This window comes from Methylophaga lonarensis MPL (assembly GCF_000349205.1).
Taxonomy (GTDB): domain Bacteria; phylum Pseudomonadota; class Gammaproteobacteria; order Nitrosococcales; family Methylophagaceae; genus Methylophaga; species Methylophaga lonarensis.
Window position 1 is genome coordinate 1 of record NZ_APHR01000035.1, and the last position, 57,278, is coordinate 57,278.

The 57,278-nt window shown below is 49.8% G+C and carries 62 protein-coding genes, 2 tRNA genes, 1 other RNA gene and 1 pseudogene (1 of these 66 running past the window's edge); 30 read left to right on the forward strand and 36 right to left on the reverse strand.

The features are described 5' to 3' along the window. Window positions 1–106: 106 nt before the first annotated feature. The 31 genes from rpsO to MPL1_RS06820 all read right to left on the reverse strand — a co-directional run bounded on the left by rpsO (window position 107) and on the right by MPL1_RS06820 (window position 32,004). On the reverse strand, window positions 107–376 hold the full coding sequence (gene rpsO, locus MPL1_RS06670; RefSeq protein ID WP_009726362.1) for a 30S ribosomal protein S15: 270 nt from the start codon (window positions 374–376) through the stop codon (window positions 107–109). Between the two features lie 100 nt (window positions 377–476). Then, window positions 477–1,433 (reverse strand): tRNA pseudouridine(55) synthase TruB, encoded by a 957-nt coding sequence (truB, locus tag MPL1_RS06675; protein ID WP_009726363.1) that lies wholly within the window; start codon window positions 1,431–1,433, stop codon window positions 477–479. Further along, a complete protein-coding gene (rbfA, locus tag MPL1_RS06680; protein ID WP_009726364.1) occupies window positions 1,433–1,804 on the reverse strand; it encodes a 30S ribosome-binding factor RbfA in 372 nt (123 codons plus the stop codon). The genes truB and rbfA overlap by 1 nt, the downstream gene beginning before the upstream one ends. Then, window positions 1,804–4,590 (reverse strand): translation initiation factor IF-2, encoded by a 2,787-nt coding sequence (gene infB, locus MPL1_RS06685; RefSeq protein ID WP_009726365.1) that lies wholly within the window; start codon window positions 4,588–4,590, stop codon window positions 1,804–1,806. Before infB ends, rbfA begins: the two co-directional genes overlap by 1 nt. 21 nt (window positions 4,591–4,611) lie before the next feature. Then, window positions 4,612–6,108 (reverse strand): transcription termination factor NusA, encoded by a 1,497-nt coding sequence (nusA, locus tag MPL1_RS06690; RefSeq protein ID WP_009726366.1) that lies wholly within the window; start codon window positions 6,106–6,108, stop codon window positions 4,612–4,614. Window positions 6,109–6,183: 75 nt separating this feature from the next. Continuing rightward, entirely contained in the window at window positions 6,184–6,630 is a 447-nt protein-coding gene (gene rimP / locus MPL1_RS06695) for a ribosome maturation factor RimP (RefSeq protein ID WP_040576959.1), read from the reverse strand. Between the two features lie 95 nt (window positions 6,631–6,725). Beyond that, window positions 6,726–6,802, reverse strand: a tRNA-Met gene (locus MPL1_RS06700). Window positions 6,803–6,856: 54 nt separating this feature from the next. Continuing rightward, the gene (ntrC, locus tag MPL1_RS06705; RefSeq protein ID WP_009726368.1) at window positions 6,857–8,260 is read right to left on the reverse strand and encodes a nitrogen regulation protein NR(I); all 1,404 of its coding nucleotides are present in this window, start codon (window positions 8,258–8,260) and stop codon (window positions 6,857–6,859) included. Continuing rightward, window positions 8,250–9,305 (reverse strand): nitrogen regulation protein NR(II), encoded by a 1,056-nt coding sequence (glnL, locus tag MPL1_RS06710; protein ID WP_009726369.1) that lies wholly within the window; start codon window positions 9,303–9,305, stop codon window positions 8,250–8,252. The genes ntrC and glnL overlap by 11 nt, the downstream gene beginning before the upstream one ends. A 200-nt stretch (window positions 9,306–9,505) precedes the next feature. Next, window positions 9,506–10,138 (reverse strand): DUF4124 domain-containing protein, encoded by a 633-nt coding sequence (locus MPL1_RS06715; protein ID WP_161604010.1) that lies wholly within the window; start codon window positions 10,136–10,138, stop codon window positions 9,506–9,508. 102 nt (window positions 10,139–10,240) lie between these two features. Then, window positions 10,241–11,650 carry a glutamate--ammonia ligase gene (gene glnA / locus MPL1_RS06720; RefSeq protein WP_009726371.1) on the reverse strand — a complete coding sequence of 470 codons (1,410 nt, stop codon included), beginning with the start codon at window positions 11,648–11,650 and terminating at the stop codon, window positions 10,241–10,243. Between the two features lie 170 nt (window positions 11,651–11,820). Continuing rightward, on the reverse strand, window positions 11,821–12,048 hold the full coding sequence (locus MPL1_RS06725; protein ID WP_009726372.1) for a sulfurtransferase TusA family protein: 228 nt from the start codon (window positions 12,046–12,048) through the stop codon (window positions 11,821–11,823). Beyond that, the gene (locus tag MPL1_RS06730) at window positions 12,045–13,100 is read right to left on the reverse strand and encodes a tRNA (5-methylaminomethyl-2-thiouridylate)-methyltransferase (RefSeq protein WP_009726373.1); all 1,056 of its coding nucleotides are present in this window, start codon (window positions 13,098–13,100) and stop codon (window positions 12,045–12,047) included. The genes MPL1_RS06725 and MPL1_RS06730 overlap by 4 nt, the downstream gene beginning before the upstream one ends. A gap of 1 nt (window position 13,101) precedes the next feature. After that, complete coding sequence (gene tldD, locus MPL1_RS06735; RefSeq protein ID WP_009726374.1) at window positions 13,102–14,547, reverse strand: metalloprotease TldD; 1,446 nt, start codon at window positions 14,545–14,547, stop codon at window positions 13,102–13,104. A 76-nt stretch (window positions 14,548–14,623) separates the two neighbouring features. Further along, window positions 14,624–17,632, reverse strand: a complete 3,009-nt coding sequence (locus MPL1_RS06740; RefSeq protein WP_083859215.1) for a YhdP family protein — start codon at window positions 17,630–17,632, stop codon at window positions 14,624–14,626. Next, on the reverse strand, window positions 17,629–18,471 hold the full coding sequence (locus MPL1_RS06745; RefSeq protein WP_040576955.1) for a YhdP family protein: 843 nt from the start codon (window positions 18,469–18,471) through the stop codon (window positions 17,629–17,631). Before MPL1_RS06745 ends, MPL1_RS06740 begins: the two co-directional genes overlap by 4 nt. A gap of 4 nt (window positions 18,472–18,475) precedes the next feature. Beyond that, window positions 18,476–19,948 carry a ribonuclease G gene (rng, locus tag MPL1_RS06750; protein ID WP_009726375.1) on the reverse strand — a complete coding sequence of 491 codons (1,473 nt, stop codon included), beginning with the start codon at window positions 19,946–19,948 and terminating at the stop codon, window positions 18,476–18,478. Further along, window positions 19,938–20,516 carry a Maf family protein gene (locus tag MPL1_RS06755; RefSeq protein ID WP_009726376.1) on the reverse strand — a complete coding sequence of 193 codons (579 nt, stop codon included), beginning with the start codon at window positions 20,514–20,516 and terminating at the stop codon, window positions 19,938–19,940. Before MPL1_RS06755 ends, rng begins: the two co-directional genes overlap by 11 nt. Next, entirely contained in the window at window positions 20,513–20,980 is a 468-nt protein-coding gene (gene rlmH / locus MPL1_RS06760; RefSeq protein ID WP_009726377.1) for a 23S rRNA (pseudouridine(1915)-N(3))-methyltransferase RlmH, read from the reverse strand. Before rlmH ends, MPL1_RS06755 begins: the two co-directional genes overlap by 4 nt. Further along, on the reverse strand, window positions 20,977–21,333 hold the full coding sequence (gene rsfS, locus MPL1_RS06765; protein WP_009726378.1) for a ribosome silencing factor: 357 nt from the start codon (window positions 21,331–21,333) through the stop codon (window positions 20,977–20,979). The genes rlmH and rsfS overlap by 4 nt, the downstream gene beginning before the upstream one ends. Window positions 21,334–21,420: 87 nt before the next feature. Then, window positions 21,421–22,074 (reverse strand): nicotinate-nucleotide adenylyltransferase, encoded by a 654-nt coding sequence (gene nadD / locus MPL1_RS06770; protein WP_009726379.1) that lies wholly within the window; start codon window positions 22,072–22,074, stop codon window positions 21,421–21,423. Further along, window positions 22,055–23,311 (reverse strand): glutamate-5-semialdehyde dehydrogenase, encoded by a 1,257-nt coding sequence (locus tag MPL1_RS06775; protein WP_009726380.1) that lies wholly within the window; start codon window positions 23,309–23,311, stop codon window positions 22,055–22,057. Before MPL1_RS06775 ends, nadD begins: the two co-directional genes overlap by 20 nt. Next, window positions 23,308–24,357 (reverse strand): DNA polymerase III subunit delta, encoded by a 1,050-nt coding sequence (gene holA / locus MPL1_RS06780; RefSeq protein ID WP_009726381.1) that lies wholly within the window; start codon window positions 24,355–24,357, stop codon window positions 23,308–23,310. The genes MPL1_RS06775 and holA overlap by 4 nt, the downstream gene beginning before the upstream one ends. Window positions 24,358–24,366: 9 nt before the next feature. Next, window positions 24,367–24,861: an LPS-assembly lipoprotein LptE gene (locus MPL1_RS06785; protein WP_009726382.1), complete on the reverse strand. Its 495-nt coding sequence runs from the start codon at window positions 24,859–24,861 to the stop codon at window positions 24,367–24,369. 29 nt (window positions 24,862–24,890) lie between these two features. Beyond that, window positions 24,891–27,344, reverse strand: a complete 2,454-nt coding sequence (gene leuS, locus MPL1_RS06790) for a leucine--tRNA ligase (protein WP_009726383.1) — start codon at window positions 27,342–27,344, stop codon at window positions 24,891–24,893. A 178-nt stretch (window positions 27,345–27,522) separates the two neighbouring features. Continuing rightward, the gene (locus tag MPL1_RS06795; RefSeq protein WP_009726384.1) at window positions 27,523–27,912 is read right to left on the reverse strand and encodes an H-NS histone family protein; all 390 of its coding nucleotides are present in this window, start codon (window positions 27,910–27,912) and stop codon (window positions 27,523–27,525) included. 69 nt (window positions 27,913–27,981) lie between these two features. Next, window positions 27,982–28,236 (reverse strand): YfhL family 4Fe-4S dicluster ferredoxin, encoded by a 255-nt coding sequence (locus MPL1_RS06800; RefSeq protein WP_009726385.1) that lies wholly within the window; start codon window positions 28,234–28,236, stop codon window positions 27,982–27,984. Between the two features lie 24 nt (window positions 28,237–28,260). Beyond that, on the reverse strand, window positions 28,261–28,767 hold the full coding sequence (coaD, locus tag MPL1_RS06805) for a pantetheine-phosphate adenylyltransferase (protein WP_009726386.1): 507 nt from the start codon (window positions 28,765–28,767) through the stop codon (window positions 28,261–28,263). Beyond that, on the reverse strand, window positions 28,760–29,350 hold the full coding sequence (gene rsmD, locus MPL1_RS06810) for a 16S rRNA (guanine(966)-N(2))-methyltransferase RsmD (protein WP_009726387.1): 591 nt from the start codon (window positions 29,348–29,350) through the stop codon (window positions 28,760–28,762). Before rsmD ends, coaD begins: the two co-directional genes overlap by 8 nt. After that, window positions 29,334–30,641: a M16 family metallopeptidase gene (locus MPL1_RS06815; protein WP_152417603.1), complete on the reverse strand. Its 1,308-nt coding sequence runs from the start codon at window positions 30,639–30,641 to the stop codon at window positions 29,334–29,336. Before MPL1_RS06815 ends, rsmD begins: the two co-directional genes overlap by 17 nt. Beyond that, window positions 30,631–32,004 carry a M16 family metallopeptidase gene (locus tag MPL1_RS06820; protein WP_009726389.1) on the reverse strand — a complete coding sequence of 458 codons (1,374 nt, stop codon included), beginning with the start codon at window positions 32,002–32,004 and terminating at the stop codon, window positions 30,631–30,633. The genes MPL1_RS06815 and MPL1_RS06820 overlap by 11 nt, the downstream gene beginning before the upstream one ends. 195 nt (window positions 32,005–32,199) lie before the next feature. Here MPL1_RS06820 and ftsY point away from each other — a divergent pair, with 195 nt between their 5' ends. The 4 genes from ftsY to rpoH all read left to right on the forward strand — a co-directional run bounded on the left by ftsY (window position 32,200) and on the right by rpoH (window position 35,694). After that, window positions 32,200–33,126, forward strand: coding sequence for a signal recognition particle-docking protein FtsY (gene ftsY / locus MPL1_RS06825; protein ID WP_009726390.1), 927 nt, complete (start codon window positions 32,200–32,202; stop codon window positions 33,124–33,126). After that, a complete protein-coding gene (gene ftsE, locus MPL1_RS06830; protein ID WP_009726391.1) occupies window positions 33,123–33,776 on the forward strand; it encodes a cell division ATP-binding protein FtsE in 654 nt (217 codons plus the stop codon). Before ftsY ends, ftsE begins: the two co-directional genes overlap by 4 nt. Before the next feature lie 5 nt (window positions 33,777–33,781). Beyond that, on the forward strand, window positions 33,782–34,714 hold the full coding sequence (gene ftsX, locus MPL1_RS06835) for a permease-like cell division protein FtsX (protein WP_009726392.1): 933 nt from the start codon (window positions 33,782–33,784) through the stop codon (window positions 34,712–34,714). Between the two features lie 116 nt (window positions 34,715–34,830). After that, window positions 34,831–35,694 (forward strand): RNA polymerase sigma factor RpoH, encoded by an 864-nt coding sequence (rpoH, locus tag MPL1_RS06840; protein ID WP_009726393.1) that lies wholly within the window; start codon window positions 34,831–34,833, stop codon window positions 35,692–35,694. A gap of 55 nt (window positions 35,695–35,749) precedes the next feature. Here the strand turns inward: rpoH and fdxA are convergent, their stop codons facing one another. After that, entirely contained in the window at window positions 35,750–36,073 is a 324-nt protein-coding gene (gene fdxA, locus MPL1_RS06845; RefSeq protein WP_009726394.1) for a ferredoxin FdxA, read from the reverse strand. Window positions 36,074–36,217: 144 nt separating this feature from the next. Here fdxA and MPL1_RS14115 point away from each other — a divergent pair, with 144 nt between their 5' ends. From MPL1_RS14115 to infA, 20 genes and pseudogenes are all read left to right on the forward strand, one after another. Next, a complete protein-coding gene (locus MPL1_RS14115; protein WP_009726395.1) occupies window positions 36,218–36,394 on the forward strand; it encodes a lipopolysaccharide assembly protein LapA domain-containing protein in 177 nt (58 codons plus the stop codon). Between the two features lie 126 nt (window positions 36,395–36,520). Continuing rightward, on the forward strand, window positions 36,521–37,702 hold the full coding sequence (gene lapB / locus MPL1_RS06855) for a lipopolysaccharide assembly protein LapB (protein ID WP_009726397.1): 1,182 nt from the start codon (window positions 36,521–36,523) through the stop codon (window positions 37,700–37,702). After that, window positions 37,699–38,049 carry an arsenate reductase (glutaredoxin) gene (arsC, locus tag MPL1_RS06860; RefSeq protein WP_009726398.1) on the forward strand — a complete coding sequence of 117 codons (351 nt, stop codon included), beginning with the start codon at window positions 37,699–37,701 and terminating at the stop codon, window positions 38,047–38,049. Before lapB ends, arsC begins: the two co-directional genes overlap by 4 nt. Beyond that, complete coding sequence (wrbA, locus tag MPL1_RS06865) at window positions 38,046–38,639, forward strand: NAD(P)H:quinone oxidoreductase (protein WP_009726399.1); 594 nt, start codon at window positions 38,046–38,048, stop codon at window positions 38,637–38,639. Before arsC ends, wrbA begins: the two co-directional genes overlap by 4 nt. Continuing rightward, complete coding sequence (locus MPL1_RS06870; RefSeq protein WP_009726400.1) at window positions 38,636–38,989, forward strand: DUF2069 domain-containing protein; 354 nt, start codon at window positions 38,636–38,638, stop codon at window positions 38,987–38,989. Before wrbA ends, MPL1_RS06870 begins: the two co-directional genes overlap by 4 nt. 56 nt (window positions 38,990–39,045) lie before the next feature. Beyond that, window positions 39,046–39,276 carry a hypothetical protein gene (locus MPL1_RS06875; protein WP_040576956.1) on the forward strand — a complete coding sequence of 77 codons (231 nt, stop codon included), beginning with the start codon at window positions 39,046–39,048 and terminating at the stop codon, window positions 39,274–39,276. A 114-nt stretch (window positions 39,277–39,390) separates the two neighbouring features. Further along, on the forward strand, window positions 39,391–40,143 hold the full coding sequence (locus tag MPL1_RS06880; RefSeq protein ID WP_009726402.1) for a biotin--[acetyl-CoA-carboxylase] ligase: 753 nt from the start codon (window positions 39,391–39,393) through the stop codon (window positions 40,141–40,143). Further along, entirely contained in the window at window positions 40,140–40,991 is an 852-nt protein-coding gene (locus MPL1_RS06885; protein WP_009726403.1) for a type III pantothenate kinase, read from the forward strand. Before MPL1_RS06880 ends, MPL1_RS06885 begins: the two co-directional genes overlap by 4 nt. 20 nt (window positions 40,992–41,011) lie before the next feature. Further along, window positions 41,012–41,102, forward strand: a tRNA-Ser gene (locus tag MPL1_RS06890). Window positions 41,103–41,286: 184 nt separating this feature from the next. After that, on the forward strand, window positions 41,287–41,943 hold the full coding sequence (locus tag MPL1_RS06895) for a histidine phosphatase family protein (protein ID WP_009726404.1): 657 nt from the start codon (window positions 41,287–41,289) through the stop codon (window positions 41,941–41,943). Between the two features lie 2 nt (window positions 41,944–41,945). Then, window positions 41,946–44,096, forward strand: coding sequence for a putative bifunctional diguanylate cyclase/phosphodiesterase (locus MPL1_RS06900; RefSeq protein WP_009726405.1), 2,151 nt, complete (start codon window positions 41,946–41,948; stop codon window positions 44,094–44,096). A gap of 74 nt (window positions 44,097–44,170) precedes the next feature. After that, window positions 44,171–44,267, forward strand: an RNA gene (ffs, locus tag MPL1_RS13430) — signal recognition particle sRNA small type. Window positions 44,268–44,310: 43 nt separating this feature from the next. Next, window positions 44,311–45,326: pseudogene (gene dnaX / locus MPL1_RS14370) on the forward strand (DNA polymerase III subunit gamma/tau); the annotation flags it as partial. Window positions 45,327–45,353: 27 nt separating this feature from the next. After that, complete coding sequence (locus MPL1_RS14375) at window positions 45,354–46,046, forward strand: DNA polymerase III subunit gamma/tau C-terminal domain-containing protein (RefSeq protein ID WP_327036640.1); 693 nt, start codon at window positions 45,354–45,356, stop codon at window positions 46,044–46,046. 10 nt (window positions 46,047–46,056) lie between these two features. Then, window positions 46,057–46,365 (forward strand): YbaB/EbfC family nucleoid-associated protein, encoded by a 309-nt coding sequence (locus MPL1_RS06910; RefSeq protein ID WP_009726406.1) that lies wholly within the window; start codon window positions 46,057–46,059, stop codon window positions 46,363–46,365. A gap of 10 nt (window positions 46,366–46,375) precedes the next feature. Beyond that, entirely contained in the window at window positions 46,376–46,975 is a 600-nt protein-coding gene (gene recR / locus MPL1_RS06915) for a recombination mediator RecR (RefSeq protein WP_009726407.1), read from the forward strand. Between the two features lie 32 nt (window positions 46,976–47,007). After that, on the forward strand, window positions 47,008–48,186 hold the full coding sequence (locus tag MPL1_RS06920; RefSeq protein ID WP_009726408.1) for an EAL and HDOD domain-containing protein: 1,179 nt from the start codon (window positions 47,008–47,010) through the stop codon (window positions 48,184–48,186). 3 nt (window positions 48,187–48,189) lie between these two features. After that, a complete protein-coding gene (aat, locus tag MPL1_RS06925) occupies window positions 48,190–48,909 on the forward strand; it encodes a leucyl/phenylalanyl-tRNA--protein transferase (RefSeq protein ID WP_009726409.1) in 720 nt (239 codons plus the stop codon). Window positions 48,910–49,030: 121 nt separating this feature from the next. Next, window positions 49,031–49,732 (forward strand): arginyltransferase, encoded by a 702-nt coding sequence (locus MPL1_RS06930; protein WP_009726410.1) that lies wholly within the window; start codon window positions 49,031–49,033, stop codon window positions 49,730–49,732. A gap of 60 nt (window positions 49,733–49,792) precedes the next feature. Beyond that, on the forward strand, window positions 49,793–50,011 hold the full coding sequence (gene infA / locus MPL1_RS06935; RefSeq protein WP_009726411.1) for a translation initiation factor IF-1: 219 nt from the start codon (window positions 49,793–49,795) through the stop codon (window positions 50,009–50,011). Window positions 50,012–50,058: 47 nt separating this feature from the next. On the opposite strand, the gene MPL1_RS06940 is transcribed toward infA, so the two are convergent. Next, window positions 50,059–50,574, reverse strand: coding sequence for a disulfide bond formation protein B (locus tag MPL1_RS06940; protein WP_200858787.1), 516 nt, complete (start codon window positions 50,572–50,574; stop codon window positions 50,059–50,061). Between the two features lie 87 nt (window positions 50,575–50,661). Between MPL1_RS06940 and MPL1_RS06945 the strand changes: the two genes are divergently transcribed. Next, complete coding sequence (locus tag MPL1_RS06945) at window positions 50,662–51,165, forward strand: zinc ribbon-containing protein (RefSeq protein ID WP_009726413.1); 504 nt, start codon at window positions 50,662–50,664, stop codon at window positions 51,163–51,165. Window positions 51,166–51,171: 6 nt separating this feature from the next. Here MPL1_RS06945 and MPL1_RS06950 read toward each other — a convergent pair whose 3' ends face one another. Continuing rightward, window positions 51,172–52,329, reverse strand: coding sequence for a cupin domain-containing protein (locus MPL1_RS06950; protein ID WP_040576965.1), 1,158 nt, complete (start codon window positions 52,327–52,329; stop codon window positions 51,172–51,174). A gap of 105 nt (window positions 52,330–52,434) precedes the next feature. Here MPL1_RS06950 and MPL1_RS06955 point away from each other — a divergent pair, with 105 nt between their 5' ends. Next, window positions 52,435–53,094 (forward strand): CsiV family protein, encoded by a 660-nt coding sequence (locus tag MPL1_RS06955; protein ID WP_152417604.1) that lies wholly within the window; start codon window positions 52,435–52,437, stop codon window positions 53,092–53,094. On the opposite strand, the gene MPL1_RS06960 is transcribed toward MPL1_RS06955, so the two are convergent. After that, a complete protein-coding gene (locus MPL1_RS06960) occupies window positions 53,077–53,832 on the reverse strand; it encodes an S-methyl-5'-thioinosine phosphorylase (protein WP_009726416.1) in 756 nt (251 codons plus the stop codon). The two genes, MPL1_RS06955 and MPL1_RS06960, sit on opposite strands and share 18 nt — an antisense overlap. 2 nt (window positions 53,833–53,834) lie before the next feature. Then, the gene (locus tag MPL1_RS06965) at window positions 53,835–54,374 is read right to left on the reverse strand and encodes a hypoxanthine-guanine phosphoribosyltransferase (RefSeq protein ID WP_009726417.1); all 540 of its coding nucleotides are present in this window, start codon (window positions 54,372–54,374) and stop codon (window positions 53,835–53,837) included. A 63-nt stretch (window positions 54,375–54,437) separates the two neighbouring features. Between MPL1_RS06965 and MPL1_RS06970 the strand changes: the two genes are divergently transcribed. The 4 genes in view from MPL1_RS06970 to MPL1_RS06985 are tightly spaced (at most 55 nt apart) and all read left to right on the forward strand, a layout consistent with a single transcriptional unit that may run on beyond the window. Continuing rightward, a complete protein-coding gene (locus MPL1_RS06970) occupies window positions 54,438–55,364 on the forward strand; it encodes an ABC transporter substrate-binding protein (RefSeq protein WP_009726418.1) in 927 nt (308 codons plus the stop codon). Next, on the forward strand, window positions 55,354–56,133 hold the full coding sequence (locus MPL1_RS06975) for an ABC transporter ATP-binding protein (protein WP_009726419.1): 780 nt from the start codon (window positions 55,354–55,356) through the stop codon (window positions 56,131–56,133). The genes MPL1_RS06970 and MPL1_RS06975 overlap by 11 nt, the downstream gene beginning before the upstream one ends. Further along, window positions 56,130–57,095, forward strand: coding sequence for a FecCD family ABC transporter permease (locus MPL1_RS06980; protein ID WP_009726420.1), 966 nt, complete (start codon window positions 56,130–56,132; stop codon window positions 57,093–57,095). Before MPL1_RS06975 ends, MPL1_RS06980 begins: the two co-directional genes overlap by 4 nt. A 55-nt stretch (window positions 57,096–57,150) precedes the next feature. Continuing rightward, window positions 57,151–57,278, forward strand: partial view of a L,D-transpeptidase family protein gene (locus MPL1_RS06985; RefSeq protein WP_009726421.1) — the start only. 1,378 nt of this gene lie beyond the right edge of the window; the window shows 128 of its 1,506 coding nt (coding positions 1–128); its start codon is at window positions 57,151–57,153; the stop codon falls past the right edge of the window.

Here is a 57,278-nt window from a genome sequence, read left to right on the forward strand (position 1 = left end):
GCCCCTGAACCACAGGTGTTTCAGCATTAAATTACTCAGGTCATTGACCTGATGCCGTTACTCACGACATGGATGATGTACTGTAACTTCGAGCTCACGTCTGCAATTAGCGACGCAGACCCAGATCAGCAATCAAATCACGGTAACGATTGATGTCAGTCTTTTTCAGGTAATCGAGCATCTTGCGACGGCTGCTTACCATTTTCAACAGACCTTGACGTGAGTGATGATCATGAATGTTTGATTTGAAATGATCAGACAGGTTGGTGATGCGCGCTGTCAGCAACGCGACCTGAATTTCAGCTGAACCTGTATCGCCCTCGCCGCGAGCGTATTTGCTGATGATTTCTTTCTTTTGTTCTGCAGTAATAGACATTAAAAACTCCAACTTTTGTGTGGCGGTGCCACGAGTCAAATTCTGAAATAACCCAGTGCTTTTTCACCGGATTACCCAACGATTTAAAGCGCTGCAAATTTTACCGGCTTTGGCCTTCAGTCACAAGGTTTTCTTGTGTGCTGCTTTCAGCGAACAGTCGTATCGAGGTTAAAACACCTCCATCACTGATCTGACCCAAACCAAAAAACTGCTGCTGTTCATCAAACAATCGAACAGTTGCGCACGGTGATACGGTTCCCAGCGAAACCGGTTGTCCAAACCGCAATTGTGTGACCTGTGCTTGGTTAAGCCGACATTCAGGCCAGTCAGGTAAAGCTGCTTCGGCAGGAACCAGCCGTGCCATCAGTGCGGATTTTGATTGTTCTGCCAATTGCTGCAAGGCAGATAATGACAGACTGTCTGCCAGTGAAAATCCTGCGGCCTGAGTTCGTCTCAACATCGTCACATGACCAACCGTGCCCAAGGCTACAGCGATGTCCTCAACCAGGGTTCTGATATAGGTGCCCTTGCTGCAACTGACCAGCAACTCAAAACTATCGGCTTGCTGTTCCAGCAACTCAATGCTGTAAATGTTGACAGCGCGCGGTTTGCGTTCGACCTCAACACCTTTTCGTGCAAGTTTGTAGAGTGGTTGGCCCTGATGCTTGAGCGCCGAAAACATCGGTGGCACCTGCCACTGTTCACCCAGGAATGACTCCAGCACCTGTTTCAATTGCTGCGCAGTAAACTCAGGGATGGCTTTTTGCTCTAGCGTTTGCCCTTCAGAATCGCCGGTATCCGTTAAAATGCCCAACTGGCATCGGACATGATAGCTTTTGTCTGCGTCGAGCAAATATCCGGAAAGCTTGGTTGCTTCACCAAGGCAAATTGGCAACACGCCGGTGGCTAGCGGATCGAGATTACCGGTATGGCCGGCTTTATTGGCATTAAACAGACGCCTGACTTGCTGCAAGACATGATTGGAACTGTATCCGGTGGGTTTATCAACGATGACCAGACCACTGATATCACACCCCGTTCGACGACGTCGGGCCATCAGTCCTGCTTATTGTCTGCGTTAGCCTTGGCAATCAACGCGTCCATATAAAATCCGCGTTCAAGCGATTTGTCGTACAAAAACCTCAGTTCAGGAATATTACGCAGATTCACCCGTTTTCCGAGTGCACGTCGCAAAAATCCAGCGGCGTTTTGCAAGCCTTCAAGGCAAGTTTCGATGTCCTGTTCGGAATCAAAACCATTGAGACGTGTGACATAAACCTTGCAGTACTTCAGATCCGCAGTCACGTCGGCATGTGACACGGTGACCATGCCAACCCGCGGATCTGAGATTTCCTGCTGGATAAGCAGTGCCAGCTCACGCATGACAACTTCACTTATCCGGCTGGTTCGACTGTATTCTTTAGCCATTAGAGCGTCGGTTTCATTAATACACGTTCAAAGACTTCGATCTGGTCACCCGGTTTGACGTCTTTATAGTTACGAACACCGATACCACATTCGGTTCCGGCACTGACTTCATTGACGTCGTCCTTAAAGCGACGCAGTGACTCCAGCTCACCCTCAAATATCACCACGTTATCACGCAGGACACGAATCGGGTTGTTGCGTTTGACCATGCCTTCCAGCACCAGACAGCCTGCGATATCACCAAATTTCGGTGAACGGAATACATCATCAACCCTCGCAAGACCAATGATTTCGTCTTTGTAAACAGGCTCTAGCATTCCGGTCATGGCTTTGGTAACCACATCCAGCAAGTCGTAAATAATGCTGAAGTACTGTACGTCGAGACCTTTTTCAGCAATTACTTTACGCGCCGTGTTATCTGCACGCACATTGAAGCCAATCAGGATGGCATCTGAAGCCGCGGCCAGCTGAGCATCTGTTTCGTTAATACCACCCACACCAGAAGCAATGACACGCACTTGAACCAGGTCGGTTGATAATTTTTGCAGACCTTGGCTAACCGCTTCTGCCGAGCCATGAACGTCAGCTTTAATGACCACGTTAAGTGTTTTGACATCACCCGCTTCCATCTTGTTGAACATATCATCAAGTTTGGCAGCCTGTTGCTGAGCCATTTTCATTTCACGGGCGCGTGTCTGACGGAAGTATGAAATTTCACGTGCTGTGCGTTCGTCTGGTGCTACTTGCAGCTCGTCACCGGCTGCTGGTGTGCTGGAGAGACCCAGTAATTCAACCGGTGTGGATGGGCCGGCTTGCTCAAGCTGCTGACCGTTTTCGTCAAACAGGGCACGAACACGTCCGTACTCTTGACCAACCACGACAATGTCACCTTTCTTAAGTGTGCCTTTTTGAACCAGCACTGTGACAACCGTACCACGCCCCTTATCCAGTCGAGCTTCAATCACGGTGCCATTAGCAGGTCCTTCAACCGGGGCCGTCAGTTCCATGATTTCTGCCTGGAGCGAAATGGCATCCAATAAATCGTCGATACCCTGTCCGGTCAGTGCCGAAACAGGTACAAACTGAACGTCACCACCCCAGTCTTCTGGGATGACTTCATGATTCACCAGTTCTTGCTTGACACGATCCGGATTGGCATCCGGCTTGTCCATTTTATTCACAGCCACGATCAATATGGATTCAGCCGCTTTGGCATGTTGAATCGCTTCAATGGTTTGTGGCATAACACCATCGTCTGCAGCAACTACCAGCACCACAATATCGGTGACTTTGGCACCACGGGAACGCATTTCTGTAAATGCCGCGTGACCGGGTGTATCAAGAAAGGCAATTTCACCACGACTGGTTTCAACCTTGTAGGCACCAATGTGCTGGGTAATGCCGCCGGCTTCACCTGTGGTCACTTTGGTACGACGAATATAGTCAAGCAGTGAGGTTTTACCGTGGTCAACGTGACCCATGACCGTGACCACCGGCGCACGCGACTTCAATTCACCGAGATCTTCATCACTGACCGTCAACGCCAGTTCAACTTCGTTGTCCTGAGTTGGTTTCGCAACGTGGCCCATTTCTTCCACCACGATGACGGCGGTGTCTTGGTCTAATACCTGATTGATAGTTGCCATGGTACCAAGACCCATCAGTGCCTTGATCACTTCAGCTGCTTTGACTGACATTCTCTGTGCCAGATCTGAAACGCTGATTGTTTCAGGTACGCTGACTTCACGAACTACCGGCGCTGTAGGCATGGAAAAGCCATGCTCCCCAGCCGTATCACGTACCGCGCCGCGTGGCTGGCTGACACCTTTTTTCTTCTTGCGGCGACCGGTTTTACCTTCGCTTACATGCAGTTCTTTTCGTTCGAACTCATCATCACGCTGGAATTTTCCACGTTTTGCCGGCTTATCTTTGGCGTGAACTCGCGCATCGCCTTCTTTCTGACGTTCAGCTTTTTGTTCTTTAGCCTGAACTTCAGCAGCGGCTTGTTTTGCTTCTTCACGCGCTTTTTCGAGCGCTTCCTCTTCTTCGCGAGCTTTACGGCGAGCTTCGAGTGCTTTTTCAGCATCAATCCGAGCCAAATTGGCTGCTCGACGCTTGGCGTCGGCTTCTTCAAGCTTCTTATGCGCCAACTGCGAGGCAGTCAATGCTGGTTCCTGATTTTGAGACTTTTGAGTTTTAGCAGGTGGCTCCTCAGCTGCGGCTTTAGCTTCCTCCGCCAGGGCTCTTTGCTCTTCTTCCGCAGCAAGTCGTGCTTCTTCTGCCGCTTGTTTTTCAGCTTCTATCGCGGCGGCAACGGCTGCTGCTTCACGATCAGCGGCTTCCTGCTCCATCAAGCGCTCACGCTGCTGTTGCGCTTCCAGTTCCTGCTGCTGCAGTTTTGCAGCTTCTGCTGCCGCATCTTCTGCTTCTTTTTGCTTGAGGAGTTCTGCTGCAGCTGCTGCCTCTTCGGTTTCGCTACGCTTGATATAAGTACGTTTTTTTCTCACCTCGACACTGACGCTTTTACCCGCCCGCGTCGGACCAGCAAGTTTAATTTCACTGACAGATTTACGCTTGAGCGTGATTTTTTTAGGTGTGACGGAGGCTCCGTCAGCACTTTTGCCATGTCGCTGTTGCAAAAACTGTAACAGGGTTTGCTTTTGTTCTTCGGTAATCAAATCATCAGGCTGCGAAACCTTGATTCCCGCCTCGTTGAGCTGATCAACCAGACGCTCTGCTGTTATACCGACTGTGCCAGCCAGGTCTTTGACCTTCATGTCACTCATTGGTTACTCCCCTGCTTTTCTTTATTCGTTCGCAAACCAGGATTCTCTGGCTTTCATGATGAGTGCTGCAGCCTGTGCTTCATCAACAGATGCGATTTCAACCAATTCATCAACAGACTGTTCAGCCAGATCATCCAGTGTCGCGACCCCCTTGCTGGCCAGAATCAATGCCAGCTCGGTTGTCATACCTTCCATATCAAGAAGGTCCTGTTGAGGTTCGGCCGACTCTAATTGCTCTTCACTGGCGATAGCACGTGTCAGCAGTACATCGCGAGCACGTGATCTCAGCTCTGCAACAATATCTTCATCAAACTCTTCGATATCCAGCATTTCCTGTTCTGGAACGTAGGCAACTTCTTCGAGTGAAGAAAAACCTTCCTGAGCCAGAATGAGAGCAACGTCTTCATCAACGTCCAGATCAGCCATGAATGTCTGAATCAGTGCACTGATTTCAGTTTCTGCCTTTTTGTCTGCATCAGAGGCAGACATCACGTTTAATTCCCAGCCGGTCAACTGACTGGCCAGACGTACGTTTTGTCCATTTCGGCCAATCGCCTGTGACAGCTGTCCGTCTTCAACGGCAATATCCATGCTGTGTGCATCTTCATCAACGACGATAGACTGGACTTCAGCTGGCGCCATGGCATTGATAGCAAAACGGGCAGGATCTTTATCCCATAAAATAATGTCGACACGCTCACCAGCCAGTTCATTGGTCACTGCCTGAACACGGGAGCCCCGCATGCCAACGCAGGCACCGACAGGATCGATACGTGATTCATGAGCCAGAACCGCAATCTTAGCGCGCAAACCTGGATCTCTAGCCGCACCTTTAACTTCAATCAAGCCATCGGCAATTTCTGGTACTTCCAGTTTGAACAATTCAATCAGTAATTCTGGTGCTACACGACTGACGATAAGCTGTGGACCGCGACCTTCAGGACGAATCTCTTTCAAATAACCGCGGATACGGTCACCGGAGCGAAAGTTCTCACGGGGAATCATTTCTTCGCGTGGCAGGAAAGCCTCAGCATTAGCACCCAAATCCAGTGTTACATTGCCACGCTCAACGCGCTTGACCGTGCCGTGGATCATTTGACCCAGCTTTTCACGGTACAGATCAACGACTTGAGCACGCTCTGCTTCACGTACTTTCTGGACAATCACCTGCTTGGCAGTTTGAGCTGCAATACGGCCGAACTCAACTGATTCCATGGGTTCACGAATGTAACCACCGACTTCAGCAGCGGCGTCTTTTTTCAGTGCATCGGTCAGTTTGATTTCGATTTCTGGTGACTCCAGGGCTTCTTCAGAGTCTTCCACGATAAGCCACTGACGGAAGGTTTCGTAGTTTCCTGTGATTCGGTCGATCGCAACATGGGCGTCGATTTCCATTTCATAGCGTTTACGGGTAGCCATTGCAAGAGCAGCTTCTACTGCCTGGAAAATAACTTCCTTAGCCACGCCTTTTTCGTTAGACATGGCATCTACAACCAGTAATATTTCTTTATTGTTCATCACGCCCCCAGAGGATCATCACATCATGTGTGTCCAATCCAAGTTTTTACATTAACCGCAAATAATACGCTTTTTTCAGGCAACAAGTCTTGCTTTGGCTAACCTGCCAAGTGGTAGTGCGTAGACTTCTCCATCAACCTCAATCAATATTTCACCGTCACTGAAGCCTTGAAGAATCCCTCTGAAATTCCTCCGTCCCTGTACCGGTAACTTCATGGTAATCCTGGCTTCTGCACCAACAAATCGTTCGAAATCCCGTGCCTTGAACAAAGGACGGTCAAAACCGGGAGATGAAATTTCCAGCGCATAGGCTTGTTTGATTGGGTCTTCAACATCAAGAACACCACTGACCTGGTGACTGACTCGTTCGCAGTCTTCGATGCTGATACCTTGTGATGAGTCGATGTACACCCGCAATACCGGCGATTGACCACCCTGGATATACTCGACGCCCACCAGCTCGTAACCGAGTGATTCGATCGGCGCCTCAATGAGTTGTTCGATTTGATCCGTGACTGCCATAAGCATCGCCAATACGTAAAAAAAAAAGGGCCATCGGCCCAATTTAAATCTCTAGAAAGACAAAAACCCCATTGAGGGGTCTCTGATCATTTAATTGGTAGCGGGGGCTGGATTTGAACCAACGACCTTCGGGTTATGAGCCCGACGAGCTACCAGGCTGCTCCACCCCGCACCTGATTAGACTGCGCATTATACATAGCAGCTATTGGCTTAGCAAGCCTGATTCTTAATTCTCTTTGAGTTTTCGGGTCAGCGTATTTCTGCCCCAACCGAGCAGCTTGGCAGCTTCTTGTCGTTTGCCTGCGGTTTTCTCAAGTGCCACTTCCATTAACAGCTGTTCAACCATGGGCACCACATCTGCCAATACGCCTTCCTGACCACTCAACGCCCGGGCAGATGCCCATTGTCTGAACAGGTGTTTCCAGTCGCTATTACCACGCCCGGTGTTTTCTGATGTGTCCACGGTCAACTCAACCGGCAGGTCGTCCATTTCAACCACTTGGCCGGGTGACATCACGGTCAACCAGCGACAGGTATTTTCCAATTGACGCACGTTACCAGGCCATGACAGTTGTGAAAGGTAGTTTTCTACTTCTGTTGAGACACTCTTCGGTGCCATATCCAATTCACGTGCCGCCTTGGTCAGAAAGTATGAGACCAGTGCCGGAATATCTTCGCGGCGTTCGCGAAGGGCTGGAATATGAATTCGAATGACATTAAGGCGGTGGAATAAATCTTCACGAAATTCTCCCCGCTCAACGCGTTGTTCCAGATTTTGATGGGTGGCGGCGATAATCCTGACATCCGCCCTGACGGCAGTATGCCCACCGACCCGAAAAAACTCGCCATCCGACAACACCCGCAACAAACGGGTTTGCAACTCAAGTGGCATATCCCCTATCTCGTCGAGAAACAGCGTGCCACTATCGGCTTGTTCAAAACGTCCTTTGCGCTGCACATGAGCACCAGTAAAAGCCCCTTTTTCATGGCCAAACAATTCTGACTCCATCAATTCTTTTGGAATTGCCGCCATGTTGAGTGCAATAAATGGCGCTTGCCGTCTTGGGCTGTGTTTGTGCAGTGCATGCGCGACCAGCTCCTTGCCGGTACCGGATTCGCCGTTGATGAGTACCGTGATGTTGGATCGCGCCAACCGGCCAATCGCGCGAAACACTTCCTGCATAGCCGGGGCTTCACCGATAATGTCATTTGAAACACTGATTTGTTCGGCAGGATTTTGGTGCTGTGACTGATGGTGCGCAATAGCACGCTGAACCAGTTCTACCGCCTCATCCACGTCAAAAGGCTTGGGCAGGTATTCAAATGCACCACCTTCGTAGACTGAAACGGCACTATCCAGATCTGAATAGGCAGTCATAATAATGACCGGTAAGTCTGGATGTTGCTGCTTAATGTCCGAAAGCAACTCAAGTCCATTAATCCCTGGCATCCGAATATCACTGATCAGCACATCAGGTCGCTGATTGTCAGCCTTATTGATCTCATCGGATACCGTATCAGCCGTTTCAAAGGCACGCACGCTGATATCTACAGCTTCCAATGCTTTTTGTAATACCCACCTAATCGAACGGTCATCATCAACTATCCATGCTATTGCTTTAGCGGCCACGAGCTAACTCCAAAGGAAAAATCACTGAAAATATGGTTTCACCGGGGTGACTACTGCAGGCGACAGTCCCCCCATTTCGCTGTACAAGATTTTGCACCAGATACAGCCCAAGTCCGGTGCCATCGGCACGCCCTGTCACCAGAGGATAAAAAAGACTGTCCTGTAACTTTTTGGGAATACCGGGTCCGTTGTCCTGAACTTCAACCAACACACCAAGGCGATGAAAACTCTTGTCGATGGTAATGTTGCGCTGTATGCGAGTACGCAGAATGATGACACCGGCCCCATGCATCGCCTGCACAGCATTACGAACGATGTTGAGAAATATCTGAATCAGTTGATCAAAATCTGCAAACAAGTCAGGAATGCTGGGATCGTAATCCACTTTGAAGCGCAGCCGCTCATCTACTTCGATATCAACCAACTGCCGAACACGCTGCAACACCTCATGAATATTGACTGATTGTTTCTCAGATTGTTGATAAGGACCCAGCATTCTATTCATCAGGTTTTGCAGACGATCAGCTTCACTGATGATGATTCGGGTGTATTCCTTGAGATCGTCAGAGTCGAGCTGACGCTCGAGTAGCTGTGCAGCGCCTCGAAGACCACCCAAAGGATTTTTGATTTCATGTGCCAGGCCGCGCACGACTTGTTGTTGTGTGTGCAGATTTTCATCACGATTAATGCGTAACTGATAGTCCAGCTGTGAGAGCTCAATCAACAGAAATGATTCATCAATATCCATAGGCTTGATGGCACAGTCCACCATGATTTCACCGTTGGCAGGCAGAAAAAGCTGCACCTCACGCTCGATCAGTGGCTGGCCGGTTTTAATCACCCGATCAATGCTGGCAAGCAACCTCACTTCACCAGGAATCAGCGTTTGAAAAGGCAAGAATTCCGCCTGCCGTTGACTCATTTCGAACATCACTTCGGTCGCAGTATTGATGTAACAGACACGTAACGAGGTATCCAGCACCAGTACCGCGGTGGTGAGATTTTCCAACACATCGCATGAGGCAATTGTTTTATTGAATTTCATTCAACTGAGTTCCAGAACATGCCCCGTTGGAAGCAAAAATCACTCCACAAACTTGCATATCACAAGCGTATATCACTAAGCGATTGATTTGCTGTGCAATCACAACCAATCAGGATGAAAAGACTTTGGCTAAGATAACAGATTTTGAGGATATGACCGTTATTGTTGCACCGTATTGGTGCGGACAAAAACTCAACAAGTTAAGGCGCGGCTGGCTGGGCATTGAATCCAGGCACAGTTGGAAAACCGGTAATGCCTTGTGGCGCGAACTGTTGTTGGTTTTGTTGTTGCTGTTGCACTGTTGCTCGATGCAGGTGAAAAACAATCGTCTCACTGCTGGCTATCACATCACCCTGTTCATCAATCACTGTAGCCATCAGCTCATGGCTGCCACGATCAAGGTGCTGTAATACAAAATTGTTGGTAGGGACTGGCGCGCCGACCAGTCTGCCGTTGAGTGTCAACTGCACCATGTGTCCTAGCTGTTGCTGTAATTCTGGTTGAATCAGCACATTCACCTCGACATTGCCATCGTTAATCCATACGCTCTCATCATCAACCGGGTTAACGATGCTCAGAATATAGTCAGGTGAAAGATCCGTGATTAATTGATCATCGAATTGGTCAGACGTTTCGTCTGTCGCATCAAACAAATCGCGTGGAACTGGAACAGGAGAATAGCCCGGAATGACTTCGACGATAACACGCTCAGCACCTGGCAACTGCTGATCACTGAATAAAACCGCGCCCGTCTCATCGACGGATCGATAAATGGCTGTCTCGGCATAAACGCACGAGCACATTAAAAAAATCAATGAGATGGCTGATTTCATAGCGCCAAGCATAGGCCACTGTTGATTGATGCGCAACAAACCACGTCACAAAAAAAACGCCCCCAGTTGGGGGCGTTTTTGTGACTGATCATGTCGGTCGAATTAGACGCTGAAGTACAGATCAAATTCTGCTGGATGTGTTTCCATACGCAGACGAGTAACTTCTTCCATTTTCAATGCGATGTAGCCATCGATCATGTCATCAGTAAACACACCACCTTCAGTCAGGAAGGCACGATCATTGTCGAGCGCTTCCAGCGCTTGATCCAGTGCATGACAGACCTTAGGAATGTTTGCAGCTTCTTCAGCAGGCAAATCATAAAGGTCCTTGTCCATCGCATCGCCAGGGTGGATCTTGTTTTTAATGCCGTCCAGACCCGCCATCATCATGGCTGAAAACGCCAGGTATGGGTTGGCTGATGGGTCAGGGAAACGAACTTCGATACGACGGCCTTTTGGATTGCTAACAAAAGGAATACGAATCGAAGCACTACGGTTACGTGCTGAGTAAGCCAGCATAACAGGCGCTTCAAAACCTGGCACCAAACGCTTGTAGCTGTTGGTGGATGAGTTAGTGAATGCGTTCAGTGCACGCGCGTGTTTGATGATGCCACCGATGTAGTACAGCGCAGTTTCAGACAGACCGCCGTATTTGTTACCAGTGAACAGGTTCTCACCACCTTTGGCCAGTGATTGATGCACGTGCATGCCACTGCCGTTGTCACCTACTAATGGTTTAGGCATGAAAGTCGCTGTTTTGCCGTATGCGTGAGCAACGTTATGAACAACGTATTTCAGAATCTGCACTTCGTCGGCTTTCTTGACCAGTGTGTTGAATTTTGTACCGATTTCACATTGACCCGCAGTTGCAACTTCGTGATGGTGAACTTCGGTTACCAGACCCATTTCTTCCATGGTCAAACACATGGCTGAACGAATGTCCTGCAATGAATCGACTGGTGGTACTGGGAAGTAGCCACCTTTGATGCTTGGACGGTGACCTTTGTTACCGTCTGGGAATACTTTTTCAGTGTTCCAAGAAGACTCATCTGAATCGATTTTGTAGAAAGAACCTGAAATATCACTACCCCAGCGCACATCATCCAGAATGAAAAATTCTGGTTCTGGGCCAAAGAAAGCAGTATCAGCCAGACCTGTTGATTGCAGGTAAGCTTCGGCACGTTTGGCAACACTGCGTGGGTCACGCTCGTAACCTTGCATGGTGGCAGGCTCAACGATGTCACAACGAACGATCAGCGTGTTGTCATCCATAAATGGATCCATAACAGCAGTGCTGGCATCCGGCATCAAAATCATGTCTGATTCATTGATACCTTTCCAACCAGCAACTGATGAACCGTCGAACATGACACCTTCAGAGAAAGTATCTTCGTCAATGCCATGGGCAGGATAAGAAACATGCTGCTCTTTACCGCGGGTATCGGTGAAACGGAAGTCAACGAACTTGACGTCCTGGTCTTTGATCATCTGAAGCACATTTTCGACTGACATTTAAATTCTCCACATTGATAACTGCACTTGTGTGCAAAAAACACTCGCCGTTTACACAGCACAAAGCTTGCCAACTTCTGATGAGCGTCAAATCAACCATTTAGGTGCAAGCAAAACACTCCAAAGCACCATAAAGGTGCGACCCATGATGATAACGCACAATAATGGTGCTATGCACCAACCCGGACCACGATATAAATCAAATCTTCCTTGTCTTCGATACTCACCAGACTGTGACCGTGGATTCTGGCCCAGGCTGGAATATCGTTTTTGGTACCGGGATCGGTGCAAACTACGCAGAGTGTATCGCCAACTGCTAATTCCTTCACTTTATTTTGTGTACGAATCACAGGTAACGGGCACAACAATCTCTGGCAATCGAGTTGGTAATCGCTCATACGTACCATTCCTCTGGTATTGCCTCGCTTGCGAGCGGACTCACTACGAGATTTTGTGTGCCGTTGTCAGGCAAAGTCAGTTCGATTTCAACCTGCTCAGCCGTTCGGCCCTGACCAAACCGCGCAACCACTGCTGCTGCCGTTTCGACATCATCATGATGTTTTAACTGACCATCGATTAATGCCATCGGACCGTTATGGCTGGTTGAGTACAAACTTGGATATTGTTTACGATACCCTTCGAGAAATTTGCTCTCTCCGGCATCCCGAGCAACGATGACCTTGAAATGAGGCGCTGGTCGAAGGTGTCTACCGACCTTGAGCAACATAATGTCATCCAGCTCATAATCACGACTATGACGTGCTTGCCACAGATCAACCAGCTTGCTGGAATACTTTTCATCAGTCAGAAAACAACAGCCACCGGCAGGCGTGGCGAAATCGTTCAATCCGTAATGACGGGCCAGAGCGATTTGCGGTTTGCGATTTCGGCCATGAAAGTCATGAAGCTTGGCTCGATCCACCCAGCCTTCGCGTTCAGGCAGGGTTTCAGGTAAATTTTTGGCGCACAGCGGCCGCAGCAAAATATCATCAGCCCCTGACTCACGCGCGATAATCGGCATTGTGCGTTTGAGTTGTGATTTTGGTCTTTGGCCTATTACCTCACCGGTAATGATGAAATCAAAACCGTCTTGATGATTGGATTTAACCCATTCAACCGCTTTACCCACCATGAATATCTTGCAGTCGAGGCAAGGATTCATATTGGCACCGTATCCATGTTTAGGGTTGAGTAATACGTCCTTATACTCCTCAATCACGTCGACAATATGCAGTTTAATGCCCAACTGCTCGGCCACCCACAAGGCGTTATTGCGTTTTTCCTTGTCTTTGTGGTGATTACGAATTGCGTGCGTATGTCCCTCGACACAAAAGCCAGTAAAAAAATTAATGCCCTCGACTTCGATGCCTTGTTCCTGAATCACCCGCACCGCGAGCATTGAATCCAGTCCACCAGAGATCAGTGCGATTGCCTTGTGTTGCCGGGTCATCCTAAGCTGTACCACCTACTGTAATGGCGTCAACCTTCAGCGTTGGCTGCCCAACACCGACCGGTACGCTCTGTCCTTCCTTGCCGCAATTACCAACACCACTGTCCAGCGCCAGATCATTGCCGACCATGCTGATGCGGTTCATCACTTCCGGGCCGTTGCCAATCAAAGTAGCTCCCTTGACAGGTCGGGTTATCTTGCCATTTTCAATCAAGTAGGCCTCACTGCTGGAAAAGACAAATTTTCCGGAAGTGATATCAACCTGGCCGCCACCAAAATTAACCGCGTAAATGCCTTTATCAACCGAGGCGATGATCTCCTGAGGATCAGACTCTCCCGGTAACATGTAAGTATTGGTCATACGTGGCATCGGCAAATGAGCGTATGATTCGCGTCGACCATTGCCTGTGCTGCGCATACCCATCAGACTGGCATTTTGCTTGTCTTGCATGTAAGCGGCCAGACGGCCGTTTTCAATCAACACCGTACGCTGAGTAGTCACACCTTCATCGTCAACATTCAACGAGCCACGACGATGCATCAAGGTGCCATCATCAACAACCGTACATAGCGAAGAGGCAACTTGCTGGCCCATTTTGCCAGAGAAAGTTGAAGTGCCACGGCGATTGAAGTCGCCTTCAAGACCATGACCAACAGCTTCATGAAGCAGTACACCTGGCCATCCAGAACCCAGCACCACCGGCATCGTCCCTGCAGGTGCCTCAACAGCATCAAGATTCACCAGTGCCTGTCTGACGGCTTCACGTGCATAACTCTCAGCAGTGTTCTGCTCGACAAAAAAACCATAATCAAGGCGACGACCGCCTCCGGCACTGCCACGTTCACGTCTGCCTTGATGTTCAACAATGACACTGACATTCATTCGGATCAGTGGTCGTATATCCGCTGCATAGGTCCCGTCAGAGGCTGCCACCAGCATGGTGTCGACCCCGCCTGCCAAAGTGACGGTCACCTGTTTAACACGCGGATCAGTTGCTCGCGCAGTGGCATCAGCCTGTTTGAGTAAATCCAGTTTTTCGGCTGTGCTGAGAGAGCTTAAGGGATCATTCTCGCTGTAATAGCTGGTGATTGGCTGTTGACGCTTCCAGGCCTGGCACTGAAGATTTTGCCCTTGTCTGGAAATCGCTCTGGCGGCTTTTGCAGCATCATTCAGCGCAGCTGCCAGCAAGTCGTCAGAGTAGGCAAAGCCGGTTTTCTCACCACTGCAGGCTCGAACGCCTACGCCTTGATCAAGGTGATAACCACCATCCTTGATGATACCGTCTTCAAGCACCCAGCTTTCCTGCCTTGATTGCTGAAAATACAGATCAGCGTAATCCACGCCTTTGCTGAGTGTCAGGGATAAGGCATTGTGCAAATCCTGTTCTGACAGGCCTGTTGGAGCAAACAGCTGTAACTCCGCCTGTTCGAGGATAGATGTTGTCATAAAGTGATGGCTAGTGAACTTGGAAAACGCTGATCATACCAGAACAAGTGAGCCGTCGGATGGCTCAGCACTTTGTTCAAGGTGTTGCGCTTGCCGGTTGAGACTCTTTTTGTGATGCGGATCGGGATATTTTCAGTTCCGGATCATCCCATGGGCCAGTCAGGTCGTAGCTGTAGCTGATCACATCAACGATGTCTCTATCGAATAATCTTCCTGCAATCCTGTCAACCAGAAAAATCGCTGTACCCGCTGCTAACCCCACCGGACCGCCAGCAACCGCTCCCGCCAATGGCAAGGTGGATGAAACGCTGGGAGTGACCCTTACTTTTTGCTTGTAAGTTCGTTCTATCAAATTCACTGAGCCGGTCACCGCGATGTTCGCACTATCGCCGCGCATGACCAGATTGTCTGTGACCGCTATCCCTTCGGCAAAAGTGAAGTTGCCGTTAATGCCCGAGAAGCCCATCCCTTTACCAAAAAAGTCACTGAAATCAAGCAATAACCTGCGTGGCAAAGCAGCAAAGCTCAATAAGCCGAAAATTCTGCCCGCCGCCCCGGGCTCGATATCAAGCAGTCGCCCGCTACCGACATCAATCATCAGTGAACCTTCCATGGTACGTTGAGAAAAATCAAGCGGATCACCCGGCCAGCTCAGCGCTACTTGCAGCTCAGCCTGATTAGCCTCAATCGCTTGCTGATAACCAAAACTGGCCAGTAAACCGCGCAAATCATTTGACTGTGTCTCAAAACTCAAGCGGGTCACATCGCCTGCCGTCAATTGCTGCCAAATACCCTCTGCATTGAACTGATAGACCTCGGAACTCAGGCTGAATTTTTCCAGTTGCCATTGATGCGCCTCTCGCTGCGCCAGCAAATTCATCTCACCCAGTCGCATGTCGTTGATTTGAAAATCAAGTACCTGAACATTCATTGATGGCCATAAGGGGCGTGGTGTTGGCAGGATCAAGGATTCTGTTTCTTGCGACAGCTGCTGTTCATCAGCTTCTGGCCAGCGTAATACCAGTCGGTCAAAGTCCATCCTCACCGCAGCACCTGCCGCCAAGGCATCAGGAATCACAACTTCACCACGCGCCTTCTCGGATCCAACACTGAGCCTCCACTCATCTGTCGATCGGCGAAGCTGGAGATTCACTTGCTCAAACTGCTGCTGTTGCAGTGCCAGTCTGTCTACTTGCAAGTCAATCAGATCAGGGTAGTACGGTGTTTGTGGTGTCTCGACACGAGAAAATAACTGAGACCAGTCCAACCATTGCTGAACATCAAGCATGGCCAGCTGTCCTCTGATCACAAAATCATTCATCGGTTCAGCGGCCTGGCCACCGCCTAATTCCACTCGTCCAAACAGCGTCTTGTCTTCGATGCGCCAATTGGCGTCTATCAATTTATCAAGATTGATATTCAGAATCGGGCCGCGACTGGTTTGCCGTGTGGAAAACCGTAGCGGCCGTGCCTCGTCAGCAGCTTTGCCAAAGGGTTCTGGCATGTCGATTTGCAAACCTTTGAGATCTGAAGAAATCTCAAGATCAACATTGAAGTCACCCATCGACAATTCTCGGATAGCCAAATCAACCGTGTAATCAAACAAACCATTAAAAATACCTGGTGGAATTGCCTCAAACTCGGCAATCATCGCCTGCGAGTTCAAACGGCCTTTGGCTGTTACCTGTGTGTGACCGTCCCTCGGTTGAATATCAACGACTGCAGGGGCACCAAAAATCACAGCTTTCATGGCCTCGCCAGAAACGCCATCGTTATCAAAACTCAAAACACCTTCAATCTGTTGCAGCCCCACCCCTGGCTTATCAACCAGATTCAGCGATGTGCCGGTCAGATCAAGTCGCCCTTTCACCAAGGTTTCATAGGGGTCAGCCAACGGTACATCCAGAACCAATGACAACTGGCTATGACCTTCTGCTGAAAATGCATCAGCCACTGGCCCAAAACGGGACTTGAGAGGGCTTTCATTAAGAAAATTCAATGCCTTGTCGATATCACCCTGAACATCACCAGTGACATTCAATTGAGCGCTGCCTGCAATCGCATTTTCGATCAGCACTTTGACATCGATAAAATCAAGCCCCGCGATGGTGCCTGACTGACTGGAAACACGAATCTGGTTGCCATCTCCGTTCACCTGACCAGATACTGACTTTAAATCTGGCCAACCATCGGCGTAGTGCAAAGTGGCATTTTCTACCTCAAGATCGATAAGGAAGGCACCCGTGTCACGGTCATCAAAGGGAAATTCCGCCAGATTACCTTTGATAACAACACTGCCCTCAGTGACGATGCCGTCAATAAAGGCCGGAGCAGCCCATTCAAAAAAGTCTTCGTCGAGAATGCGTTCGGGAACGTAGTTGAGCCAGCGATTGGCAGTAACATCCTGCAAATTCACTGTCATGTCGCTGGACAGCAATTCCTGTTGTTGGTGCAAAGTGCCCACCACCTGTAGATTCAGATCATCGTTCCAGAGATGCAGACGATCCACTGCCAGCAGCCAGCCATCATCATTGACTTGCCAGTCGATTGCTCCGCTCAGCGAGTCAAGATAGACAGCGTCCGGTAGCAGATCTTGTGGGTAAAGCGTCAATGCTTTACTGTTGAGTTTGAGCGACAGCTTTTCATCTTGCCAATCAATGTCGGCACTGAGGCCGGTCACGCCCGGCCAATCCTGCCAAGGCAAAAAGGCGACCTCATCCAGAGACATTGCAATGGTCTCAAGCCCGTGCTCCGGGTGAAATCGAACTTTCAGTCGGTGAATGTCGCCAGCCGGTCGCTGTTGCTGCAACCACTCGGGCATATCCTCCAGCAACACAGCAATTGCGCTCAGATCACTCAAACGTAAAAACTGGCTGTCCGCGTCGAACCAGCCGTCCGGATCTTTACTGAAACTAAATGAAGTATCTGGCCAGCTCTCACCAGCCATTACCAGACGCACATTGTCACCAGACACAGACCATTGACGCTCATCAAGCTGCCACTGAAGCTGGCCGGAGAGTCGTTCGACACGAACCGGATCAGTATCCTCGTCTGGTTGCTGATTGGTGACAACCGTCTGATTCAGTGAAAACTCGGCGTTGCCTGGTACTTACGCTCGTTTTTTTCGGCATCAAAACGAAAGGCGCTCAAATAGCCGGCTTGATCCAAATACAGTGTTGGGTGATCGAACAGAAAGCGGAATGGATCCAGTTGCAGGTATTCGCCCATCAAACTGAACTGCCAATTATCCGGCTGATGCTTGTCATCAAGCTCCAGCAACGCTTGAAGTTCGAGTTCACTGCCCATCTGAGCCGGTGGTGCCAGCCTGGCAGTTACTCGCCAGGCATTGTCAGCTTGTTGCAGTTGTGCACGTTGAATTCGATAATCGCCATCAAGTGACGGCGTCAATTGATCCCGAAAACTCACCTGGATACGCTCCAGCTCAAGTGAGTTGAGCAGTCTCAGCAAAGCGCTGGCATCAAAGCTTTCACCGGAGGCCGGTTGATGTGGACTCGCAATGAAAAACTCACCTTCCGTATTTCGGCCAAGATTAAGATTCAGGCCGGATATTTTGATGGAATCCATCATCGGTTCCCGAGCCCGCAAGCTTGCGATCAGATCGATCCCCACCTGCAACTGCTCTACTTCCAGCCAATTGGGTGCATTTTCAGCTTCGGCAACTTGCAAGTCTGTCAGATGCAGCTTCGGAAACAGATTCAGCCAATAGAGACCCGCTTCACCAATCTCAATCGGGTAACCCAACTTGTCACCTGCCCATCGCGCGATCTCATCCTTGCGTTCAGTCACTGCCTTGGATAGCCAAACCGCTGACAGCAATGCCAATAAACACAATATGGTGGCAATTGCCACCCAGTAGAACGTGTGGCGACCGGCAACATGCAAGGTTCGCTTGAGAATACTCATGGGTCTACATCAGCACCACGTTAAACTGCTCCCGACCGTATTGGCTGTCACATTGAAAAAGGATCGGCTTGCCAATCAACTGTTCAAGCTCGGCCACCTTGGTTGAATCTTCATCATTCAAGCGGTCGATGACATCCTGTGAGGCCAGCACCATAAACTGCTTGCTCTCATATTGCTTGGACTCTCGGATAATCTCACGGAAAATCTCATAGCAGACGGTTTCGACATTTTTGGTATAGCCTTTGCCCTGACAACATGGACAAGGCTCACACAGGATATGCCCTAAACTTTCCCGTGTTCGCTTGCGTGTCATTTCGACCAGCCCCAGCTCGGAAACGGCACTGATTTTGTGTCGCGCCCGATCCAGTGACATGGCTTTCTCAAGCGTTCGCAATACCTGCTCGCGATGTGCCTGCTCATCCATATCAATGAAGTCGATGATGATAATGCCGCCAAGGTTACGGACACGCAATTGTCTGGCAATAGCCTGCGCCGCCTCGAGATTGGTCTTGAATATGGTTTCTTCCAGATTCTTGTGACCGACAAATCCACCAGTGTTGACATCAACAGTGGTCATCGCCTCGGTCTGGTCAAATATCACATAGCCCCCGGACTTCAGAGGGACTTTGCGATCCAGTGCTTTTTGAATTTCATCTTCAACCGCAAACAAATCAAATAGAGGTCGATCACCACGGTACAGCTCCAGCAAGCTGATGCATTCAGGCATAAAGCCCTCAGCAAAACGAACGGCAGCCTGATAGGTTTCATTAGAATCGATGCGGATTCTTTCGATCTCTGGCGACAGCAGATCCCTCAGTGAACGTAGCGCCAGCGGCAAGTCCTGATAAAGCGGTTCACCGCAATTGACGGTTGCCATTCGTTCAGTCAGCTTTGCCCACAGGCGATGCAAAAACTGCAGATCCGCTTCGAGTTCAGCTTCAGCAGCCCCCTCCGCGGCTGTTCGCACGATATAGCCCGCGGCATCCTCCGGTAATAAAGCGGTCAGGCATTGCTTGAGTCGATCCCGCTCCTGTTCAGTTTCGATTTTAAGCGAGACCCCAATACCCTCAGTTTCAGGCATGTAGACCAAGTATCTTGAAGAAACCGACAGCTGGGTCGTCAAGCGAGCGCCCTTACTACCCATCGGATCCTTGATGACCTGTACCAGTAATTCCTGACCTTCACGCAGCAGGCTAGTGATCGGAGGAGTAACTTTTTGGGCCTCCTTGAGGTCGCCGGTCTGACCTTTGGGCATGGAAATATCTGAAGCATGTAAAAATGCAGCTCTCGACAGGCCAATTTCCACAAAAGCAGCCTGCATTCCAGGCAATACACGACAAACCTTGCCTTTGTAGATATTGCCTACCAGCCCACGATACTCGCTGCGCTCAATAAAGACTTCCTGCAGTACACCATTTTCGACCACTGCAGCGCGTGTCTCGCTGGGCGTCACATTAATCAGAATCTCACTGCTCACCGCTGTTTACCTGCCTTAATAACTGCACTGTTTCAAATAGAGGCAAGCCCATAATACCCGAGTAACTGCCATTGATATGGTGGATGAAAACAGCGGCTAGTCCCTGTACGGCATAGCCACCCGCCTTGTCATGGCCTTCACCGCTGGCGATATACCAATCAATATCCGCTTCTGAAAGCGCGCTAAAGGTCACTTCGTTCACCTGTAGCAGACAATGACTGGAAAGTGCATTTTGCACAGCCACTGCCGTCATTACTTGGTGGCAACGCCCAGAGAGCATTGACAGCATTCGCCTGGCTTCGCTGTCTGTTTCAGGTTTGCCGAGAATATGTCCATCAATCACAACCGAAGTATCGGCCGCAAGCACAGGACGATCTTTCAGACTCACCTGCCAGCCCGCTTCTGCCTTCATCGATGCAACACGTTTTACGTAGGATTCAGCAGATTCTTCTGCTTGAACCGACTCGTCCACAGACACGCGAAGTACCTGAAAGTCGACCTTGATCTGCCGAAGGAGTTCACTTCGGCGTGGTGAGGTTGAAGCAAGATAGATAGGAGACAGAATCATGCGCGATGATAAGGATGATTCTGCAGCACTGTCCAGGCACGATACAGTTGTTCTGCCAGTACAATTCGAACCAGAGGATGCGGCAGCGTCAGCGCGGACAGTGACCAGCTTTGATCTGCGCGATCAAGACAGGCTTTTGACAAACCATCAGGGCCACCAATCACAAAACAGACATCCTTGCCTCCCGCCAGCCATTGCTGCATTTGTTGAGCGAGTTGTTCGGTACTCCAGGAGCGACCGGTGACTTCCAATGCCACCATGTGTTGATTGCCGGCGGCCGTCAGAATTCGCTGGCCCTCCTCCTGCATCCACTGTTCAGGCTGGCCTGTCTTACCGCGTCGAGCTGCTGGAATTTCACTGAGTTGCAGTGGTATGTCACGAGGCAAGCGGCGGCTGTATTCTTCCACACCCTCGTTCACCCACCGCGGCATTTTACTGCCAACAGCGAGTATATTGAGTTTCATTCCCTGGAAGCTGACTCCGTTGATTGAACATCAGGCACAGACCAGAGTTTTTCCAGGTTGTAAGTCATTCGTGTTTGCGCCGTCATCACGTGGGTAATCACATCGCCCAGATCGACCAGTGCCCACTCGCCGACTTCTTCACCTTCAACCCCGAGTGGCTGAACGCCTGCGGCTTTGGCTTTCATCACCACTTCGTTGGCAAGGGCCTTGACCTGCCGGGTAGATTTGCCAGTGGCAATAATCATGAAATCAGTAAAATCGGTCATATTAGTCACATCAAGGACTTCAATGTTTTCAGCCTTGATGTCTTCCAGTGCGTCAATCACCAGTAATTTAAGTTGCTCAGCCTGCATGGGCTTCTCCGTTATTCAATATTTGTATAGTGTAGCGCATACCGTAACGATCGTCTCCGACAAGCCCGCCAGTGGGCCTCAAACGGTCTAATCAGGGTGATACAACCCCAATTGGTCTATCAGGCTGATAACAGCCTCCGGCATCAAAAATCGCGCTGAGCGATGCTCGGCAAAGCAGTTTCTGATTTGGGTGGCAGAAACCGCCATCTGCGTCACCGCCAACGGCCATATTTTTCCAGCCGCGAGTGTTCGATCGGCGGCTGTTGCAAGATGCGAGTGATACCAATTGTCGAGCTCATCAGGCAACTGGCTTGGCTGCTCAGGTCGTTGCATCACCACCAGATGTGCCAGGTCCAATAATTCTGTCCAGCGTGACCAGCTGTGAAGGCCCTGAAAAGCATCGCTGCCCACCAGAAAAAACAAAGGATTCTCGGGAAACTGTTCACGCAGGCTTAGCAAGGTATCCACTGAATATGAAGGGCCGCTGCGATGCAATTCACGATCATCCACCATAAAACCTTCCAGGCCCTTGATCGCCAACTCCAGCATGAGTCGGCGTTCCTTGGCTGAAGCAACCGGTTGTTGCCGATGTGGCGGTGTCGCACAGGGAATCAGACGCATTTGCTCAAGATTGAGCTGTTGCATCACTTCAAGCGCCGGACGCAAATGACCAAAATGTACCGGATCAAAGGTTCCGCCCAGAATACCTATTGCGGGTAACTCAGTTTCGAATCTGACCACTGCCCAGCACGATCCATTTTTGCGAAGTCAAGCCCAACAGGCCAACCGGGCCACGAGCATGAATTTTGTCAGTGGAAATGCCAATTTCAGCACCAAGACCGTATTCAAAACCATCGGCGAATCGAGTCGAAGCATTGACCATGACCGAACTCGAATCCACCTCACGCAAGAAACGTCGAGCCTTGCTGTAATTTTCCGTCACGATGGTTTCTGTATGCGCCGAGCTGTGCCGGTCAATATGATCAAGCGCTTCATCCAGTCCGTTTACCACTCGAATTGACAATATCGGAGCCAGGTATTCGGTATCCCAATCAACCTCTGTCACGGCAATCGCCTGAGGCAAAATTTCACGTGTGCGTTCGCAACCACGCAGTTCAACTTGTTCAGAGGCATAGCGCACCGCAATTTTTGGCAGAAACTCGGCAGCTATAGCGATATCCACCAATAGAGTCTCCATCGCATTACAAACGCCATATCGATGGCATTTCGCGTTAAACGCGATTTCCTCGGCCATTAACAAGTCGGCTTCAGCATCAATGTAGACATGACAAATGCCATCAAGATGTTTGATCACAGGTACGCGGGCTTCCCGACTGACACGCTCAATCAGGCCCTTGCCTCCACGAGGCACAATGACATCCACATAATCGGTCATTCGCACCAACTCATCGACTGCCGAGCGATCAGTGGTTTCAACAACCTGAACTGCGTTGGCAGGCAAGCCAGCCTTGATCAAACCGGCTTCGATGCACTTAGCAATCGCTTGATTGGAATGAATGGCTTCACTGCCGCCACGTAAAATAGTGGCATTGCCGGATTTCAGACACAGCGCAGCGGCATCAACCGTCACATTGGGTCTCGATTCATAGATGATTCCAACCACCCCCAGTGGTACACGCATCTGACCCAGCTGAATTCCTGATGGACGATAGGTCATATTGCTGATTTCGCCCACTGGATCTGGCAGTTGAGCAATCTGCTCCAGTCCTTCGGCCATTTGTTCGATGCGCGCATCTGTCAACGTGAGTCTGTCCAGCATTGCGGCGTCGAGGCCTTTTGCCTTGCCAGTGTCCAGATCTTTGGCATTCTCTTCTTTGAGGCTGCTTGCGGCCGAGCGAATCTGCGTCGCGATCTCAAGCAAGGCGACATTCTTGTCACTGGTTGACGCGCGTGCCAGCAGACGGGCAGCTTGTCTGGCTTGCTGTCCCAGTGTCTGCATGTAATCACTGATGTTCAATGAAAATCTCCTCTAATCTCGGCAGTCGCAGTGTTTAATTGTACACCGGCAAGCTGTAGGCAAAGCGCTTCCAACAGCTGCCAGGGTGATACCGAAAGCCCCCCCTTGGCAGCCTGGTCAACCAGTGACAGCTGCTGTAAAAACATCAGCCATTGCTGGGGTTGGTGGCGCATTAGTGCCCGTCTTATCATCGCCTGACTTTTTTCCCATACCGGGGGTTTCTGACTGGCAAAAATCTGTTGCAATGGGCGGCCCTGCTGAAGCTGAAGTGCCATATCGACACATCGTTGCACAGACCACGATACAGCAGAAAACACACTGAGAATCTCAACACCCTCGGCTTGTAATGTTCGAATCGTTCGGGGTATTCGATCAATCTGCCCAGCGTAGATCTGGTCCATCAGTCCAAAAGCTTCAAAACGGGCATTGTCAGCTACTGAGGCCAGTACCATTTGATCTTCAACATGGCCGTTGTCGGCCAGCAAGGCCAACTTGTCTACCTCTTGAGCAGCGGCAAACAGATTACCTTCAACGCGTTCGGCAATGACCGCCGAAATGTCAGCGTTGAACGATACGCCTCGTTGCGCTGCTCGTTGCCTGATCCAGGCAGGTAGACGATCCAGCGTCACGGGCCAAATCATCACCGTCGCGCCAATACGTTCCAGCTCTGAGTACCATTTAGCTTTTTGTTGGGCAGGTGCAATTTTGCCACTGATGATTAACACGGTTGTATCTTCAGCAGGCTGACTGGCGAAATTTCTCAACAGTTCGCTGCCCTCTTTGCCCGGACTGCCTGACGGCAAGCGAATTTCCAACAAACGCCGGGAAGCAAACAAAGACATCGACTGCGCTTGCCAGGGGATCTGTGTCCAGTCAAACCGTCCTTCAACATGCCATACCTGACGTTCTGCCTGATGCTGTCGCAATGCACTGCGAACAACATCCGCAGCCTCTTCGACTAATAGCGGTTCATCACCATGAATCAGGTAAACAGGGAGCAACTGTTGTTGCAGTTGTTGTGCGAGTTGTTCACTTTTCAGTCGCATCTGCAGTGCTTATCGCAATACAGACAAACGCCGCAGAATACTCTGGACCAATTGCTCATTCATCTGTACTTCCAGCAGTCGCTGTTCTTCACCGAGCCCGATAACCTGATCCGGGTCAAACTGCAGATCACGGCGTGCTTCAAAGCGCTCGGCATCAATCAGCATGGTGGAGTTCGCATCAACCAACTGAATCACAATTTGTCGTTCCAGTTCGTATTCACTGACTTTGCCGCTGAAAGAAACCGACAGCACCCGCCTTTCGAAATTGTTTTCAATAATCGACAGGACCGCGGCACCTTCCTGGTAACGATCAACAACCGTGATGCCATTACGAGTCAGTGTGCGCCGAAGCTCAAGGCCAAAATCCCGCTGCATGTTAACGCCTTGGACGTATAGCAACTTGAGCTCATCAGGTAATTCGGCAGCGCCTCTCAACTGAAAGCCACAGGCCGTAATTGCCAGCATGCTCATCAGGAGCACTAACCTTGAAATCAGCAGTTTCATGAATCTATTTTCATCCTCAGAAGCAACTGTCAGCCGACGACGATATTCAGCAAACGCCCCGGAACCAGAATAACCTTACGAACTGTTTTGTCCTCGATGAACCGTTGTACATTCTCTTCAGCGTAAGCGGCTGCCTCAACTGTTGCTTGATCAGCATCGGCAGCAACACTGATTTTGGCTCGTAGCTTACCATTGACCTGTATCATCAACTCAACTTTATCCTGCTTGATAGCCGCTTGGTCAACCTCAGGCCAGCTGGCGTCGACCACAGCAGTCTCATGACCCAGGGCCAGCCAGAGTTCATGACTGATATGAGGTGTGATAGGCGCTAACATCAACACCACCAATTCCAGTACCTCACCAATCACCGCGTGGTCCTCAGCGGTCTCGTTCGGATGCTTGGCCAGCGCGTTCATCAATTCCATGATGGCCGCTATTGCGGTGTTGAATGTATGACGTCTTCCCAGATCATCCTGAACCTTGGCCAGCGTTTGGTGCGCCTGACGACGCAATGTTTGCAGCGACTCTGACAACTCAGTTTCCGGTAAGGCAGTTTTGGCTCCCTTGACACGGTACTCCTGAACAGCTCGCCAGAGACGTTTCAAAAACCGATGTGCACCATCCACCGCCTGATCCGACCATTCAAGTGACATTTCCGGCGGTGCTGCAAACATCATAAACAAGCGAGCCGTATCTGCACCGTACTGATCAATCAGTGCCTGAGGATCAACCGTATTGCCTTTCGACTTGGACATTTTGGCACCGTCTTTCAGCACCATACCCTGAGTCAGCAGATTTTTGAAAGGCTCATCACCGCTGACCAGACCTTCGTCACGCATTAATTTGTGAAAAAACCTGGCATACAGCAAATGCAGCACCGCGTGTTCAATGCCACCAATATATTGGTCTACCGGCAACCAGTAGTCAGCACGCTGATCCAGCATTGCCGATTTATTATCGGCACTGGTGAAACGAGCGTAATACCACGATGACTCGAAGAAGGTATCAAAGGTGTCAGTTTCTCTGCGTGCATCGCCGCCACAGACAGGACATTGGCATTGGTAAAACTCAGCCATTTGATTGAGTGGTGAACCACTACCATCTACCACCACATCTTCAGGCAACACCACCGGCAAGTCTTGTTCAGGAACTGGCACAGCACCACAATCAGCACAGTAAATGATCGGAATCGGCGTGCCCCAATAGCGTTGTCTTGAAACACCCCAATCTCTCAAGCGGTAATTGACCTGTTTTTCACCTTTGCCCGCTTGCTGCAAAAACGCGGCAATTGCCTCAAAGGCTTGTTCGAAATTCAATCCATCAAACTGACCGGATTGAACCAGCTTGCCTTTGGCTGTATAGGCATTTTCGCTGATATCCACATCCGTTCCATCGAGGGCATCAATCACCTGTTTTACTGGCAACTGATATTTCTGAGCGAACTCGAAATCTCGCTGATCATGGGCAGGCACAGACATCACCGCCCCCGTGCCGTAACCCATCAACACAAAGTTAGCGACCCAGACCGGAATAGCTTCACCAGTCACCGGATGAATTGCTGACAGGCCGGTGGCCATGCCAAGCTTTTCGGCAGTTTCCAGCGCCGCTTCAGAAGTGCCTGTTTTTTTGCACTGTTCGATAAATTCAGCCAATGCAGCGTTTGTTTCGGCTGCTTGCAACGCCAGTGGATGCTCTGCCGCTATCGCAAGATAGGTCACACCCATCAAGGTATCCGGACGCGTGGTATAGACCGTGAGCGATGTTGCTCCAGCTTCAATATCAAAGCTGATTTGCAAACCTTCAGAGCGACCGATCCAATTGGCTTGCATGGTTCTCACCTGTTCAGGCCAACCTTCTAATTGCTGAAGATCTTCAAGCAGATCCTCGGCGTAGTCGGTGATCTTCATGAACCACTGCGGGATCTCGCGCCGTTCCACCAATGCACCAGAACGCCAGCCACGACCGTCAATGACCTGTTCATTGGCTAATACCGTCTGATCAACTGGATCCCAGTTAACCGCTGCCGTTTTGTTATAGACCAAGCCTTTCTTGAACAATCGAACAAACAACCATTGCTCCCAGCGATAGTAATCTGCATCACAAGTGGCTATTTCACGATTCCAGTCATAGGCCAATCCCAAGCGTTGCAGCTGACCACGCATGTAGTCGATATTGCTGTGAGTCCATGCAGCCGGTGCCACCTTGTTTTTGATTGCAGCATTTTCAGCAGGCAGACCAAAAGCATCCCAGCCCATGGGTTGCAGCACATTTTTGCCTTGCATGCGCTGAAAACGGGAGATGACATCGCCGATGGTGTAGTTGCGGACATGCCCCATGTGTAGTTGACCGCTGGGGTAAGGAAACATCGACAGGCAATAATACTTTTCGCGGCTGCTGTCTTCGACGGCCTCAAAGCTGTTGTGTTGTTGCCACCACTGCTGGGCCGCTTTTTCTACCTGTTCTGGATGATATTCAGCTTGCATGATTCTCTGTGCTGTTACTGGATGAAAAGCAGACAAGGATACCGCAGCATTGGCGATGCTGAAAGCCGCGAGTGACTGGCTCAAGCCGCTTCATTGTCAGTACGGCAGCATCAGCATGTTGTTGCCATACAAAAAAGGCAGCCGATGGCTGCCTTTTGGGTGAAGTAAGATCGATGCTTTAGCCGACTCTGAAATCTTCAATTTTTTTGCCGCGATTGAGCTCTTCAACCAGCCACAGAGGACGTTTGCCAAAACCTTTCCAGGTTTTGGATGGGTCCTGTGGGTGGCGATATTTAACATCAGCAGTGGCACGTGGTTTACGCTGGGGCGTCATTGCAACACGCATGTTTTTGGCGACAGCGCTCAATGCAAGGGCAGGTGTAACTTTCTTAGTTTTGGCAAGTTGTCTGACCGCGTCAGCAACAGCTGCAACATCAGCATCTTTACTATTCAGGGCGTCCTGCTTTTTTGTTTTTAATTTTTTGATTTGTTTTTTTGATTGATTAATCAGGTTCTGCAACTCTTGCTCAGAAAGACTTTTTAAATCAATTTTTGATAAATCGGTCATTTACAGATTCCTCAAAGATTATTATTTGTGTCGTGCACATTTTATTTTACACAGACCGCTAACAATTTGCTATTGGCTTGCAGACATAAGTAACTGATATTTCGCGTAGAGCTGATCATGGCTTTCTACGTTATCAGGATCTTTAGGAATACAATCAACCGGACACACCTCAACGCATTGCGGTGTATCAAAATGGCCTACGCATTCGGTACAAAGCGCAGGATCAATCACATAGATTTCTTCACCTTGTGAAATAGCGCCATTAGGGCACTCCGGTTCACAAACATCGCAATTGATACATTCATCAGTGATAAATAAAGACATCACAGCACTCCAGAAAATCAGTAATTAATGATGGTGTTTATCAGGGATTTGAGCGAGCTTTCGCTGAAGTGCAGACTTCACCTCTGGCGCTACAAAATCCGAAACATCTCCACCCAGTCTGGCTATCTCTCTGACCAGACTTGAAGATATATAAGTAAACTGCTCTGAGGGCGTCAAAAATAAAGTCTCAATTGCCGGTTGCATACGCCGATTCATTGCAGCAAGTTGAATTTCATATTCAAAATCGGAAACCGCGCGCAGCCCCCTGAGAATGATATTCGCTCCTTTTTGTGCAGCAGCTTCTATCAACAAACCTTCAAAACCGCACACTTCGACATTATCAAAGTCTCGTAAGGTAAGTTTTGCCAGCTCTACCCGCTCAGCCAGCGTAAAAAAAGGTGTCTTGCCGGGATTGATTGCTACCGCAACCACCACTTTTTTAAACAATTTGCTGGCACGAACAATCAAATCAATATGACCATGCGTGATCGGATCAAAGGTTCCGGGATAAATGGCAGTATTGTTACTCACTCGGCTTGCCTGTGGTTCTGATAAACAGACAATATCTTACATCACCTGCGACTTTATCTTTGAATAATTGCCAATCGGCAGGCAATTCAGGCATGTCCTGTTTACTGCCGCATTCAAGATAAATTCTTGCCTCCGGCTTAAGCAGATTGTGCTGAGTCAGCAGTTGTGCCAGTGGTGTCCATAAGGCTGCTTGATAGGGCGGATCCAAAAACACCACATCATATGGCTTGTTGCACTTGGCGATAAACTGCTGAGCTGTCATCTGGTGCAGTTCACACGTCGTTGCCTGCAATTGTGACGCATTGGTCTGAAGCTGCTGAAAGGCCAGACGATCAGGCTCAACCATATCTACATGCAAAGCGCCTCGAGACGCAGCCTCAAATCCCAATGCACCACTGCCAGCACAACAATCCAGACAATACCCGCCAGGAATCACTGTCTGCAGCCAGTTAAATACTGTCTCCCTGACCCGATCCGGGGTCGGTCTCAGTCCTGTAACATCAGGAAATCCGAGTCGACGCCCACGCCATTGTCCACCAATTATCCGCAGTGTGTTGGGCTTCGCTTTACTCTGTTTTGCCACCAACCATCACCGTCAGCATCCTGGAGGGGGCCAATCTGCGCTGAAAAGCATCGCGAATCTGTTCAACAGTCACGGCGTTTACCCGCTCATTGAATCTGGATAAATGATCATCAGGCAGTTGATAAAAGGCCATCATCGCCAGATAGTCTGCAATTTTGCTGTTACTGTCCAGACGTAGGGCAAAACCACCAGTAATGTTTTGCTGTGCCGCTTCGAGTTGTTCTTGCGTAGGTCCGTTCTCAATAAAGTCACTCAGTGTCTGCATCATGACACGGTGTGCTTCTTGAGCCTGATCATTGCGGGTCTGTAATACCATCTGGAAAGGCCCTGCTTCACGCGTGGGTCGAAAGAAGCTATAGCTGGCGTAGGACAAACCGCGTTTTTCCCTGATTTCACCACTCAGCAGTGACACCAGACCACTGCCGCCAAAGATATGATTACCCACATAGAGCGGGAAATAATCAGGGTCATGGCGGGTCATGCCTGGCTGCCCAACCATGATATGTGTCTGGCTGGAGGGATGTTCAATATGGTTGACAACTCCAGACGATAACTCTGCAACAACTGGCAGCGGATCAGCAGGCGTGCCCTTGGGCAAATCAGCCAGGAGTTGTTCTGCCAGCGCTTCGGCCTGTCTTCGGTCAAGATCACCCACAATCACCACCACCGCATTAGCCGCCACGTAATAACGTTGGTAGAACGCCTGAATATCTTCTAATGAAATGTCAGCCAACGTCTGTTCATGACCAGCGGGCATGCTCGCGTATGGGTGGTCTTCAGCATAAATCCCGGCTTGAAAAGCTCGACTGGCAATCGCCCCTGGTGACTGACGTTCCGCCTGCAATCCGGTCAACATCTGATTCCGCAGTCGCTGAAATGAGGCTTCAGGAAAGCTGGGAGAGGTGAGGATTTGTGTGAAGGTATCCAGCGCAACTTCCATGGCTTCGTGTTCATTCAAAGTTCGCAAACTGAGCACGGCCATATCGCGTTCGGCACTGGCACTGTAGCGGGCCCCGACATTGGCAAAGGCATCCGCTATTTCGTCAGTGTTCATGCTGGCTGTACCTTCATTGAGCATTGAGTTGGTCAACAAGGCCAAGCCAGATTTGTCAGCATCTCTCGCCGCACCACCATCAAACACCAGACGAATATCAACCATTGGCAGTTGTGGTGCTTCAAAGAACCAGACTGGCGTTCCGTTGGATGATTGCCATTGCTGAATGTTGGGGCTTGCAGTGACTGAAACCGAAGTTATCAGCAGCGCACAAAAGGACATAATCCTAGTTAGCATGGTGGCCTCCATTGGCGTTCGCTGGTGAATGATTTTCATCGGCAGAAACAGGGGTCAGTTCGCCAACGGTCAATCGATGGTCTACAAAATACTTCTGGGCCACAGCCAGTACCTGTTCGGCGGTGACTGCGTTAATGTTATCCACGTAGGCATCACTCAATCGCCAATCCAGTCCAATAGTCTCCAGAATGCCAATTTGCATGCCCTGATAGAACAAACTGTCCTGCTCGTAGACTGAGCTGGCAATGACCTGGGTTTTTATCCGATGCAGTTCTTCTTCTGAAACCAGACTGGTTTGCAGCGTTTCTATCTGCGCCATGATGGCAGCTTTGAGTTCTTCTATGGTGCGACCCTGAGCCGGTGTGCCGCTGATGATAAATACTTCGTCCAGGCGGGCAAATGCATTGTTGCGAGCGCTAACGCCAGCGGCAACCTGTTCACCACGCACCAATTGTCTGGCAAAGCGTCCGCTGCTACCACTGTCGAGCACAGCCGCAAGCACATCCAGTGCATAAGGTTCCCATTCAATGTCGGCCGTTTTGATAACCGGCACTTTCCAACCCATCATCAGCGATGGCAGCTCTGCAGGTGCACGGACTTCGATATAACGCTTACCGTTTTGTGGCACCTCGGTTTGCGGTTTGAGTACGGCTACTTCACGCGCTTCTACCGGGCCAAAATATTTCAAGGCCAATTGGTAAACTTCTTCGGGGTCAACATCGCCCACCACAACCACCGTTGCATTGTTGGGGGCGTACCATTTGTCGTACCAGCGTTGCAGATCTTCAATGGTGTAATGTTCGATATCTACCATCCAACCAATGACCGGATGGTGATAGGGACTGTTCATAAAAGCCGTCGCACTGAAGGCTTCATACAAAAGGCCGCGCGGATTGTCATCGGTGCGCATGCGGCGCTCTTCTGCAACGACTTCTTTTTCCTTGAGCAGTTCTGCCTCATCCAGCAGCAGATTTTGCATTCGATCTGCTTCGTGGCGGAAGCTCACTGCCAGTCGATCACGTTCCAGGGTCTGGAAATAAGCTGTGTAGTCACGACTGGTAAAGGCATTCTCGCTACCACCGTTAGCAGCAATGATTCTGGAAAACTCGTTGGGTTCAAGATTTTCAGTGCCTTTGAACATCATGTGCTCAAGCATATGTGAAATCCCGGTAATACCGTTGTACTCATAGCTGGAGCCAACCTTGTACCACACTTGTGACACCACGACCGGTGATCGGGTATCCGGTTTGACTATCAGCTTGAGCCCGTTATCGAGCTGGTATTCCACGGGGTCTGCCATCACCAGCAGTGGCATGACCAGCCATGTGACTAGAAACCATTTTTTTAGATTACGCATCTGCATCTCGTATGTTTTGAATGGTAAGATCTGAACGAACTTTAACGACAAAAGAGATTATGTTTAGTTTCCTGAAGAAAAAAAACCGGTACGGATGAAAACGCTTCAAGTTCTGAAGCTTCACCCTCTCATCCACAGGACGCACATCATCCGCAAAAGCAGGTTGACACACAAGTCAAAGACACCTCAGATGCCCCCGGCTTGCTGGCTAGGCTCAAACAGGGCCTGAGCAAAACCAGTCAAAAATTGACCGATGATGGTTTTGCCGATCTGGTGCTCGGAAAAAAAGCCATTGACGCTGATTTGCTTGAGGAGCTGGAAACACAGCTCATTACCGCCGATCTTGGTATCGAAGCCACCCAGACTATCATTAACGACCTGACACAGCGCGTTGCCAGAAAACAGCTCACCGACACCGAAGCGTTGTTTACCGCGCTTCGAGATGACATGGTTGAGCTGCTCAAGCCGGTTGAAAAACCGTTGCAAGTCTCTGAGCGAACCGGGCCTTATGTGATCCTGATGGTGGGCATCAACGGTGTTGGCAAAACAACCACCATCGGCAAGCTAGCCAAGCAGTTTCAGCGTCAAGGTAAATCCGTCATGCTAGCCGCAGGCGATACCTTCCGTGCGGCCGCAGTGGAACAACTTCAAGTGTGGGGAGAGCGCAATGATATTCCTGTGGTTGCGCAACAACACGGCGCCGATTCAGCCTCAGTGATTTTTGATGCTCTTCAATCAGCCACAGCTCGTAACACTGACATTCTGATCGCCGATACTGCGGGTCGTCTGCACACCCAGTCCAACCTGATGGAAGAGCTCAAGAAGGTCAAGCGCGTGATGAGCAAACTGGATGTAGAGGCTCCCCATGAAATCATGTTGGTGCTGGATGCAGGCACTGGACAAAACGCCTTGCAACAAGCTCAGCAATTTCATCAAGCAGTCGGGGTCACCGGTATCAGTCTGACCAAGCTGGATGGCACAGCCAAGGGCGGCATCATCTTTGCGATTGCCAAAAAAACAGGCTTGCCTATCCGCTACATTGGAGTGGGTGAAAAGATTGACGATCTCAGACCATTTGATGCCAGTGATTTTGTCGATGCGCTGCTGGGGCGTGAAGAAATAAAATGATCAACTTTAATCAGGTCTACAAACGCTACCCGAATCAGCATGAAGCACTGTCCGGTCTGAGCTTTCATCTCGAGCGTGGTGAAATGGCTTTTCTGACCGGCCATTCCGGTGCAGGCAAAAGTACACTACTGAAACTGATTGCCCTGATTGAGCGCAGCACCCACGGCCAAGTCATCATCAATAACCAGAATCTCGGCCGAATGCCCAGATGGAAAGTCCCCTACTACCGTCGAATGATTGGTCTGGTATTCCAGGATCACAATCTGCTGCATGATCGTACCGTGTTTGACAATGTCGCCTTACCTTTGATTATTTCAGGTGAAAATCACCGGGAAATCGGCCGCAGGGTTCGCGCTGCTCTCGACAAAGTAGGGCTACTCGGTAAGGAGCGAAACCTGCCAATCGCGCTGTCGGGAGGCGAACAACAACGAGTCGGCATTGCGCGGGCCGTGGTGAATCGTCCACCAATTTTGCTCGCAGACGAACCGACCGGAAATCTGGATCCCGAACTGTCTCAGGAAATCATGCAATTGTTTGAACAATTTAATCAGGTCGGCGTGACTGTATTTATTGCCAGCCATGACCACGATCTGATCAGCCGTATGCCTTATCGTCGCATCGTGCTGCAAAACGGCAGACTGGCGGAATAACCGACATGGATATCGTTGATCGTTTTAAAAATTATCTGCTGCGCCATGTTCAAGTGATGTTGGCAAGCCTGGGTGATCTATGGCGACATCCCCTGGCCAGCATCATGACCATCGTTGTGATTGGAATTGCCCTGGCACTGCCTGCTGGTTTGCTGGTGATGCTGACCAATGTCGCTCAAATCAGCGGCCAATGGCAGGACAGCCATCAAATTTCACTGTTCCTTAATGATGAAGTTGGTGACACCCGCGGTCAGCAACTCGCAGAACAATTACTGTCCTGGCCGGACATCAGCGCCGTGGAGTTCAAATCATCCAGCGAATCACTGGAAGAATTTCGTGAACTGTCTGGCCTTGGTTCAATGCTGGACAATTTACCCAAAAACCCACTGCCGGCAGTCATCATTGTGCAGGCAGCCGATGACTTCAGCGAAACAGAAAACATCGAGGACCTGCTTGAGCGACTGGCCAGAATGCAAGACATAGAACTTGCCCAGCTGGACATGCAATGGTTGCAGAGATTACGCAGCCTTAATCAGACAGCGCAGCGTGCAGTTCAAATTCTGGCAGCACTGCTCTCGATAAGCGTGTTGTTGGTCATAGGCAATACCATTCGGCTCTCAATCCTGAATCGACAAGCTGAAATTCGTGTCATCAAGCTGGTGGGTGGCACCAATGCCTTTGTTCGCAGGCCGTTCCTCTACACCGGTTTTTGGTATGGCTTTCTTGGTGGCGTCGTTGCCTGGCTCACCTTACTGACCAGCCTGGCGGTGATCAGTGGCCCTATCAACGCTCTGGCCTCACAATACGACAACGTCTTCAGTCTACAGTGGCTGGCTGGGGAGTTATTTCTGGCCCTGCCGCTGATTGGCGTATTGCTGGGCGTTCTGGGCGCCTGGCTGGCAGTTGGCAAGCATTTGAATGCTATTGAACCAAACTAGCTGACCCACACGGGAACTTTATCCGCTAATCAAATATCTGACTGGTTGATTTTCGACTTTTAGTGCTAAAATTTCAGGTATTACTTACAAGTAAGTTTGTTTAGGGAGTTCGCACAATGACATCGCATTCAGCCCAATACAATATGGCGCTCGCGCCAATTGGCAACCTTGATGCATACACCAGCCTTGTGCACACCATCCCTGTTCTGACCGCTGAGGAAGAATACGAGCTTGCAACGCGTCTACAACAGAACGGTGATCTGGAGGCCGCACAACGACTGGTATTGTCTCACCTGCGTTTTGTCGTCCGCATCGCTAAAGGTTACAGTGGCTACGGCCTGCCCGTTGCCGATCTTATTCAGGAAGGCAATATCGGCTTGATGAAAGCCGTCAAACGCTTCGATCCAAGCAAAGGCGTGCGTCTGGTCTCTTTTGCTGTGCACTGGATTCGCGCAGAAATCCATGAATATGTGATTCGCAACTGGCGCATTGTAAAAATTGCCACCACCAAAGCTCAACGCAAACTGTTCTTTAACCTGCGTAGTGCCAAACAGCGACTAGGCTGGCTCAATCAGGAAGAAGTCGAAGCAGTTGCAGAAGATCTTGGCGTGACTCCAGGCAATGTCCTGGAAATGGAGCGCAGACTGGCTCAACCAGACACCTCATTTGACCTGCCTGCCGATAGCAGCGATGACGAAGATGCTGTTTTTTCACCTGTCGCCTATCTTGCAGCACCGGAAAGATCAGACCCATCGACCGAGCTGGAACAGGACGACTTTGCTGATTACCAGCACAACCGCCTGAGCAATGCACTGGCCAGTCTTGACGAGCGAAGCCGTGACATCATCAGTCAACGTTGGCTGCAGGATGACAACAAGGCGACATTGCATGAACTGGCAGCTCACTATCAAGTGTCGGCAGAAAGAATCCGACAAATTGAAAACAATGCAATGAAAAAACTGAAACTATTGATGGATTGATGTGTATCAAAAAAAACCCGCCGAAAGGCGGGTTTTTTGTTTAGCGGGATAAATCCTAGCGTTCGAGCAATGGTGTTTTGTTGGGTTTACCATCCCACTCTTCTGCGTCTGGAAGTGCATCTTTTTTCTCTGAAATTACCGGCCAGGCGCGTGACAATTCGGCGTTGATTTCCAGAAATTCCATTTGGTCATCGGGCAGATCATCTTCGGAGAAAATTGCTTGTGCCGGACACTCAGGTTCACAAAGCGTACAATCGATGCACTCATCAGGATCAATCACCAGAAAGTTGGGGCCCTCATGAAAACAATCTACTGGGCAGACATCAACACAATCAGTATATTTACATTTAATACAGTTTTCTGTGACAACAAATGTCATGACGAAATCTCCGGGAATACTAAACTTTTGCAGGGTTGGCCTGCCATAACGGACGACATTCTACATGATCTGCAGCAGTTCTGGGACAATGTTAAACGATATAACTGCAAACAAGCATTTTAAGTAAAGGTTGGAAAATACATCATGCGTAAGTTGTTGTTCATCGCCCTTTTTGTGGTGATGTTTCTGATAAGTGCTGCATTTGCCGCGTTCAATATGGAACCTGTGTCTGTAAAGTTCTATTTCACTGATTTGAATTTACCGCTGGCAGTGCTGTTGGTCGTGACCTTGCTGATTGGCATGCTGGCAGGTGCATGGTGATGTGGGCACGTTCCTTGAAAATCCGTTTTGACAATCATCGTCTCAAGCACAAGCTGACTTTGTCCGAGCAGGAACTGAATAGCTTACGGATCCTGCCGATTAAGGAACCGCGCTAGTCGCCCTATCATGCTGGAATGGTTATTTTTTCTACTGCCCGTTGCAGCCATGTCTGGCTGGTTTGCTGCACGCAGACACTATAAAAAACGTCGGCGCCACAACGATACACCGTTCAATCCGGATTACTTCAAAGGTTTGAACTACCTGTTAAATGAACAGCCCGATAAAGCCATCGACGTATTTATCGGACTACTGGAAGTGAACAGCGAAACCGTGGAAACACATCTGGCGCTGGCCAACCTGTTTCGTCGGCGTGGCGAGACAGATCGAGCCATTCGGATCCATCAAAACCTGATCGCCCGCCCAACACTCAGCAGCAGCGAAAGAACCCATGCCTTGCTGGAACTCGGCATGGACTACATGCATGCCGGGGTACTGGATCGAGCCGAGCATATTTTTCTTGAGTTGTTACAACACTCGCCCGTGCCCTATCAGGCACCCGAACAACTGCTGCGTATCTACCAGCAACAGAAAAACTGGGCGCGCGCCATTGAAATGGCTGAAAAAATCCCCGGTAATCGACGCAAACAAGTCGGCACATTAATCGCGCAGTTTTATTGTGAACTGGCTGAAAAAAATGCTGAAAAAGATCGTCATGGCAGTCTGGCCATGCTCAAACAAGCGCTGTACCACGATGAAGCCTGCGTCAGAGCGAGCATACTCACGGCGCGTATTCATCTTGCCAGTGGGCATCCAAGAAAAGCGCTGAAAAACCTGCTCATGGTAGAAAAACAAAATCCTGCTTTTTTATCAGAGGCGCTACCGCTATTGCTCGAATGTCATCAACAACTGGAAAGCATCGATACTTTTCAGAACTGGTTGAGGCAACTGCTTCAGCGGCACCCGCACCTGACTTCAGCTCGTCTGATGCTGGCAAAACTTATCGAGCAAAGTCAGGGCCGAAACAGTGCGCAGGAATATCTTTACCAGGAACTGCATCAATATCCGTCTGTAGAAGGCTTGTATCAGTTGATGCGACTGGATGAAAATAACGCTCCGGCGCTGATTCCACTGATTCAGAAAATCACCGACAACATGATCAGCCGGGGTGATCGCTACACATGCAAGAACTGCGGCTTTTCGGGAAAAACACTTCATTGGCATTGCCCAGGCTGTGGCAAATGGGCCACCGTTCGCCCGACTGAAGTACACCTTTCAGCCCTGGAAAAACTACTGGACAGAACCACATGACCACTCTGAAGATTTATCACAACCCTCGTTGCAGCAAATCACGAGAAACACTGGCATTACTCAACGAAAACGCCAGTGATGTTGAAATCATCAACTATCTGGACACGCCGCCAAGCCCTGATGAGCTGAAGGACATTCTCAATCGACTGGGTATCGGTCCGCGCGATCTTTTACGTCGCAAAGAAGCGCTGTACAAATCTCTCAACCTTGATGATCCGACGCTGAGCGATCAACAGCTGACAGACATCATGAGCCAGAACCCCAAACTGATCGAAAGACCCATCGTCATCCACGGAACCAAGGCAGCAATCGGTCGTCCCCCTGAAAACGTTCTGGAAATACTGTGAAAAAGATCCTTGTTTTATATTACAGTCAGAGCGGCCACGTTCAGGCCATGGCTGAGCAAATCGCTCGGGGTGTCGAGCAAGTAGAAGGTTGCGAGGCCGTGATTCGTACGGTGCCAAAAGTTTCCACCGTTTGTGAAGCCACTGAAAGTAGCATTCCAGATCAAGGGCATATCTACGCCAGTCACACGGACCTTGAACAGTGTGCAGGCCTTATCCTGGGTAGCCCAACCCGTTTTGGCAACATGGCCGCCCCGCTCAAATATTTTCTTGATGGTACCGGCGATATCTGGCTGACTGGCAGCCTGATTGGCAAGCCTGCTGCTGTATTTACCTCAACCGGCAGTTTGCATGGTGGTCAGGAATCCACACTCATGTCGATGATGTTGCCGCTACTGCATCATGGCATGTTAATCACCGGATTACCTTACAGTCATGTCGAACTTAGCCAGACCACTTCAGGTGGCACGCCTTATGGCGCCAGTCACTTGGCAGGCATCGACAACAAACGCACGCTTGATGACACTGAATCCAAATTGTGTCGGGCACTTGGCAGCCGTGTGGCAGACATCGCAAAGAAGTTAAACGTATGAACGCTGGTCATTGGCGCGCCCTGGCACTGCTGGGTTACTTTGGTTTGATGCTGACCTTGATTAGTTGGATTCTATTGCCTGAACACAGCGACAACTATCCAGTTTCGGCCTTGTTACTCATTGGTGTCATGCCACTGCTATTGCCATTGCGTGGTCTTCTGCACGGAAAACCTTACACGCATGCCTGGGCCTCATATCTGGTGTTACTGTACTTTGCTCATGGCATAGGTGAGTGGTATGCCAGCTCAGGCAACATCTGGTTTCCGGTGCTGGAAGTGTTTTTCAGCAGCATGTTTTTTGTTTCGGCCATGCTCTACATCAAAACCAACGCTAAAGGTTCACGCAGCTGACCCGATAACTGCTATAGTGACAAGCACGAAGGTTATCTGTGATCGGTGAATTCAGTATGAGTAATATCCCTGCAATTCAATCAGCCATGACCGGCATTCAGTCAGGCATCAGCAAAATCAACCGCAACGCGGCTGATATCGCCAGCCAATCCGTCGCAGGTGATGCCGCTGATTTGACGCGCTCACTTATTGATATGCGGCAAAATCAACTTCAGGTTGAGGCCTCAATCAAAGTCGTCAAAACAAGCAACGAAGTACTTGGCAGTCTGCTGGATGTCAAAGCCTGATTTTAGATAAACCTATAGAAATACACGGACCGTCACTACCCGGTTCATCTTGAGCAACCACTTTTGTCTTCAAACACTCCCCCGCCACTCAGCGCGGATGCAATATCTTCAGCGATGTCAGCCTCTGCCAGACAGACACTTAGTCGTATCGAAACACTGGCCTCCGTCAACTCCACTAACGATCATGCATGGCAATTGCTTACCGATGGCAATAAAAGTCCATTTGTCTGTTTGGCAGAACAGCAAACGTCCGGTCGCGGCCGCCGTGGCAAACAATGGCAGTCGCCTGCGATGGGTAACTTGTATCTATCGCTTTTTTGGCCCTTTGCCGCAAATTGCCCCCCCAGAGGTCTGAGCATTGCAATTGGCGTGACGCTTGTCGAAACCCTGAACACATTCGGAATCAATAACTTGCAGTTAAAATGGCCGAATGATGTATTGTGTAAAGGTCATAAACTTGCCGGGATTCTTATAGAATCCCGCTATAACGGCGGTTACAACACGGTCATTGGTGTTGGACTGAACTTCCGGCTATCACCGGATCTCCAGCAGATAGTTGACCAACCCGTCACCAGTCTTGAACAACAATGCAGTCAGCTCCCCTGTCGCAATCAATTGGCAGGACAGCTGATCGAAAACCTGATTGAAGCGGTAGAAAAATTTCAGTGCAATGGCCTGAATGACTTCTTGCAGAGCTGGCACTCGATGGACTTGTTGTTCGGCCATCCTGTTGAAATCAGTAATGACGCTGAAACATTTAGCGCGATTGCCCAGGGCATTAATGCCAATGGGGAACTGCAGTATCTATACAAAGGTCAGTTAATGTCACTTTCCAGCAGCCACTATTCAATACGTCTGAGCTTATGACTGTACTTCTTATCGATATTGGTAACAGTTGCATCAAATGGGCCTGTCTTGAAGCTTCAAACATTACAGACAGCGAACGATCTTACCGCAGCAAAACCGGTATCAAAGCCTCATTAAACAAGGCTTTCAAACATCTCAACGGTATTGATTCAGTGCTGGTCAGCAATGTGGCCGGAGAGAAAATTGCCAAACAACTGGCTGAATGGACAGAACAGCAATGGCAAATCACACCAAGATTCATTCACAGTGAACACAAGCGTTTCGGCATCGTCAACGGATATCGCACACCGGAGCAGCTCGGCGTTGATCGATGGCTGAATCTGGTGGCAGTGTCACAAGGTCGGCCTCAGGCACGCTGTATTATTGACTGTGGCACCGCAATTACCATTGATATCATCAATGCCTCCGGTGAGCACCAGGGTGGTCTGATTCTTCCTGGTTTGAAACTGATGCGTGAAGCACTTGCCGCCGGTACCGATGCACTCACTGAAGTTGAAGATGACACCGGCTACAGCCTGCTCGCGACCAATACCTTCAGTGCCATTCAAGCCGGTACGCTCTACAGTATCAGTGCCACACTGCAACAAATCATCTCCGACATGCGGCAAAACTTCAAAGACATCAGCATTACCGTCACAGGTGGTGATGGGGAGACCGTAATATCGGTGCTCGGTGATAGCTCCATCCGTTACGATGCCGATCTCGTTCTCAAAGGTTTGTCTCTATACGCCAAACCAGACGCTAAACCAGAAAAAGCCAAACCGCGAAGACGGCGACGCCCTTCCAAACAATCTGCGAAAGACTCAGCACAGGCCCCAGCGGGCCCGTTGCCAGATGCCGCAAACTAGCGTAAGCTTCCGGTCCCTTAGGAGAGGTGTCTGAGCGGTTGAAAGAGCACGCCTGGAAAGTGTGTGTACGTTAATAGCGTACCGAGGGTTCGAATCCCTCCCTCTCCGCCAAACATACAACCGGCTTCGGCCGGTTTTTTATTGCCAAAAAACGGCATTTTTGCCACCTGTTTTCAGATGTCTCAAGGTACTGCGTTCAGAAAAACCATCGGTTTAAGAACATGTTGACCATTCCCGCACTAATAGTATAGTTTTTTGCAAAAGCGCTCTGCCAATAAAGGGAAGGTCCAAGGCAATGACGTCAAAATATATTTTGCAAATGCTAGTGCTGACGGCCTTTTCTTTGATGCTCTGGTTTCTCTATCCCGTTCAGGCTGAGAATGAATTCAACGTTATTCAGGCTGACCATTCAATACTCGACGCTATCAATGAAGGTGGACTGGTGTTGTATTTTCGCCATGGTCGAAGCGAAACCAGCATCCCCGACAACTATCCCGTTAACTACCAGGACTGCAATACTCAGCGCCCGTTATCTAAAGCAGGTATTGAAGAACTCAAAGTCATCGCCCCTCAAATCGCGCAGTTAAATCATCTTCAAGCCGGAGAAGTTATCGTCAGTCCCTTTTGCCGTGCACGTGATACCGCTGATTTATTGTTCCCGGACCACCCCAAAAGTATCGATATACTGCAAATGTACACAGCAATGCTGACCGAAGGAGAAAAGGCTCCTGTCATCGCACGTACCCGCGAGCTGCTGTCAGAACCTGTGGCAAAAGGCAAAAACAGAGTGATTGTCGCGCATGCACCCAATCTGGCCGAAGTGATGGGATATTTCCCAGATGATGCTGATCTGGTGATTATCCGGCCACTCGGCGATGACTTTGAATATCTGGCAACGATTGCGGCAGATGATTGGGATAGGCTGCTCTCACATTCAGCATCTGGCGAATAGTCATGCAATTCAATCTGCGACTGATGTCGCTATTCATGGGCCCGATTATTCTCGTCCTGATACCATTGATTTTGGCCGGCCTGCTGGCGATGAATCAGCTACAGAATCGCTTGGGAGAGATTGAACATCAACAACTGCAGGATCTTGAATCCTTAAAACATGTCGCCATGTTCGGTCAGCAGCTTGGCCACTTACACGAGCGAATTCTCACCACTCTGCGCGCCGCAACCGCTGGCGAGATGTCCTCCCTTGCACTTTACCGTGAACATAGTCAGCTGGTGAATGAACTGGCAACACTTGGCAAAGATCTCAACAACATTGGCAAATTAGAGTTATTGGCAAGAGTCGATAAGCGTCAAGTTGAGGCTTTGCTTGAGCACTATGCCGATTATCAGCGGATGATGGTCATTGCCACCGAAATTGCAGCCGTTGATCCATCTACGGCGGAAGTCAACTTGATCAATGCTCAAGACAGCTTCACCGCTTTTGCCATTTTCAATCAACAAATCGCTGAACTGCTGTCTTCGCAAATATATGCAAGAACCACCGATGCTTATAACGACTTTAATGCTTTTTCACGATATCTGATGATGTTTGTGCCATTGGCACTGTTGCTACTGCTGGCCTTTGCCTATTTGATGTCTCAATGGCTGAACCGGCATATGTTAATTATCACCCAGGGTCTACTTGAACTGTCACAGGATGGCGAAAAGCTGCCAATGCTTGCTGATGTCAAAAAGCTGGCCAGGCAGAATAAGGGACCATTACAGCAATTGGCGTCGGGGCTACTCAACTTTCGAAGTGCACTACAACAACGTAAGCACGCTGAAGAAAAAATATTCCAGCTGGCCTACTTCGACAGTTTGACTGGGCTCTCCAACTGGCAATATCTGGCAAAACAACTTGCAGCAGCAATCAGCGAAAGTCAGCAACATCAGGACTTTTCCATTCTGATCACCATGGATCTCGATAACTTCAAGGTGATCAATGACAGTCGCGGCCACAGTGCCGGCGACACTATCCTGAAAGAAATGGCCGAGAGATTGAAAAACCTCGATCTTGAGCACTACCAGCTGGCACGGCTTGGTGGTGATGAATTTGCACTGATGCTCACTCGAGTGGCCTCCACACAGTCCCAGGCAAGAATAAGAGCCGAGCAGTTGGCCCTGCAAATTTCAGAACTGGTGGCCAGGCCTTGTGTGATTCATCACGACAATTTTTTCCTGTCTGCCAGTCTCGGCATTGTCATCTTTGGTGCAGATGAGAGCTTGAATACCGAAATGTTGTTTCGTTCGGCTGACGCGGCGATGAACAAAGCGAAACAGCTTGGCCGCAACACCTATTGTTTTCACGATCCCGAAATGCTGAATCAGCTCGAAGCCAACGCACAAACCAGCATTGAACTGCGTGAAGCGCTTAATCAGGAACAAATCGTGGTGTTTTACCAGCTACAATTCGACAGCCAGGGCAAAGCAATTGGTGCTGAAGCACTGGTCCGCTGGCAACACCCGGAAAAAGGTATTCTCTCTCCAGCCTTTTTTATCGAAATCGCAGAACATACTGGACTGATCATTCCACTTGGCCAACGAGTGCTTCAACTATCCTGCGAACAACTGAGTCGCTGGCAGGCACAGCCAGAAACCCTTGAACTGACTTTATCGGTTAATGTGAGTCCCAAACAGTTTCAACAAGCCGACTTTGTTGACTATGTCCGACAGTTGCTGGCCGATTACAAAATCCCTCCAGGTCGCCTGAAACTGGAACTGACCGAGTCAACCATTCTCGGTAATGTTCTGGAAACCGTGCAAAAAATGCATCAACTCCGAGCTCTGGGCGTAACTTTTTCACTGGATGATTTTGGTACTGGCTACTCATCACTGCAGTACCTGAAACAATTGCCGATTGATCAGATCAAAATTGATCAGAGCTTTGTGCGCGATATCACTCATGACCCCGATGACAAAGCCATCGTCAAAAGTATTATCGCCATCGGTAACGCCCTGCAAATTCAGGTCATCGCCGAAGGTGTCGAAACACAGCAGCATTTTGCTGTATTGCGTGACAACGCATGTTTTGCTTATCAGGGCTATTATTTCTGTCGCCCAATGCCTATCGAAGATATCAACAGCGTACTCATGTCTAAGGCGGTGTAACTGATTTAGCAGAAAAGCTCAAGATGGCATTCACAGCCAATAAAGCATAGAATACCGCCTTCAATGGTGGCCCGTGTTGGTCTCCCCGCGACGATATGTTGGTGACCCCGTCAGGCCCGGAAGGGAGCAGCGGAGCCTTCGGACTCGGGTGCCGGGATCAGGCTGGCATGGGTCCACCACCCAATATTTCTGATCCGGAGTGAAGCAGGCAAAGATGAGTTATCTGGTGCTGGCTCGCAAATGGCGACCGAAAACTTTTGCTGAAGTCGTCGGACAGCAGCATGTGCTCCGTGCACTCGTTAATGGACTGGATCAAAACAGACTGCATCATGCCTTTCTATTTGCCGGTACCCGCGGCGTCGGCAAAACAACACTTGCCAGAATTTTTGCCAAATCACTGAACTGTGAACAAGGCGTCAGCTCAACCCCCTGTGGTCAATGCCAAAGTTGTCTGGAAATCGACAGTGGTCGTTTTGTCGATCTACTCGAAGTGGATGCAGCCTCCCGAACCAAGGTCGATGATACCCGTGAACTGCTCGACAACGTGCAATACGCGCCCAATCGGGGCCGTTACAAGGTCTACCTGATCGACGAAGTACACATGCTATCCACCAGCAGCTTCAATGCCCTGTTGAAAACACTTGAAGAGCCGCCTCCGCATGTAAAATTTCTGTTCGCAACAACCGATCCGCAAAAATTACCGGTCACGATTCTGTCGCGCTGCCTGCAATTCAATCTGCGTCGGCTGGAAATAGATCAAATTGCCGATCATCTTGCCTATATCCTGCAGCAGGAACAGATTGCATTCGAAACAGAGGCCCTGCGTGCACTGGCCCAGGCAGCCGATGGCAGCATGCGTGATGCGCTGAGTTTGCTGGATCAGGCGATTGCCTTTGCCGGTGGCACCGTCAGCAGCGAAATTGTCCATCAAATGCTTGGCAGTATTTCCAGTGAACATCTCGACAATCTGCTGAGTGCACTGATACAACAAGATGGTGAGTCGTTACTGCAACAAATCAACGAACTGACAGCACTAGGCCGAGACTTCAATACTGTGCTTGATATGCTGCTGATGGCATTGCAACAAATCGCTACCTTGCAGATGATTCCCGACAGTGCTGCCAGTAACGACAGAACACTTTCATTACAATCATTGGCACAACAATTCAGCCTGAAAATGTTCAGCTGCTGTATCAAATTGCATTGCATGGCAAACGTGATTTGCCATACGCGGCATCCGCAAGAAGCGGCTTCGAAATGACATTACTGCGGATGTTGAGTTTTCAGCCGATGCAAACTCAATTGCCTGATCGGGAGGTGCCGCTAAAAAAGTCGCAACCGACTGAATCTAAGGTGCCATCAGCTGCACCAGTTGACTTGCGTCAGCCAGAACCGCAACCTCGTGAAACAACACCGACACCCGTTGAGCCCAGTGAACCACTTACTGAGCCAACCATCGCTGAAGATGAAAATCCACAGACACAAGCCAGCCCGGACAATCAAGCAGCCGAGCCAGTCAGCCCCGCTGTCGAACCCGCACAGCCACAACTAAGTCTGTCCGCTGACAACTGGACCAGCCTTGTCAGCCAACTCAGATTGTCGGCCATTAGTCGCCAACTAGCAGATAACTGTGCGTTGGTGCGCATCGATGGTCAGCGAATTGAGCTTTCATTGGCACCTGAACTGGCGCATCTCGCCACCGATAAAGCCTGCCAACGTCTGCAATTGGCGGTGAGCAATCAGCTTGATCAGACGGTTGAAATTATCTTTATTGACCCTGCAGATACCCCACAGGCCTCACCGACACTGGCCATCGAACGTGCAGAACACGAGTCATCCCGGCAACAGCAGGCACAGCAATCCATTCATGATGATCCGGTCGTTGGCATGATCAAAAAAGTCTTCAATGCCCGTATAATCGAAAGCACAATCAAACCTTTAAATCATTGAGAGGCCCGAAATGAAAGGCGGTTTAGGTAATCTGATGAAACAGGCCCAGCAGATGCAGGCCAATATGGAAAAAGCCCAACAAGAGTTGGCAAATATTGAGGTGACTGGTCAAGCCGGTGGTGGCATGGTGCAAATCATCATGACTGGCAAGCACGATGTGAAACGTGTCAACATCGAACAGACCCTGTTTGAAGACGACAAGGAAATGCTGGAAGATCTGATCGCCGCGGCGGTCAATGACGCTGTACGCCAGGTCGAGAAAACTACTCAGGAACGCATGTCGTCGATGCTGCCTCCTGGCATGAAAATGCCTTTCTGAAGTCGGAATAATGGCAAGTTTAGGTCGCAGCATTGATGAACTGATGCAGGCACTGCGTTGTTTGCCGGGAGTCGGGCCCAAATCTGCCCAGCGCATGACATTTCATCTACTCGACAAACAACGTGATGGTGCTCAACGCTTGCTTGATGCCCTGGCTCAGGCGCTCGACAAGGTTCAGCCTTGCCAGCGCTGCCAGATTTTGAGCGAACAAACATTATGTGAGCGTTGCAGCGATCCGCAGCGCAGGCAAGATCAGTTGTGTATCGTCGAAATGCCCAGTGATGTGATTGCCATTGAGCAGGCAACCCACTATCAGGGACAATTCTTTGTACTGTCCGGCCACCTGTCGCCATTGGATGGAATCGGACCAGAAGCTCTGGGCATTCCTAAATTATTAACCTGGCTCGATTCAGGGCAGTTGGAAGAAGTGATTCTGGCCACCAATCCAACGGTTGAAGGCGAAGCGACAGCGCACTACATCAGCGAATTGGTCAGGGCGAGACAAATCAAAGTGACACGTCTGGCACATGGTATTCCACTGGGTGGTGAGCTTGAGTATGTTGACAGTGGTACACTTTCTCATGCATTTTCAGGTCGTGAGTCAATCTGATCTGTACATCGTCAACCGGGAATCATGCACAGATGGCCGATACAACCAATGCATTTGAACTACTGAAAAGCCACAGTGGACTGATCCACCGGCAACCGCTGTTCAAAGCTGATCAGCTTCAAGTCGATGGCTATCATCTGACTTTTCTGGATATTCATGGTCAGGCACTTGATGACGATATCGAAGTACCTGATTTTATCTCCCGACTGCCGCGCCTGCTGATTGAGCTCAATCACTCGGAAAAAGCTTTGCTCACTCTGCCTGAATCCTGGCAGAACGCCCTGTTGCAACAGGAAATGAATGGTATTGATTTAACCATTGATATTCACGGCAATCCCAAACCGGAAAATCATCACCCTCGCTACAAATTTGCTGATCGGGCAGCAGCGGAGCGTGAACCGGATACTCAGACACTGCTGGTTGATCTGAACGGCTTCGCGATGGATCAACTTCTACAGCTGATCCCGCAATGGCGACGTCATCACAATACCCTGTGCGCGCTGAATGTCAACGCTACCGAACAGTTTTCACTCTGCAAACAACAGTTCGATTTACTGCAGGGCTTGTTTTATACCTTGCCTGTCATTCGCGACAACCATGTGCTATCACCTTCGACCGAAATCATGATGGATCTCCTGGTCAACCTCCAGGATCCTAATGTCGAGGTGGAAACACTTGCTGACATCATCAATCGTGACGTCACCTTGAGTTATAAACTGCTCAAGCTCATCAACTCAGCATTTTTTGGATTGCCTCGACAGGTTGAAAGCACCAAACAGGCAATCGTTATGCTGGGCCAAAATCAGGTCAAAACCTGGGCAAGTTTGCTATGTCTGGCAGGGCTGGATGACAAACCCAATGAACTGCGAATTGTTGCCATGCAACGCGCCAGAATGTGCGAACTTTTAGCAAAATATTACAAGGGCCATGCCGATGTGTTTTTCACGGCGGGTTTGTTCTCAACGCTGGATGCTCTGCTCGACAAACCTCTGGCCGATATCCTGCAGAACCTGCCTCTGACCGATGAGCTGAAAGCAGGCATTGTGGATGGCGAGGGCCCGATTGGTCGGGCACTGGCGGATGTATTGCACTACGAACGTGGTGACTGGCATGCCGTCAGCCAATCTCCTATACCTGCTGAGTTGCTGATGCGTATTTATCTTGAGGCAATACACTGGGCCAAAGAGCTAAATCAGCAACTTGACGATTGATCCATGGCAATCACCTGGCTTGCTGATCAAGCAGATACCGCATTTCCGCCACTGGAACATGCCACAGAACACGGCTTGCTGGCCGCCGGCGGTGACTTGTCTCCCACCCGACTGATCACCGCATACCAATCGGGTATCTTTCCGTGGTTCAATCGCCAGGATCCGGTACTTTGGTGGTGCCCCGATCCACGCATGGTGCTTTATACCGATCAAATCAATATCAGTAAAAGCCTGCGCAAAACTATCCGCCAGAGACGCTTCGAATTGAGTCTGAATCAAGCTTTTACCGAGGTGATGCAAGCCTGCGCTGAACCACGCAGTGAAGCTAAAAATGATCCAGGCACCTGGATCCATGACTCAATGATTGCCGCCTATCGGGAATTACACCAGCGCGGTTATGCGCACAGTATCGAATGCTGGCAGTCAGGAAAGCTGGTGGGGGGCCTCTATGGTGTTGCCATCGGTAGAGTATTTTTTGGTGAGTCCATGTTCAGTTTTGAGCGAGACGCTTCCAAAGTAGCGCTGTCAGCCCTATGCGCTCAACTATTTCGCTGGGGCTTTCCAATGATTGATTGCCAGATCTACTCACCGCATTTGCACCGCATGGGCGCCGAGAACATTCCCCGACAAGTATTTGTCAATCAACTGGCAATACTCACAAAGTTACAGGGTCCGACACAGTGGTTGCTGGACGCTGATATCTCAGACTCGGTTTATCTTTAACGGACATCACACAAACTTGAAAAATGTAAGTAAAGTGCGATGCATAACGGTTGGATAGCCCTATTAAAACCCCATCGTCAGCACCGAGGGATACCGATGCACGATCAAAGCTTCTAAATATATGAGTCTCGATTTTTACCAGGATCGGCCACATCCATGCTCCTATCTGGAAGATCGTCTTGCACGAAATATATTTCCCGACCCCGGCAAGCCGGTTTCCAATGCACTATACAGTCAGCTGATTCAGCATGGTTTCAGACGTAGTGGCGATCATGTCTATCGCCCTCACTGCCCGGCCTGTCAGGCCTGTGTGCCGGTCAGGATTGATTTAAACGCTTTTCAGGCTAGTCGTAATCAACGCAGATGCTTAAATCGCAATGCCGATATCACGGTACATATACGGCCAGCGGCGTTCATTGAAGAACACTTCGAGCTCTATCAGCGTTATCAGAACATTCGACACCCAGGTGCCGGCATGGATAACCCGACCGAGCAGTCATATCGGCAATTTCTTACCAGTCACTGGAGCGACACTGCTTTTGTTGAATTCAGATTGAAAGATCAACTGGTGGCAGTGGCGGTCACTGACTTTGTTGCTGATGCGGCTTCAGCCTTCTATACCTTCTATGATCCGGAAATGCCCAGACGCAGTCTGGGCACATTGGCCATTCTGAAACAGATTGAGCTGGCAAGACAACAAAAACTGTCATGGCTGTATCTGGGCTATTGGATTGAAGCCAGCAGTAAAATGCGCTACAAAAACCGCTTTTCCGGATTGCAGTATCTTCAAGGACAATGGCAGTCGGCCGATAAAAAATTTTGAACAATCAATCCTTTTACGGCAAAATGGGTCTTTTTTTCTAACTGCGAATATTTAACCTAAATGGCCAAAGAAGATCATATTGAATTTGAAGGCACTGTCATTGATACCATGCCCAATACAACCTTCCGTGTTGAGCTGGAAAACGGTCATGTTGTGACTGCGCATATTTCCGGAAAAATGCGTAAAAACTACATCCGTATTCTGACAGGTGACAAAGTCACTGTTCAGTTAACGCCTTATGACCTAAGCAAAGGTCGCATCGTTTACCGCGCACGCTGATACTGCCCGCCTCTTGCTGGCCTGTCGGCCAGCTATCACCGTATTGTTCAAAACCTGTCAGAAAACATGTTCTGACGGCGTGATTTGCTCAGCAATCGGTTTAACCCCAATAATGCCAGCACCACAAATGCAATCAGTGTCCATGCTGGAATCGTCAAGCCCAGCAAAGACCAGTCCACCTCAGCACACTCACCTGAGCCTCGAAATACCAGCTCAATGGTTCGACTGAGCGGGAAGTTATCCAGCATGAAGTTCAAACCTGGTCCACAACTCGGCACTTGCTCTGGTGGCAGGTTTTGTAACCAGACATGACGGCCAGATATTCCGGCACCAATCATGGCCGAAATCAGTATCAAGCCACCATAGATTCGATTACCCAGACCACGTGGATTATGCAGGAATGCCAGCAGAAACAGGCCACCAATCACCATGACCATCACCCGCTGCAAAATACACAGGGGACAAGGTTCGAGCAGCAATACATGCTGAAAATATGCAGCACCCAGCAGCAATGCGATGCACATCAGCAACCCTGCCAGGTAAATACGGCGAGAACTCAGCAAAATGGTTTCCTCCAAAATCAGGTTTCGTGCTAAGTTAACTTAAAACACTTGCTACATAAAGGGATAATCTGATGAACCAGGAAAGAATTGGAAAAAAAACTCAGTGACGCCTACGACAAGATGATGGAACGCGTCCATCACCTGCTTGATACTGCAGAGCAGCAAGCACTGCCGACATTGCAGAAAAATATTGAAAAAGCCAAGCAACAGGCGATTGAACTTCAGGAAGTCACCGCCGAAGAAGCCGAGAAGGTGGCAGCCTACATCGAACGTGACCTTCATGAAGCCGCGAACTATCTGCAACAAACCGGCCGGGAGTTTACCAGCTGGCTCAATTTTGACTTGCAAATGGTTGAACAGCGAGTGCTGGATTTATTTGCCAAAGTTGCCGACAAAACACGTCTCGAGCTGGACCGTCTGTCTGCGCAGGCCCACATTTACCAGACCTACCACACCGGTGAAATCAGCACCATCGGTACACTGGTCTGTGACAACTGTGGCAATGAAATCCATTTCAAAAAAACCGGACGCATTCCCCCCTGTGGCAAGTGCCATCACACTTCGTTCAAACGACTATTTCCAAACACTTAGCGTCAGTTATTTCCAGGCAAATAACCCTGCCTGGATCAGGATTTCCATAGATGCGCTGCCCTCTGCTGTTCGGCAAATGTGTTGATACTGATCAAACTCAATAACAGACATCGCCAACACTGAAGCCAACTGCTCCTGCGCTTGCAGCGGCAAATGATAAGCCTCACCAGCGATATACAGTTGAACCTCGTCTTTGACGATATGCCAGAGCGCCCTGAGATAGGGATTTCGCCGTAATTGCTGATCGGGACTCGCCGAAGCTGAATCCTGACCCTCCTCCGCCAACCAGTTTTGTGCATGTACTTCAAGTACCGCTTTTGGCCTGGTAAGCAAGCGGCACACCGCTGTTGAAAAGAGTTCAGACTGACTGTCCAGCCTCGCTTGAAAAAACGCTTTTATTGCCGTGATATCCTGTTCAGACATTGCAAATCGTTGCTGGCTAAGCGGTCGTGAAGCATCCACGTAGTGCTGGCTCACACCGTCACGCTGGTACATTTCCTCCAGCATTGCATCCATGATCTCAAGCTCATCAGGAGAGCGAAAGCCTACCGAGAAGGTCATGCAGTCATCCAACGCAATGCCGTGATGTGCATAATGCGGTGGTAAATACAGCATGTCACCCGGCTCAAGTATCCATCGCTCACCGACCTCAAAATCGGCAATGACTTTCAGATCACTTCCCGCCAGGCAATCAACATCGGGCATCGCTTCAGCGCTGATTGACCATTCGCGATGTCCCATCGCCTGCAGCAAAAACACATCATAACTGTCGGTATGTGGTCCCACTGAGCCACCCTTAACCGCAAAACTCACCATCAGATCATCTAGTCGCCAATCGGGTACAAAATCAAAATAATCAAGTATTTCAGCCAATGCCGGCATGTGCTTATCCATGTCCTGCACCAGCAGTGTCCAGTCATTATCGGGCAAGGCGCTAAAGTCATCTTCATCAAAAGGGCCTTGTTGTAAAGACCAGCTGTGTGGGGGTTGAAAGCGGATCAATCTTGATTCCACATCCTCTTCACAGGCAAATCCGGCCAACTCATCCGCGCTGATGGGAGACTGAAAACGCTTAAATGCCTGCCTGAACAGCAACGGCTTCTGTTGCCAATAATCCTGTAAAAATTGCTCGGCGCTGAGTCCACTATTAAAAAAATCTGTCATGAATAATTGCTTTTCTGATGAATTGATACGGTCCAGATAAACGGCAGATCCCAACTCGCCGGAGAAAACTTGGACATTTTTGTGCTCACATTGGACAATAGCTTTATGACAACTGCGACAGGCGATACGAAACTGATGTTACTTTCACGCTCACTTCTGGCCAGCTGGCTCATGTTTGCTGGACTCTCTGTAGCCTATGCACAGCAATGGTACCAAGTAGAGTTAGTAGTTTTCGAGAATCTGTCTCCGATCAGTAGCGAAGCTTCACCGGCAATGCCGATGCAAGAAGCCGCTCCTCTGACGGTAGATACACGCAACAATCGTATTCAACCTGCCAGCCGAGAAGAGTTAAGTGCAGTTGCTGACCGACTGCGTCGTTCTTCCGGTTATCGTGTGCATACACACCTCGCATGGCAACAGCCTATTCTTGGGCCCAGACAATCACAGGCAGTCGCCGTCACTTCCGACAATAATCTTATCAACGGCCAAATCAGACTGCGCCGTGGTACTTACCTGCATGCGGATCTTGATCTTTGGTTTATGGAAAATACTGGCGCCGGCGCATGGAGTGACTCTGGCAGTCTGTCATCCGCTAATTACAGCGGACCTCGCAATCCTAATCTGAAAGAATCACGCAGAGTCAGAAGCGGCCAACTGCATTATTTTGATCATCCTCGCTTTGGCGCCTTGTTGAAGCTGACTGCAGTTGATGCACCAGATGCGGCGCTGCAATCACCAGAAAGCTTCTCACTGCCTGCTGAGTAAGCGCTGCGTATAGCAGTTAATCAATCGATATACCTGCTCCATTGATCCAGCCAGGGTGCGCTCAATCTCGGACATCGACAAGGTTTTATCTGACAAGCCAGCGGCATAGTTGGCAACCACTGCACAACAGGCATAGGGCAAATTCAGTTCTCTTGCCAAAACAGCTTCAGGCATGCCGGTCATCCCCACCAAGTCACAACCGTCACGAGCCAGTCGAGCAATTTCTGCTGCTGTCTCAAGTCTCGGCCCTTGCGTTGCACCGTAAGTCCCTGCTGGTCGAATTTCAAGCTCACAGAGCTGCGCCGCATTCATCAGCTCGTTGCGCAGTGCCTCATCATAAGGCCATGTGAAATCAATATGCCTGTCAGCACTGAATTGGTCGCTGAAAAAACTACTCTCCCGACCCCAGGTATAGTCGATTAACTGGTCAGGCAATACCAGTTTTCCGGGAGCACAATCCAAATGAATGCCTCCCACAGCAGCTACGGCGATAATCCGGGAACAGCCCAGTGAATGCAAAGCCCAGAGATTGGCCCGGTAGTTAATTTTGTGGGGCGCAAACTGATGTGCGAGTCCATGTCTGGGCAACAACAATATTCTGCAGCCATTCAACAGGCCATCCATCACCGGCGCCGAGGGTGATCCGAACGGCGTTTCTATCTCATGTCGTGATATCAGCTCAAACTCAGGCAATTCGGCAAAACCACTGCCACCAATGATTGCAAGTAGCTGACTCATGCTCAGTCCCTTACAGCAAATATGCCTGGCGCATTGCGCCAGTAACCTTCAACATCCATACCAAAACCAAACACATAGTGATCGTCGGGTACTTCCAGACCGAGATACTCTGGCAAGGGCCCCTGCTTACGCGAATGAATTTTGTTCACCAGGGCAAGACAACCAACCGAGCTGGCACCCGCCTGCAAGCAAAACTCACGCAAAGCCTTCAAGGTATAACCTTCGTCAAAAATATCTTCAATCAACAGCACATGACGATCCGCGAGATCAGTCATCGGCCGCGCCTGCCACACAAGCTCACCGCCGACCCTTTTATCACCGTAACGCGTGGCATGGATATAATCGAGTTGAAGCGGAAACGACAGCTTGGGCAACAAATGACCCAAGGTGATAACCGCACCATTCATTACGCATAAGACTACCGGGTTCAGCGTGGCGTAATCACGGTTCAGCTGTTCTGCGAGTTGTGAAATCTGCTGATCAATCTCTGTCATCGAGAACAGCAGCTCTGCATGTTCCATTGTTTGCCTGATTTGTTTCATTGACTGCTCTTGGTTATAGTTCGTGGCACATTCACTGTTTGTTGTTTTCAGGAAATCCCAGCAATGCGCCGCTACTGGCCCCTGTCAGTTTTCATCGCTATTTTTGTTTATCTCGTGATCGTTGCCAACAGCCAGCCAACGGGTCGTGACGAGGTCAATGCTCAAGATGATGCTGAGGTTGAACGTATTATCAGTTTGGCTCCAAGTATAACCGAAACGCTGTACAGCATTGGTCTTGCAGATCAACTGATCGCCGTCACTGATTTTTGCAACACACCGACAAATACACCGCCAAAACCCACCATCGGTGCTTATCTTGATCCGAATCTGGAAGCGATTGTCGCGATGCAGCCGGATCTGGTGATATTGCTGGATCGTCAGCAAAGAGTCGTGCAACAACTGCAACAACTGGGTATTCGCACACTGCCGGTCAACCATGCCTCTCTGGATGGCATTCTGACATCGATGCATGATATCGCGGTAAACACCGGCGCTGTAGAGCAGGTTTCGAAATTACTTGCATCACTGCAAACCCGTATCGATCACGTACAAGCGATGACTGCGGATCAAGAAATGCCATCCGTATTGCTGGCAATTGCGCATGCCGGTGCCAGCGAACAACAGTTTGGTCAAATCTATGTCGCCGGACAGCATGATTTTTACAACGATCTGCTGAAACTGGCCGGTGCACACAATAGTTATCAGGATCGGCGTGTGTCGGTGCCGTCCTTGTCGACCGAGGGCATTCTGAGACTGAATCCAGACATTATTATCGATCTCTACCCTGCCAGCGGTCAGCATCCTTTCAACCTGGATATCATGCAGGCTCACTGGCAAAAACTGTCTCAAGTCAACGCCATTCGTAACGATCAACTACATCTCATCGAAGCCAGTTACGCGGTGATTCCTGGACCTGGCGTGGTAGACTTGCTGGAACATATTGCCCGACTGATTCACCCCCAACTGCAATGGACAGCGGATGCTGATTGAAAGCAAACAACTTGCCTGCAAAATAGAGCATGCAACACTGCTGAATGACATCAGCTTCACGGTTGCACAGGGTGACTATCTATCAATCGTCGGCCCTAATGGGTCGGGTAAAAGTACCTTGATTCGCTGTCTGATGGGGATTCTCCAACCCAGCGCTGGCGAACTGATATTGAAGGGTCAACCGCTGCACAGTTACCCTCGCAGAGCCCTGGCAAGACAAATCAGCTACGTTCCACAGGCGGTGCAAACCCAATCACTGGCATTTACCGTGCTGGATTTTGTCCGAATGGCGCGTTATGCCTATCACCACCCATTTTCCGAGTGGCAGCCCAGTGATGAAGCAGCCGTCCAGCAAGCGCTGGAAATCACCCACACAACTGATTTCATCTGTCGTCAATGCAATACGCTCAGCGGTGGTGAATTACAACGGGTGATGATTGCATCAGCACTGGCTCAACAATCACCGCTAATGTTACTTGATGAACCCACCACCTTTCTTGACCCACATCATCAAGTCGCCGTGCATCAGTTACTGCAGACCTTAAATCAGCAGCATGGCATGACCATCATCGAAGTCACACATGACATCAACCATGCCAGCCAGCACAGCCAGCATATCCTGGCACTCCATCAAGGACAGATGATGTGGCATGGTCAAGCCAGTGAGTTCATGGAAGCTCAGCGACTGCATGATCTGTATCAGCAGGATTTTATTTTTGTCAGGCACCCGCAAACAGGACGTCTACTGGCATTGGCGGACGAATCATGAGCCGACAGCACTGGTGTCTATTATTAATCAGTTTGGGCAGCCTGCTGATATTACTGCTCAGCCCGTTTGCCGGCTTGCAGGGCATTGATCAGGAAATACGCCACACCATCCTTCACGATATTCGTATCCCCAGAACATTGTTTGCATTTATAGCCGGATGTGGGCTGGCGCTGTGTGGCATGGTATTTCAGGCCATGTTTCACAATCCGCTGGCAACCCCCTTCACTCTGGGCGTTGCCAGTGGTGCGTCATTGGGGGCGGCACTGAGTGTCTTTCTTGGCATCAGTTTTTCATTTATGGGGATTACCGGTGCCAGCCTGTTTGCTTTTACTGGCGCACTGGTTGCCATCTGTCTGGTGTATGGCATCAGCCATCTTCGCTACGGCTTTTCTACCGAAACATTGTTGTTGACCGGCGTCGCTGCCAGTTTTTTCTTTTCCAGTCTGATCCTGCTGATTCAATACCTCAGCAATGTGGCCGATGCCTTTCAAATCATTCGCTGGTTGATGGGAAGCCTGACCATTGTCGGCTATCAGGAAATCTGGCAATTGCTACCGTTTGTGCTCATCACCGCGGCTATCATCCTGCTGCTTGGCCGAGAACTTAACTTGCTCAGCGCCGGCGATGATATTGCACTCAGCCGAGGTGTGCCGGTCAAAACCGTTCGATACATTCTTTTTTTCACTACCTCTATGTGCGTTGGTGCAATCGTTGCCCTATGTGGCCCGATTGGCTTTGTCGGCATGATGGTGCCGCATATCTGCCGACTGTTAATTGGCCACGATCATCGTTGGTTGATCCCGGCAACGTTGATGTTCGGTGGTGGCTTTCTGATTTTGTGCGACACACTGGCAAGGCTGGTGATCGCCCCCACCGAATTGCCGGTCGGGGTTATCACCACCATGCTTGGTGGCCCCTTCTTTCTCTGGCTTTTAGTTCGACATCGACGGCCACAAGCTTGACCGGACCGCACGGCAGTGTGAAGATGAAACTACGTTCCTCAGACGGGAAGTGAATGTGATTCGTTTGACACTTCTTCTGACAAGCTGCCTCGCCTTGCTATCCGGCACGCTCAAAGCCGATACCGATCTCTCCGCCTTGTATCCTTCACCGCATCATCTGCTTTGGCTTGATCAACAACAACT

Coding starts and splice junctions, on each gene's coding strand:
- aat (WP_009726409.1), top strand. CDS start 48,190: ATGGCAATCACCTGGCTTGCTGATCAAGCAGATACCGCATTTCCGCCA.
- glnL (WP_009726369.1), bottom strand. CDS start 9,305: ATGAAATTCAATAAAACAATTGCCTCATGCGATGTGTTGGAAAATCTC.
- fdxA (WP_009726394.1), bottom strand. CDS start 36,073: ATGACATTTGTTGTCACAGAAAACTGTATTAAATGTAAATATACTGAT.
- MPL1_RS06730 (WP_009726373.1), bottom strand. CDS start 13,100: ATGACCCGGCAACACAAGGCAATCGCACTGATCTCTGGTGGACTGGAT.
- rlmH (WP_009726377.1), bottom strand. CDS start 20,980: ATGAAACTCAATATACTCGCTGTTGGCAGTAAAATGCCGCGGTGGGTG.
- tldD (WP_009726374.1), bottom strand. CDS start 14,547: ATGACAACATCTATCCTCGAACAGGCGGAGTTACAGCTGTTTGCTCCA.
- MPL1_RS06920 (WP_009726408.1), top strand. CDS start 47,008: ATGGCCGATACAACCAATGCATTTGAACTACTGAAAAGCCACAGTGGA.
- MPL1_RS06715 (WP_161604010.1), bottom strand. CDS start 10,138: ATGAAATCAGCCATCTCATTGATTTTTTTAATGTGCTCGTGCGTTTAT.
- truB (WP_009726363.1), bottom strand. CDS start 1,433: ATGGCCCGACGTCGTCGAACGGGGTGTGATATCAGTGGTCTGGTCATC.
- rpsO (WP_009726362.1), bottom strand. CDS start 376: ATGTCTATTACTGCAGAACAAAAGAAAGAAATCATCAGCAAATACGCT.
- arsC (WP_009726398.1), top strand. CDS start 37,699: ATGACCACTCTGAAGATTTATCACAACCCTCGTTGCAGCAAATCACGA.
- leuS (WP_009726383.1), bottom strand. CDS start 27,344: ATGCAAGCTGAATATCATCCAGAACAGGTAGAAAAAGCGGCCCAGCAG.
- MPL1_RS06965 (WP_009726417.1), bottom strand. CDS start 54,374: ATGAAACAAATCAGGCAAACAATGGAACATGCAGAGCTGCTGTTCTCG.
- MPL1_RS06785 (WP_009726382.1), bottom strand. CDS start 24,861: ATGAAACTGCTGATTTCAAGGTTAGTGCTCCTGATGAGCATGCTGGCA.
- nusA (WP_009726366.1), bottom strand. CDS start 6,108: ATGAACAATAAAGAAATATTACTGGTTGTAGATGCCATGTCTAACGAA.
- MPL1_RS06870 (WP_009726400.1), top strand. CDS start 38,636: ATGAACGCTGGTCATTGGCGCGCCCTGGCACTGCTGGGTTACTTTGGT.
- MPL1_RS06950 (WP_040576965.1), bottom strand. CDS start 52,329: ATGACAGATTTTTTTAATAGTGGACTCAGCGCCGAGCAATTTTTACAG.
- MPL1_RS06745 (WP_040576955.1), bottom strand. CDS start 18,471: ATGAGTATTCTCAAGCGAACCTTGCATGTTGCCGGTCGCCACACGTTC.
- MPL1_RS06900 (WP_009726405.1), top strand. CDS start 41,946: ATGCAATTCAATCTGCGACTGATGTCGCTATTCATGGGCCCGATTATT.
- rpoH (WP_009726393.1), top strand. CDS start 34,831: ATGACATCGCATTCAGCCCAATACAATATGGCGCTCGCGCCAATTGGC.
- recR (WP_009726407.1), top strand. CDS start 46,376: ATGGCAAGTTTAGGTCGCAGCATTGATGAACTGATGCAGGCACTGCGT.
- MPL1_RS06975 (WP_009726419.1), top strand. CDS start 55,354: ATGCTGATTGAAAGCAAACAACTTGCCTGCAAAATAGAGCATGCAACA.
- MPL1_RS06895 (WP_009726404.1), top strand. CDS start 41,287: ATGACGTCAAAATATATTTTGCAAATGCTAGTGCTGACGGCCTTTTCT.
- infA (WP_009726411.1), top strand. CDS start 49,793: ATGGCCAAAGAAGATCATATTGAATTTGAAGGCACTGTCATTGATACC.
- MPL1_RS06820 (WP_009726389.1), bottom strand. CDS start 32,004: ATGCAGATGCGTAATCTAAAAAAATGGTTTCTAGTCACATGGCTGGTC.
- glnA (WP_009726371.1), bottom strand. CDS start 11,650: ATGTCAGTCGAAAATGTGCTTCAGATGATCAAAGACCAGGACGTCAAG.
- rimP (WP_040576959.1), bottom strand. CDS start 6,630: ATGGCAGTCACGGATCAAATCGAACAACTCATTGAGGCGCCGATCGAA.
- infB (WP_009726365.1), bottom strand. CDS start 4,590: ATGAGTGACATGAAGGTCAAAGACCTGGCTGGCACAGTCGGTATAACA.
- MPL1_RS06795 (WP_009726384.1), bottom strand. CDS start 27,912: ATGACCGATTTATCAAAAATTGATTTAAAAAGTCTTTCTGAGCAAGAG.
- MPL1_RS06970 (WP_009726418.1), top strand. CDS start 54,438: ATGCGCCGCTACTGGCCCCTGTCAGTTTTCATCGCTATTTTTGTTTAT.
- MPL1_RS06815 (WP_152417603.1), bottom strand. CDS start 30,641: ATGCTAACTAGGATTATGTCCTTTTGTGCGCTGCTGATAACTTCGGTT.
- MPL1_RS14375 (WP_327036640.1), top strand. CDS start 45,354: ATGACATTACTGCGGATGTTGAGTTTTCAGCCGATGCAAACTCAATTG.
- rsfS (WP_009726378.1), bottom strand. CDS start 21,333: ATGCAGGCTGAGCAACTTAAATTACTGGTGATTGACGCACTGGAAGAC.
- MPL1_RS06800 (WP_009726385.1), bottom strand. CDS start 28,236: ATGTCTTTATTTATCACTGATGAATGTATCAATTGCGATGTTTGTGAA.
- MPL1_RS06930 (WP_009726410.1), top strand. CDS start 49,031: ATGAGTCTCGATTTTTACCAGGATCGGCCACATCCATGCTCCTATCTG.
- ftsE (WP_009726391.1), top strand. CDS start 33,123: ATGATCAACTTTAATCAGGTCTACAAACGCTACCCGAATCAGCATGAA.
- MPL1_RS06980 (WP_009726420.1), top strand. CDS start 56,130: ATGAGCCGACAGCACTGGTGTCTATTATTAATCAGTTTGGGCAGCCTG.
- MPL1_RS06725 (WP_009726372.1), bottom strand. CDS start 12,048: ATGAGCGATTACCAACTCGATTGCCAGAGATTGTTGTGCCCGTTACCT.
- lapB (WP_009726397.1), top strand. CDS start 36,521: ATGCTGGAATGGTTATTTTTTCTACTGCCCGTTGCAGCCATGTCTGGC.
- rbfA (WP_009726364.1), bottom strand. CDS start 1,804: ATGGCTAAAGAATACAGTCGAACCAGCCGGATAAGTGAAGTTGTCATG.
- MPL1_RS06955 (WP_152417604.1), top strand. CDS start 52,435: ATGACAACTGCGACAGGCGATACGAAACTGATGTTACTTTCACGCTCA.
- MPL1_RS06755 (WP_009726376.1), bottom strand. CDS start 20,516: ATGATTCTGTCTCCTATCTATCTTGCTTCAACCTCACCACGCCGAAGT.
- MPL1_RS06885 (WP_009726403.1), top strand. CDS start 40,140: ATGACTGTACTTCTTATCGATATTGGTAACAGTTGCATCAAATGGGCC.
- MPL1_RS06960 (WP_009726416.1), bottom strand. CDS start 53,832: ATGAGTCAGCTACTTGCAATCATTGGTGGCAGTGGTTTTGCCGAATTG.
- MPL1_RS06880 (WP_009726402.1), top strand. CDS start 39,391: ATGTCAGCCTCTGCCAGACAGACACTTAGTCGTATCGAAACACTGGCC.
- MPL1_RS14115 (WP_009726395.1), top strand. CDS start 36,218: ATGCGTAAGTTGTTGTTCATCGCCCTTTTTGTGGTGATGTTTCTGATA.
- MPL1_RS06910 (WP_009726406.1), top strand. CDS start 46,057: ATGAAAGGCGGTTTAGGTAATCTGATGAAACAGGCCCAGCAGATGCAG.
- holA (WP_009726381.1), bottom strand. CDS start 24,357: ATGCGACTGAAAAGTGAACAACTCGCACAACAACTGCAACAACAGTTG.
- ftsX (WP_009726392.1), top strand. CDS start 33,782: ATGGATATCGTTGATCGTTTTAAAAATTATCTGCTGCGCCATGTTCAA.
- MPL1_RS06875 (WP_040576956.1), top strand. CDS start 39,046: ATGAGTAATATCCCTGCAATTCAATCAGCCATGACCGGCATTCAGTCA.